The 57671-nt window shown below is 63.9% G+C and carries 47 protein-coding genes (1 of these 47 running past the window's edge); 19 read left to right on the forward strand and 28 right to left on the reverse strand.

Features of this window, described 5'->3' with window-relative positions; genetic code table 11:
- From HB675_RS22265 to HB675_RS22285, 5 genes are all read right to left on the reverse strand, one after another.
- The coding region (locus HB675_RS22265; protein WP_213881310.1) for an ESPR-type extended signal peptide-containing protein at positions 1 to 3115 on the reverse strand (3115 nt) is incomplete at its 3' end.
- A 306-nt stretch (positions 3116 to 3421) separates the two neighbouring features.
- Entirely contained in the window at positions 3422 to 4300 is an 879-nt protein-coding gene (locus HB675_RS22270; RefSeq protein ID WP_345945793.1) for an alpha/beta fold hydrolase, read from the reverse strand.
- Positions 4297 to 7203, reverse strand: coding sequence for a sulfotransferase (locus tag HB675_RS22275; RefSeq protein WP_213881311.1), 2907 nt, complete (start codon positions 7201 to 7203; stop codon positions 4297 to 4299). The genes HB675_RS22270 and HB675_RS22275 overlap by 4 nt, the downstream gene beginning before the upstream one ends.
- Before the next feature lie 50 nt (positions 7204 to 7253).
- Positions 7254 to 7814 carry an adenylyl-sulfate kinase gene (cysC, locus tag HB675_RS22280; protein WP_213881312.1) on the reverse strand — a complete coding sequence of 187 codons (561 nt, stop codon included), beginning with the start codon at positions 7812 to 7814 and terminating at the stop codon, positions 7254 to 7256.
- A 70-nt stretch (positions 7815 to 7884) separates the two neighbouring features.
- Positions 7885 to 12144 carry a PAS domain S-box protein gene (locus HB675_RS22285; RefSeq protein ID WP_213881313.1) on the reverse strand — a complete coding sequence of 1420 codons (4260 nt, stop codon included), beginning with the start codon at positions 12142 to 12144 and terminating at the stop codon, positions 7885 to 7887.
- A gap of 356 nt (positions 12145 to 12500) precedes the next feature.
- Between HB675_RS22285 and HB675_RS22290 the strand changes: the two genes are divergently transcribed.
- The 4 genes from HB675_RS22290 (at position 12501) to HB675_RS22305 (ending at position 16560) form a co-directional block, all read left to right on the forward strand.
- Complete coding sequence (locus HB675_RS22290) at positions 12501 to 12887, forward strand: cytochrome c family protein (RefSeq protein ID WP_213881314.1); 387 nt, start codon at positions 12501 to 12503, stop codon at positions 12885 to 12887.
- A 109-nt stretch (positions 12888 to 12996) separates the two neighbouring features.
- Positions 12997 to 14304, forward strand: a complete 1308-nt coding sequence (locus tag HB675_RS22295) for a cation:dicarboxylase symporter family transporter (protein ID WP_213881315.1) — start codon at positions 12997 to 12999, stop codon at positions 14302 to 14304.
- Complete coding sequence (locus HB675_RS22300) at positions 14301 to 15194, forward strand: DUF1932 domain-containing protein (RefSeq protein ID WP_213881316.1); 894 nt, start codon at positions 14301 to 14303, stop codon at positions 15192 to 15194. Before HB675_RS22295 ends, HB675_RS22300 begins: the two co-directional genes overlap by 4 nt.
- 97 nt (positions 15195 to 15291) lie before the next feature.
- Positions 15292 to 16560: a gallate dioxygenase gene (locus tag HB675_RS22305; protein WP_213881317.1), complete on the forward strand. Its 1269-nt coding sequence runs from the start codon at positions 15292 to 15294 to the stop codon at positions 16558 to 16560.
- Here HB675_RS22305 and HB675_RS22310 read toward each other — a convergent pair.
- Entirely contained in the window at positions 16532 to 17707 is a 1176-nt protein-coding gene (locus tag HB675_RS22310) for a LysR family transcriptional regulator (protein ID WP_256737655.1), read from the reverse strand. The genes HB675_RS22305 and HB675_RS22310 overlap by 29 nt on opposite strands.
- Positions 17708 to 17867: 160 nt before the next feature.
- Between HB675_RS22310 and galB the strand changes: the two genes are divergently transcribed.
- From galB to HB675_RS22325, 3 genes are read left to right on the forward strand one after another with little or no spacing between them, the layout of a single operon-like run.
- Positions 17868 to 18611 (forward strand): PIG-L deacetylase family protein, encoded by a 744-nt coding sequence (gene galB / locus HB675_RS22315; RefSeq protein WP_213881319.1) that lies wholly within the window; start codon positions 17868 to 17870, stop codon positions 18609 to 18611.
- Positions 18608 to 19321, forward strand: a complete 714-nt coding sequence (locus HB675_RS22320) for a 4-carboxy-4-hydroxy-2-oxoadipate aldolase/oxaloacetate decarboxylase (protein WP_213881320.1) — start codon at positions 18608 to 18610, stop codon at positions 19319 to 19321. Before galB ends, HB675_RS22320 begins: the two co-directional genes overlap by 4 nt.
- A gap of 3 nt (positions 19322 to 19324) precedes the next feature.
- A complete protein-coding gene (locus HB675_RS22325; RefSeq protein ID WP_213881321.1) occupies positions 19325 to 20401 on the forward strand; it encodes a 4-oxalomesaconate tautomerase in 1077 nt (358 codons plus the stop codon).
- Positions 20402 to 20436: 35 nt separating this feature from the next.
- On the opposite strand, the gene HB675_RS22330 is transcribed toward HB675_RS22325, so the two are convergent.
- A complete protein-coding gene (locus HB675_RS22330; RefSeq protein ID WP_213881387.1) occupies positions 20437 to 21402 on the reverse strand; it encodes an aliphatic sulfonate ABC transporter substrate-binding protein in 966 nt (321 codons plus the stop codon).
- Positions 21403 to 21630: 228 nt separating this feature from the next.
- Between HB675_RS22330 and HB675_RS22335 the strand changes: the two genes are divergently transcribed.
- Both HB675_RS22335 and HB675_RS22340 read left to right on the forward strand, forming a co-directional pair.
- Positions 21631 to 22728: a carboxynorspermidine decarboxylase gene (locus HB675_RS22335; RefSeq protein WP_213881322.1), complete on the forward strand. Its 1098-nt coding sequence runs from the start codon at positions 21631 to 21633 to the stop codon at positions 22726 to 22728.
- Positions 22729 to 22757: 29 nt separating this feature from the next.
- A complete protein-coding gene (locus HB675_RS22340; protein ID WP_213881323.1) occupies positions 22758 to 23993 on the forward strand; it encodes a saccharopine dehydrogenase family protein in 1236 nt (411 codons plus the stop codon).
- A gap of 75 nt (positions 23994 to 24068) precedes the next feature.
- Here HB675_RS22340 and HB675_RS22345 read toward each other — a convergent pair whose 3' ends face one another.
- The 4 genes from HB675_RS22345 to HB675_RS22360 form a co-directional block, all read right to left on the reverse strand.
- Positions 24069 to 24857, reverse strand: a complete 789-nt coding sequence (locus HB675_RS22345) for an enoyl-CoA hydratase-related protein (RefSeq protein ID WP_213881324.1) — start codon at positions 24855 to 24857, stop codon at positions 24069 to 24071.
- Between the two features lie 129 nt (positions 24858 to 24986).
- Positions 24987 to 25274: a DUF2790 domain-containing protein gene (locus HB675_RS22350; protein WP_213881325.1), complete on the reverse strand. Its 288-nt coding sequence runs from the start codon at positions 25272 to 25274 to the stop codon at positions 24987 to 24989.
- A gap of 412 nt (positions 25275 to 25686) precedes the next feature.
- On the reverse strand, positions 25687 to 26481 hold the full coding sequence (gene fetB, locus HB675_RS22355) for an iron export ABC transporter permease subunit FetB (protein ID WP_213881326.1): 795 nt from the start codon (positions 26479 to 26481) through the stop codon (positions 25687 to 25689).
- Positions 26478 to 27167 carry an ATP-binding cassette domain-containing protein gene (locus HB675_RS22360; protein ID WP_213881327.1) on the reverse strand — a complete coding sequence of 230 codons (690 nt, stop codon included), beginning with the start codon at positions 27165 to 27167 and terminating at the stop codon, positions 26478 to 26480. Before HB675_RS22360 ends, fetB begins: the two co-directional genes overlap by 4 nt.
- 275 nt (positions 27168 to 27442) lie before the next feature.
- On the opposite strand from HB675_RS22360, the gene HB675_RS22365 reads away from it, so the two are divergent.
- From HB675_RS22365 to HB675_RS22375, 3 genes are read left to right on the forward strand one after another with little or no spacing between them, the layout of a single operon-like run.
- Positions 27443 to 28459 (forward strand): iron ABC transporter substrate-binding protein, encoded by a 1017-nt coding sequence (locus tag HB675_RS22365; RefSeq protein WP_213881328.1) that lies wholly within the window; start codon positions 27443 to 27445, stop codon positions 28457 to 28459.
- A gap of 9 nt (positions 28460 to 28468) precedes the next feature.
- Positions 28469 to 30055 carry an iron ABC transporter permease gene (locus HB675_RS22370; RefSeq protein WP_213881329.1) on the forward strand — a complete coding sequence of 529 codons (1587 nt, stop codon included), beginning with the start codon at positions 28469 to 28471 and terminating at the stop codon, positions 30053 to 30055.
- On the forward strand, positions 30052 to 31083 hold the full coding sequence (locus HB675_RS22375) for an ABC transporter ATP-binding protein (RefSeq protein WP_213881330.1): 1032 nt from the start codon (positions 30052 to 30054) through the stop codon (positions 31081 to 31083). Before HB675_RS22370 ends, HB675_RS22375 begins: the two co-directional genes overlap by 4 nt.
- A 152-nt stretch (positions 31084 to 31235) precedes the next feature.
- Here HB675_RS22375 and proP read toward each other — a convergent pair whose 3' ends face one another.
- The 8 genes from proP to HB675_RS22415 all read right to left on the reverse strand — a co-directional run bounded on the left by proP (position 31236) and on the right by HB675_RS22415 (position 38840).
- Positions 31236 to 32738, reverse strand: coding sequence for a glycine betaine/L-proline transporter ProP (proP, locus tag HB675_RS22380; protein WP_213881331.1), 1503 nt, complete (start codon positions 32736 to 32738; stop codon positions 31236 to 31238).
- Positions 32739 to 32821: 83 nt separating this feature from the next.
- On the reverse strand, positions 32822 to 33958 hold the full coding sequence (gene lldD / locus HB675_RS22385; RefSeq protein WP_213881332.1) for an FMN-dependent L-lactate dehydrogenase LldD: 1137 nt from the start codon (positions 33956 to 33958) through the stop codon (positions 32822 to 32824).
- A 78-nt stretch (positions 33959 to 34036) separates the two neighbouring features.
- On the reverse strand, positions 34037 to 34600 hold the full coding sequence (locus HB675_RS22390; protein ID WP_213881333.1) for an NUDIX hydrolase: 564 nt from the start codon (positions 34598 to 34600) through the stop codon (positions 34037 to 34039).
- Positions 34601 to 34605: 5 nt separating this feature from the next.
- Complete coding sequence (locus HB675_RS22395) at positions 34606 to 35358, reverse strand: GntR family transcriptional regulator (RefSeq protein WP_213881334.1); 753 nt, start codon at positions 35356 to 35358, stop codon at positions 34606 to 34608.
- Positions 35359 to 35415: 57 nt separating this feature from the next.
- Positions 35416 to 35901: a flavin reductase family protein gene (locus HB675_RS22400; RefSeq protein ID WP_213881335.1), complete on the reverse strand. Its 486-nt coding sequence runs from the start codon at positions 35899 to 35901 to the stop codon at positions 35416 to 35418.
- 13 nt (positions 35902 to 35914) lie between these two features.
- On the reverse strand, positions 35915 to 37396 hold the full coding sequence (locus HB675_RS22405) for an aldehyde dehydrogenase (protein ID WP_213881336.1): 1482 nt from the start codon (positions 37394 to 37396) through the stop codon (positions 35915 to 35917).
- Positions 37393 to 38226 carry an alpha/beta fold hydrolase gene (locus HB675_RS22410; protein ID WP_213881337.1) on the reverse strand — a complete coding sequence of 278 codons (834 nt, stop codon included), beginning with the start codon at positions 38224 to 38226 and terminating at the stop codon, positions 37393 to 37395. The genes HB675_RS22405 and HB675_RS22410 overlap by 4 nt, the downstream gene beginning before the upstream one ends.
- 20 nt (positions 38227 to 38246) lie before the next feature.
- Entirely contained in the window at positions 38247 to 38840 is a 594-nt protein-coding gene (locus tag HB675_RS22415) for an amino acid synthesis family protein (RefSeq protein ID WP_213881338.1), read from the reverse strand.
- Between the two features lie 381 nt (positions 38841 to 39221).
- On the opposite strand from HB675_RS22415, the gene cfa reads away from it, so the two are divergent.
- Complete coding sequence (cfa, locus tag HB675_RS22420) at positions 39222 to 40373, forward strand: cyclopropane fatty acyl phospholipid synthase (protein WP_213881339.1); 1152 nt, start codon at positions 39222 to 39224, stop codon at positions 40371 to 40373.
- Here the strand turns inward: cfa and HB675_RS22425 are convergent.
- A complete protein-coding gene (locus HB675_RS22425) occupies positions 40366 to 41304 on the reverse strand; it encodes a class I SAM-dependent methyltransferase (protein ID WP_213881340.1) in 939 nt (312 codons plus the stop codon). The two genes, cfa and HB675_RS22425, sit on opposite strands and share 8 nt — an antisense overlap.
- A 191-nt stretch (positions 41305 to 41495) precedes the next feature.
- On the opposite strand from HB675_RS22425, the gene HB675_RS22430 reads away from it, so the two are divergent.
- Both HB675_RS22430 and HB675_RS22435 read left to right on the forward strand, forming a co-directional pair.
- Positions 41496 to 42785, forward strand: coding sequence for an EAL domain-containing protein (locus HB675_RS22430; RefSeq protein WP_213881341.1), 1290 nt, complete (start codon positions 41496 to 41498; stop codon positions 42783 to 42785).
- Positions 42786 to 42866: 81 nt separating this feature from the next.
- Positions 42867 to 43415: a glutathione peroxidase gene (locus HB675_RS22435; protein WP_213881342.1), complete on the forward strand. Its 549-nt coding sequence runs from the start codon at positions 42867 to 42869 to the stop codon at positions 43413 to 43415.
- Here HB675_RS22435 and HB675_RS22440 read toward each other — a convergent pair whose 3' ends face one another.
- On the reverse strand, positions 43416 to 44618 hold the full coding sequence (locus HB675_RS22440; protein WP_256737651.1) for an MFS transporter: 1203 nt from the start codon (positions 44616 to 44618) through the stop codon (positions 43416 to 43418).
- 181 nt (positions 44619 to 44799) lie between these two features.
- Here HB675_RS22440 and HB675_RS22445 point away from each other — a divergent pair, with 181 nt between their 5' ends.
- Together HB675_RS22445 and HB675_RS22450 are read left to right on the forward strand one after the other, a co-directional pair.
- Positions 44800 to 45771, forward strand: coding sequence for a choline ABC transporter substrate-binding protein (locus tag HB675_RS22445; protein ID WP_213881343.1), 972 nt, complete (start codon positions 44800 to 44802; stop codon positions 45769 to 45771).
- Positions 45768 to 46682 carry an alpha/beta hydrolase gene (locus HB675_RS22450; protein ID WP_275957930.1) on the forward strand — a complete coding sequence of 305 codons (915 nt, stop codon included), beginning with the start codon at positions 45768 to 45770 and terminating at the stop codon, positions 46680 to 46682. The genes HB675_RS22445 and HB675_RS22450 overlap by 4 nt, the downstream gene beginning before the upstream one ends.
- An 11-nt stretch (positions 46683 to 46693) precedes the next feature.
- On the opposite strand, the gene HB675_RS22455 is transcribed toward HB675_RS22450, so the two are convergent.
- From HB675_RS22455 to HB675_RS22470, 4 genes are all read right to left on the reverse strand, one after another.
- On the reverse strand, positions 46694 to 47623 hold the full coding sequence (locus tag HB675_RS22455) for a 2-hydroxyacid dehydrogenase (protein ID WP_213881345.1): 930 nt from the start codon (positions 47621 to 47623) through the stop codon (positions 46694 to 46696).
- Positions 47620 to 48963: an MFS transporter gene (locus tag HB675_RS22460; protein WP_213881346.1), complete on the reverse strand. Its 1344-nt coding sequence runs from the start codon at positions 48961 to 48963 to the stop codon at positions 47620 to 47622. Before HB675_RS22460 ends, HB675_RS22455 begins: the two co-directional genes overlap by 4 nt.
- A gap of 236 nt (positions 48964 to 49199) precedes the next feature.
- Positions 49200 to 50303: a DUF2817 domain-containing protein gene (locus tag HB675_RS22465; protein WP_213881347.1), complete on the reverse strand. Its 1104-nt coding sequence runs from the start codon at positions 50301 to 50303 to the stop codon at positions 49200 to 49202.
- Between the two features lie 35 nt (positions 50304 to 50338).
- On the reverse strand, positions 50339 to 52933 hold the full coding sequence (locus HB675_RS22470) for a hypothetical protein (RefSeq protein WP_213881348.1): 2595 nt from the start codon (positions 52931 to 52933) through the stop codon (positions 50339 to 50341).
- 312 nt (positions 52934 to 53245) lie between these two features.
- Between HB675_RS22470 and HB675_RS22475 the strand changes: the two genes are divergently transcribed.
- Both HB675_RS22475 and hppD read left to right on the forward strand, forming a co-directional pair.
- Positions 53246 to 54439 (forward strand): sugar transporter, encoded by a 1194-nt coding sequence (locus tag HB675_RS22475; protein ID WP_213881349.1) that lies wholly within the window; start codon positions 53246 to 53248, stop codon positions 54437 to 54439.
- 70 nt (positions 54440 to 54509) lie between these two features.
- A complete protein-coding gene (hppD, locus tag HB675_RS22480) occupies positions 54510 to 55592 on the forward strand; it encodes a 4-hydroxyphenylpyruvate dioxygenase (RefSeq protein ID WP_213881350.1) in 1083 nt (360 codons plus the stop codon).
- A 4-nt stretch (positions 55593 to 55596) separates the two neighbouring features.
- Here hppD and HB675_RS22485 read toward each other — a convergent pair whose 3' ends face one another.
- The 3 genes from HB675_RS22485 to clsB form a co-directional block, all read right to left on the reverse strand.
- Positions 55597 to 56391, reverse strand: coding sequence for a CSS-motif domain-containing protein (locus tag HB675_RS22485; RefSeq protein ID WP_213881351.1), 795 nt, complete (start codon positions 56389 to 56391; stop codon positions 55597 to 55599).
- Between the two features lie 143 nt (positions 56392 to 56534).
- Complete coding sequence (locus HB675_RS22490; protein ID WP_213881389.1) at positions 56535 to 57413, reverse strand: lysylphosphatidylglycerol synthase domain-containing protein; 879 nt, start codon at positions 57411 to 57413, stop codon at positions 56535 to 56537.
- A gap of 59 nt (positions 57414 to 57472) precedes the next feature.
- Positions 57473 to 57671 carry the 3' end of a cardiolipin synthase ClsB gene (gene clsB / locus HB675_RS22495; RefSeq protein ID WP_345945794.1) on the reverse strand. It continues 1070 nt past the right edge of the window, so the window shows 199 of its 1269 coding nt (coding positions 1071-1269); the start codon falls outside the window, past its right edge; it ends in the stop codon at positions 57473 to 57475.

Raw genomic sequence — 57671 nt, forward strand, 5'->3', positions numbered from 1 at the left:
TCAGGGTCGCAGCGCTGCTCTGCTCGTAGTTGCCGGCGATGGTGGCCGTAGCGTCGGAGGCCAGACGCAGGGTGCCTTGGTTGTCGAAGCTGGAAACGGTGAACAGGTTGCCATTGTTCATCGTGTAGGTGGCGCCGCTGACCAGGTCGACGGTGGCGGAAGGCGCATGGACCTCGCCACTGAACACCGCCGTGTTGTTGCCGGCAATCTCGATCTGGCTGATGCTATTGTCGTTGGACAACACCGCGTACTGGCCGCCGCTGATGGTGCCACTGTTGACCAACGCCCCCACCGTGCTGCCGGTCGCCTGCAAGCCATAGGTGCTGCCGCTGATCACCCCGCTGTTATTGACCGTTGCGTTCACCGTGGCATTGGACAGCAGGATGCCGCCGTCACCCGCCAGCGTACCGCTGTTGACGATACCGCCGCTGCCGATGGTCGAGTCGAAGACACCGATGGCCGGCCCAGGCACCCCGTGGGCGCCGTCATTGGTCAGGGTGCCGGTATTGACGATGCCGCCCAGGCTGGAGCTGCCCTCGATGTCGATCGGACCGTGGTAGTTGGCGCTCATGGTGCCGCTGTTGAACAGGGTACCCTTGACGGTGGTGCCGGTCAGGTTGAGACCGAACATCGTGCCGCTGTTGCTGACATCCCCAGTGACTAGGTCATTGGCCAGATAGACGCTGGGCCCTTGACCGACGATGTAGCCGCTGTTGACGAAACTGCCGAGGGTGCTGTTCTGGATAGCGTTGCTGCTCTCGTCGGACTGCAACCTGCCGCTGTTGGTGACGCCACCGGAGATCACGCTGTTGTTGATGCTCAGGTTGCCGAACTTGGTTTCGGAGTTGGCACCGTTGATCAACTGGCCGGTGATGGTGCTGTTGCTGAGGGCGATGCCGGTGCGACCGCCAAAGGTACTGCCGGGTTCGTTGATCAGGTTGCCCTTGATCAAACTGCTGTTGAGATTGAACGCGGCACCAAAACCGCCGTTGACGGCCCCGCTGTTATCCAGGGTGCCGATGATGGTCGACTGTTGCAGGGTGATGCCGTCATAGCCGGTGATCGAGCCGCTGTTGATCAGACCGCCGTTAAGGGTGCTGCTCTGCAGGCGGATGCCGTCCACGCTGGCCGTGGTGAAATTGCCCGTGGTAGCGATGCTGCCCGAGTTGACGATGTTGCCGGTGATGGTGCTGTTCTGCGCGGTGATGCCGCCTTCGTTGCTCTCCAGCGTACCGCCGTTGTTGGCGATGCCGCCGCTTTTGATGGTCGAATCGGTCAGATAGATAGCGGCCTGACCCATCCCTTGCACCGTGCCGCTGTTGACGATGCCTTTGCCGACGCTGGAGCCGTTGAGCACCAGCACTGAGCCGGACAAAGAGCCGGTGTTGCGGATCTGCCCGCCCACCGTGCTGCCGGTGAGCTGATAGCTGTAGAAAGGGCCACCGGCCGTGCCGTTGTTGACCAGGTTCTGACTGATGGTCGAGTTGCTGAGGATGAAGGCTTCACCGGCAGACAGGCTGCCGTTGTTGATGAAGCTGCCAGCGACGTTGCTGCCGTAGATGCCGACGGCGTTGTAGAAACCGTTGATCGCGCCGTTATTGATGATGTCGCCGCGGGTGTCGGTCTGCAACAGCAGCAGGCCATCGCTGTAGGGCGCGCTGGAGGACTGGCCGCTGAGGGTGCCGTTGTTGATGATGTTGCCGTCCAGGGACGTGCGGTTCAGCTCCAGGCCATTGCCGCCCTTGATGGTGCCGCTGTTGGCGATGTCGCCATGGACGATGTCGGTGGTCAACAGCAGGCCGACACCGGTGTCGCTGTTGGCGCTGATCACTCCGCTGTTGGTCAACGACCCCTTGAGGCTGCTGCTGTACAGGTGCAGGCCTTGATCGACGCCGTTGATGGTGCCGCTGTTGATCAGATTGCCGCCCAGAATCGAACCACCGATATGTGCGCCCGCACCGGCCACGCTGCCACCGCTGATGGTGCCACGGTTGTTGATGTCTTTGGCGATGCTGGACAGCTGGATGTCCAGGCCGTTGCCGATGTTGGGGTAGGGCGCGGCGTCATAGTTGGGCGCCACGATACTCAGCACGCCGCTGTTGGTCAGGCCGCCGCTGAGGTGGGACTGGCTGACCTGCAGGGCAAAATCGTTGCCGGTGACGGTGCCGTCGTTACGCAGCGTGCCCAGGCTGCTGCCATCCAGAACCTTGATACCGCTGCTACCGGCGATGGTGCCGGTGTTGTGGAAATTGCCGCTGATCTGGGTGTTGTCGATCAATACTGCCGTCTGCTGAGCCCAGAGGCTGCCGCTGTTGACCACCGAGCCACCGACGGTGTCGTTGCTCAAGGTCAGCGCAGTCTTGCCCGCTGCGGCGCTGCCGGACACTTGGACATTGCCGACGATGTGGCTCTGATCGACCAGGATCGCGTAATTGTTACTGCTGATATTGCCGCTGTCGAGCAGGTGCCCGTTGACCGTGGAGTCCTGCACGCGGATGCCGGTGTTGGCGCTGATAGCGTTACGGTTGTCCAGGTTGCCAGCCAGTACCGAGCTCAAGAGGTCGATCCCGGTCCCGGTGGAGCGGATCATGCCGGCGTTGCGGATGAAGCCGTCGAGGGTGGCGTGGTCCAGGCTGATGCCGGAGGTGGTGTCGGTGATGGTGCCCACGGCCGAGTTGAACACCGAGCCGCTGACCGCCGTACTGGACAACAGAATCGCCGGGCCGCTGCCCTTGGCATCGATCAGGCCGTTGTTGCGGATCAGGTAGCTGCTGTTGACCGACCCGGTGGTGACGGTGCTGGCGCCGGCACCTACCAGCACGGCGGGCACGGCGGTGATCGAGCCGTTGGTGTTGATGTTCAGCGTGCCACCGGCGGCGAGGGTGCAGGTCACACTGTTGGCACTGCCGATGGTGGTGGCGCCGCCGTTGGCACAATTGCCGGCAGCCAGCGCGAGGGGTGCGGCCAACCCGCCCAGCCCTGCCACAGCAAGGGCGATGGCGCTGACCATAAGCGTGCGCGCCGAGGACGCCTTGCCATGGGACTTGGCGTGTTCATGGGTGACAACGAAGGCACGAAGGGCGTCACTCCAGACAACTCGGTGGGCTTTGTTCATGCAGCGACATCCTTGTGCGTAAATTATTTATGAAGAAAGGTTTCATGCTGGACACATTCATAGCCATACGCCGAGTAAATGTCAAAGTCCTGACAGGGGCATTTCAAAACCATCCGACGGACGTGGATGGTGGCGGAATACTGGCGGTTGCGCCGAAGAGTCGAAGATAGAGGGCGTGGCAGAGCGCGTGGAGGCGAATCTCAAGTGGCAGAATTTCGTCAGATGGGTGGATTCTTGCGCAGCAGCGTCAATGTAATGGTGTAAAAACGGACCGGACTCCCTGCGGGCAAGCCCTGCGCCCGCCGGTTACATCTCGGGGAGCGAAGCCTGCCCAGGAAGAGGCGGGTATGCCTCATCAGAAATCTTGCCGACAGCCCTCAGCACCGGTGCCACCAGCTTCGGCCAGTCCCGGGCCCAGCAGCAGTGGTGCTCGAAGCCATCCACCACCACCACTCGAGCGGCCGGCTGCCCCTGGACGAAACCCTGGGCGAGGGAGGCTGGCATGTTGCTGTCTCGGCTGCCGACAAAATGCCATTGCGGCAGATGGGTCAGGCGCTCGCGAGCGGCCATGGGATCCAGCGAGCCGGCCAGCGGCGTGACGCGGTGCAGATGAGTCCAGCCGACCGGGTCGACATTGCCCGCCACCGTCACCAAGGCGACCACGTCATGCCGCCGTTGCGCCAGCAACGTGGCCACCGCGCCGCCTCCCGAATATCCCACCAACAGCACCCGGCGCGCACCGACACGCTGCTTGAGCTGGTCGATGGCGTCGTTGCTGGCGGTGATAACCGGCTCGGAGAAGCGCTCGCCGGTCCAGTATCCCTGCTGGCAGCGGGCGTCAGAGAGGCCACTGTACTGGCAGGGGCGGGCGAGATAGGCGACCGCGCCCGTGGGTTGGGCCACGGCCATACGCAGACCGACAGGGTCCAGCGGAGTGGGGTCGTCGGAAGGTGACTGGGCGGTGATCCAGGCCAGGCCATCGCCTTCGATGTACACCGTCAGCAATGCGCCGCGGCTGGGGCTGGCCCAGGCGGCCAGGTTGAAGGTACGGGTGCCCAGGCTCACCGGCTGCCAGCCGGCCTGTCGGGCCAGGCTGTCGGCGGTCTGCTGGCGCACGGCATGCTCGGGCACCCCGGCGCAGGCCGTCAGGCTCAGCAGCGCGGCCAGCAGGGCACGGCGCCTCACCGCTGCGGCACCGAGAGGCACTGCAGTGCATCGCGCACCCGCTCGATGACCGGCGCCCACTGGCCGAAACCAGGCTGGCGGAAGATGCGCAGGCGCGGGTACCACGGGCTGTCCAGGCGGTCCTTGAGCCAGCGCCATTCGTTGTCGAAGCGGTCCAGCATCCACACGGGAACGTCCAGGCCGCCGGCCAGGTGTACCAACACCGAGTCCACCGAGATGATCAAGTCCAGATTGGCCACCAGCGCTGCGGTCGTGGCGAAATCTCCCAGGTCAGCGGTCCAGTCCAGCCATTGAACCGTGGGTACCGGGATCACCGGCACCTGCTCGGCGCTCCACTTCTGCAGGTTGACCCAACTGATGCGTGGGTCTTCGAACAGAGGTTGCAGGTGCTCGAACGCCAGGCTGCGCCGGTCGTTGTAGCGGTAATCGGCACGCCCGGCCCAGGCCAGGCCGATGCGCAGGCGGCCGGGGGCGGCGCTGGCCAGTCGCGCCTGCCAGAAGGTATGAGCCGGGGTGGGCACTTTCAGGTACGGTACGTGTGCGGGCACGGTATCGGGGCGGGTGGCGAACGCCCGTGGCAGCGACATCAGCGGGCACTGCCAGTCCCAGCCGTCGAAATGCGCGGGCAGGCCGTTGAAGACCACCACCTTGTCGCCGAACGAGTCCTGCATCAACCGCAGCACCGGCGTCGAACTGGCCAGCCCCACCCGGGCGAAGCGTTCGCCGAGCAAGGCCAGGTAACGTGCGAATTGGAACGTATCGCCGAAGCCCTGCTCGATGATCACCAGCAGGCTCTGCCCCGCTTCCTCGTCGCCAGCCCATTGCGGCAGCGGGCAGGCCGGGCGTTTGAATGCCTCGCGGGCGGCTTCGGCCGAACCGGTCCAACGGGCCTCGTAATGCTCCCAGCCGTTGACCCAATCGCCGAGCTTGAGTTGCGCCAGCCCCAGATTCAGTCGCGCCATGGCCAGCTCCGGTGCCAGGTCCACGGCGCGCTGAAAGCTGTCCCGGGCCGCCTCGGTGTACCCCTGATCCTGCAGGGCGAAACCGATGCTGTTGTGCACGGCGCCGGCACCGGGATCGAGCCGCATGGCCTGTCGGAACAGCACCAATGCGTCGTCGAACTGCTGCTGGTGATAACAGGCGATGCCCTGGTGGTGCAGGACCTCGGCTTCAGCTTGAGCCATGCCGTGCAAGACTTCAGGCTCGTCTGGGTGGTCATTGCGCCAGTCCTTTACCTGCGCGTACAGCGGCTGCAAATGTCGGGCGAAATGTTTCCAGCGCGCCACCGAGGTGCTGTACAGCGGCCGGCGCACCTGGGCCACGCTGGCGGTCTTGACCGGGCGCGGGTTCTTGTGGAAGGCCAGGCAGGCCGGGTCCCACGGCAGGCCGACGAACGCCAGGACCCGCCGCGCCTGGGCCTCGGGGTCGGCAATCAGGTCCTCATAGGCCAGGTCCAGCACGGTACCGTCGGGCAGGACTTGGTCCCAATGCGCCATCAACTGCCGGTAGCGCCCGTAATAACGGCCCAGGCTCTGCTGGTCGTAGGCGAACCCCATGGTTTCGTTGAACAGCCGCGAATAACAGGAGAAACACGAGTCCATCGGGTCGCGCTGGGCGTGGATGATTCGCGCGTGGGGCAGGGCCAGGTGAATCAAGCCCAGGTAGAAGAAGTTGGCCGGCATCTTGTCGGTGATGAAGCGACTGCCCGGGGCCAGTGTGGCGAGGCGCTTGAGGTAGGCCTTGCCCAATTGGTGCAACTGATCGTCGTCCAGCTGCGTGACGCTCTGGGGGTAGGCGTGGGGTGCCAGGGCCTCGAGGATGACCGTGCCCAGGTCCGGTAACTCGCCGGCGCCGTGCACATCGGGGTGACTGCAGAGGATCTGCTCCAGCAGCGTGGTGCCCGAGCGGGGCATGCCGACGATGAAGATCGGCACCTGGCCGTCGACCACCGGTCGAGGCCGCTGCTGGCGCGCGGCAAAAAACGCTGGGGTAAAGGTATCGAGGATCTGCGCGAGGACCTGATCGGCCTGGCCCTCGTCGTAGCCCAGCCGGCCATGTTGCAGGCGGTTGCCTTCGGCGTAGGCGGCAAAGGCCTGGTCGAAGGCACCGGCGTCGTCCAGCGCCTTGCCCAGGGCGAAGTGATAGCGGACCTGGGTCTCCACCGGCCATTGCTCGCGGTGCCCGTGCAGGCCCTGGAGCATGGCCAGGTGTGGATCGTCCGCACGATAGGTATGCAGCGACGAATAGTTGTAGTGTGCGGCCACCAGATCATTGCGCGCCGCGATTGCCGCCTCGAAGCAGCAGCGAGCGGCGTCGATGTCGCCCTGTTCGCTGTAGAGCGCGCCCAGATTGTTCTGCGCTTCGGCGTGCTGCGGGTCGAGGTCCACGGCCTTGGCATAGGCCGCCCGGGCCTCTGCGCGGTCGCCGGGTTGGTTGCGTTGCTCCAGCACCGAGCCCAGGTTGTTCCAGGCCGCGCCGTGTCCGGGCGCCAGTTGCAAGCCCCGGCGGTAAGCCTTTTCGGCAAGGTCCAGACTGTGTTGGTCGGCGTAGCCAAGGCCCAGGTTGTACCAGCACAGGGGGTCGTCGGGCAGCCGTTCGCAGGCTCGTCGGGCGGCGTCTACGGCGCCGGGCAGTTGGCCGAGACGCCGGCGGATCTCGCCGAGATTGCGCCAATACAGGCCCTGATCTTCAGCATGGGCTACGGCGTGTTCGATGAACTGCGCGGCGAGCGCGAGGTTCTTCGCATTGACCGCCAGGAGGCCCAAACCATGCCACGCCGGGTGAAAGTTCGGTTGCAGGGCCAGCAGTCGGCGCCAGTTCTGCTCGGCCAACTCGGTCTGCCCGCTGTCCTGTTGGTGCTGGGCCAGTTGCCACAGGGCATTGACCTCGGGGGTTGAGCTCATGGTGTTTTCCTGTGTCGTCCTGGACAAGAGGGGCGCGCGTTCGGGAGGGACTATAGCAGCGGGCAATGCTGTTTGACGTAGTCCACCAGGCGCATGACGCTGGCATCGACACTCTGCGCGGCGGTCTGCACCCGCAACTGCGGCGCCTGCGGGATCTCGTAGGGGGCGTCGATGCCGGTGAAGCCCTGCAGTTGGCCGGAGCGGGCGCGGCGGTACAGCCCTTTGGGGTCGCGGGCTTCGCAGGTGGCCAGATCGGTGGCCACGTGCACTTCATGGAAGGCGCGGCCCATGCGCTCGGCGGCGGCACGGGCAGTGGCGCGGTCCGCGGCATAGGGCGAGATGACCGCGACGATGCAGATCAGCCCGGCATCGGCAAACAGCGCGGCGACTTCACCGACGCGGCGCACGTTCTCAGTGCGATCGGCCGGGGAGAAACCGAGGTTGGCATTGAGGCCTTCGCGCAGCCGGTCGCCATCGAGCACGTAGTGCGAATAGTGCAGTGAATGCAAGGTCTGGGCGAGGGCGTTGGACAGGGTCGACTTGCCGGCGCCAGACAGGCCGGTCAGCCAGATGACGGCGCCGGAGTGAGCGGATTTGAGCGACTGTTGCATGGCGAGAGTGTCCTTGCGTAGGTCGCCACAGGCTATCAGAAATTTCTGCCGCCGCCCTTCGCGGATACCCTCACGACGCCGGCGGGAAGGTCTGGGCCAGCTGGTGCAGCTCGCGCAGGCTGTCATCGGCCAGCAGGTGCAGGGCCGGCAGGTCGATCAGCGCGCTCATCGGCTCGGCCAGGGGTTGCTCGCGCACCCGCGGCTCCAGGTGGCCGGCGAGGCTGGCCAGCGCCTTGGCGCCCATGGTGGCGGAGCAGCCCTTGATCGAGTGCAGTACGTCCGCAGCCTCGCGCCGATCGCCGACCTGGAGATGCTGTTCCAGGGCCGCCACCAGATGACCGATCTCCACCACGTAATGCCCCAGGGCGCCGCGAAACAGATCACCGTCGCCGCCGAAGCGGTCGATGATGGTGTCCTCGGACTCCAGCGGCACGCTGGCCACCCCTTGGGTGTCGGGCAGCAGGGGCAGCGTAAAGCGGCGCAGGACCTCGACCACGTGATTGATGTCGATGGGCTTGGCGATGTGATCGTTCATCCCCGCCGCCAGGCACGCGTCGCGATCGGACTGCGAGGCGTTGGCGGTCATGGCGATGATCGGCAACGTCGCAAAACGAGGGTTGCTCCGCAACCGTCGGGTGACTTCCAGGCCGTCAAGATCGGGCATCTGCACGTCCATCAAGACCAGGTCATACCGGGCTTCGCTGATACCGACCATCTCCAGGGCCTGCAAGCCCCCCTCGGCCAAGGCCACTTCGGCGCCTTCGCGGCGCAGCAGTTCCTGGGCCACGAAGCGGTTCAAGGCATTATCCTCCACCACCAGCAGGCGCAGCCCCTCCAGTCGTGCCGCCGGCGTTGCTACGGCGGGCAGCTCCGGCAGCTCGCCGGGGCTGGCCTGCAGCGCGCGCAGGATGGTGGTGTGCAGCTGGCGGGGCGTAGCCGGTTTGGTGATCAGCTCGGCAAACGGCGGGTCGCCGGCTTCCCGTGCGTCGGCGAGGACTTCGCGGCCGTAGGCGGTGACCATGATGATCACGGGCGGCGGGAAGCTCACGCATTGATCGTGGATCTGCCGCGCCGTGGCCAGGCCGTCGCTGTCCGGCATCTTCCAGTCCATCAGGACCACGTCATAAGGCGTCGCCGCTTTCTGGGCGGTGATGATCCGCGCCAGCGCCTGATGCCCGTTGGCCAGATAATCCACCTGCCAACCCATGCCTAGCAGGGTGCGCAACAGGATGTGTCCGGCGACCGGGTTGTCATCCACCACCAGTAACTTGACCGCGCGCCGGATTTGCGCGGGGATCCCGGGTTTCTCGCTGACCGGCTCCACGCCCAAGGTGATGTCGAACCAGAAGCGACTGCCCAGGCCCGGCTCGCTGTCGACGGACAGGTCACTGTCCATGAGGTTGAGCAGGCGCCGGCTGATCACCAGGCCCAGGCCCGTGCCGCCGAAGCGGCGAGTGGTGGAGGGTTCGGCCTGGGAGAATCCCTCGAAAATGCGCTCCAGCTGATCGGCCTGGATGCCGATGCCGGTATCGGTGACTGCAATGCGCAGCCGCGCGTGGTCGCCTTCGCGTTCGAGCAGTTGCACGCTGACCACCACGTGGCCTTGCTGGGTGAATTTCAGCGCGTTGCCGCCCAGATTGATCAGGATCTGCTGCAGGCGCAGGCTGTCGCCGATCAGCGTGGGGGGCACCCGGGTGTCCAGGTCGAAAGCCACCTCCACGGTACCGGTGGTGTCGTTGCCGGCCATGACCACGGCCAGGTCCTGCATCAGGCTCTCCAGTTCGAACGGGTGCACGTCGATCTGCATCTTGCCGGCTTCGATCTTCGAGTAATCGAGGATGTCGTTGAGAATGCCCAGCAGCGAGCGGGCGGCCGACTGCGCCTTGCCGACATAATCCTGCTGGCGGGCATTGAGGGCCGTGTTGCTGATCAGTTGCAACATGCCCAGCACGGCGTTCATGGGCGTGCGAATTTCATGGCTCATGTTGGCCAGAAAGTAGGATTTCGCTGCGCTGGCGGCGTCGGCCTGTTCCTTGGCGTGCAGCAGGCCGGCCTCCAGCGCGTGGCGCGCGGTGATGTCGCGGTTGATGCCGGTGACCAGCACCGCCTGGCCTTCGGCGTTGCGTTCGACGTTCGCCGCCGACTGGATGTAGGTGATGCTGCCGTCGTTGCGCACGATGCGAAACACCGAGTCGTAGGTGGCGGCGCCCTCGATGGCGGTGTCGAGCCGCGCCGCGATCGCCGCCGCATCCTCCGGATGCAGGCGCGAGTACCAGTACGCGTAGCTCTCGTCGCCATCGGTGATCAGCCGATCGAGCTCGTACAGCTCGCACATGCGCTCGCTCCAGTGCACGGTGTTGTTCACCAGGTTCATGGTCCAGATACCCAGCTCGGCGATCTCGGTGGCCATGAGCAGGTGATCGCGCAGGGTGGTCAATTCCCTGTGCTGCTGGCGCATCTGCTCGACGCTGGCGGCCAGCTGCTGTTCGGCGTGCTTGCGCTCGGTGATGTCGATGGCGATGCCGACATAGCCGGTGAGCGTGCCGTGTTCGTCACGCATCGCGGTGATCACCAGCGACACCGGCACTTGCGTGCCGTCCTTGCGCACGTAGGTCCATTCGCGGGTGTCGGAGCCGTGGGTCTCGGCCCGGTGCACCAGGGCGCGAAAACCCCGGACCGGAAAGCCGTAGCGCCGAGACAACTCTTCGCTGCGTTGCTCCACTTCGCTTTGCAAGTGAATCATCGCCGGGGTGGCCTGGCCCACCAGTTCACTGGCTTCATAACCCAGCATGTATTCGGCGCCGCGGTTGAAGATGATGATGGTGCCGGACAAGTCCGTGGCAATGATCGACACCTTGGAGGACGAACGGAAGACATTGCCGAACAGCAGGTTGAGCTGGGTCAGCTCGGCCGTGCGCTGGATGACCAGTTCTTCGAGGTGGCTGTTGAGCTCGCGCAGGCGCGCATCGCTGGCCTTGAGGGCGGTGATGTCGCGCATGCTGGTGGACGCGCCGATCACTTGGCCGACGGCGTCATGGATCGGCGTGACCGACACCGAGACGTCCACCAGGTGGCCGTCGCGGTGCCGGCGCTGGGTGTTGGGCAACTGCACTGATTGATTGCGCGCAACGCGGGCCAGTACCTCACGTTCTTCATTGAGCAGCGCCTCGGGCACCAGCAGCCGGGCCAGGGACTGTCCCAGGGCTTCTTCCTGGCTGTATCCCACCAGCGCCTGGGCGCCGCGGTTCCAGGAGGTGATGTGGCCGTCCAGCGACTTGGTGATGATGGCATCGGTGGAGCTTTCGACGATGGCCGCCATCAGGCTGCGCGCCGCCTGGACCTGTTGCCGGCGATCGCGGCCCAATTGACTGGCGGTGAGAAAGGCGGCCAGCAGCACGCTGAGCAGGGTGCCGATGCCCATCACGGCATAGGGCGACACCAGATGCAGGCCGCGCACGAAACGCTCGCCGACCCGTGCCTCCACTCGCCAGCGCCGGCCGAACAGCTGCTGTTCGCTGGTGGCGCTGGCGACGGCCTCGAAGGCGGAGGCATCGGCGTAGAGCAGGGGCTGGTTGTCGGGGTCGGTAATGTCACGCAGGCTCACGCGCAAGGTATCGCGGTCCAGGTGCAGGCTGCCGATCACGTCTTCCATCAGCAACGGTGCATAGGTCCAGCCCAGGCCTTCGGCCAGGCGCCCCTCGACCGTGGCGGGGGCCGTACTGGTGCGATAAACCGGCATCAACAGCAGGTAGGACTGTTCGGGGTGGCCCTTGTCCTGATAGAGGGTGATCGGCGCGGTCAGCCGCGCCTCGTTGGCGCTCATGGCCGCCTGTGCGGCTTCGCGGCGGTTTTTTTCCGAGGCAATGTCGAAGCCGATGCCGGTGCGGTTGAGCGCCATCGGCTCGACCATCTCGATGACGTAGAGATCGCCGGCATGACTGCCTAGCTGGGTGATGGAAAAGTCCGGCTGGATGCGCGTGCGTTGGCGTTGCAGGTAGTCAGGAAGTTGGTCGGCGGGTACGCGGCGCGCGAAACCGAAACCGCGCGCCCCAGGAAACTCTTCGTCCAGGTCACGACTCTGGCTGTAGCGGCGAAACACCTCGGGGTCGATCTTGTCGGCGCCGGCCGTGAGGATCGAACCACGCGCGCCGCGCAGGCCGTATTGGTAGAGGCGCAGGCGGCTGACGATAGCGTCGGCGGCTTCACTGGCCGCCACGCTCACCGCCTGTTGGGTGTAGTCACGGTTCGAATAGCCGACCAGACAGGCAACCAGCACGCTGAGCCCGAGCCCGGACGCCAGCGCCAACAGGCTCCAGCGGGTCAGTTTCACTTCACCCCTCTTGCTCACCGGCAACCTCGCGACTCCGCCACTGCGACACCTGATCCATGGAATGTGCCCTGTGGGTCAAGCGTAGCGGATTCACGGCCGTCCAGCAGAGCAAAATTTCCGGCCTGATCCTCCCCGCCAGCGGTCCTCAACGGCTAAAAACTTCAGGCATGGACCAAGGCAATGGCGAATGAAACAACGATGGTGCAGACAATTATCAAGTTGATATTCATGAGGTTTCCTTTCCAGGACGGGCTGAGATGGCATAATCCTGCCTGCAAGCTGCGCTAAAGAATAATTCCGAATAACGATTAACAAGATCATGCAAATTGATGATGAGCCGTGATGGGAATCGATCCATGAAAAGCAACCTGTTGATTCTGCTGTTGGCCTTGACCCCACTGGCCGCCGTTGCCGACGGCGATGCGACGGCCGGGCAGGCCGTGTTCGAGAGCAACTGCACCCGTTGCCACACCATCGGCAGCAATGCACGCAATGTGTTCGGCCCTCAGCTCAACGGCCTGTTCGGGCGCAAGGCGGGCACGGCGCAGGGCTATCACTACACCGATGCCATGCGCAATTCGGGGATCGTCTGGTCGACGGATACCTTGGCCGCTTTTGTGAAAGACCCCAGTGGCGTGGTGTCCGGGACGCGGATGCAGTTCTGGGGGTTAAGTGATGCGCAGAAGGTCGCGGATCTGTTGGCCTATTTGAAGGCCAATCCGGTGACCCAAGACAGCCCATAAACAAAACGCACCCCACCCCAAACCCAACGCATTGGCCAATCCCCGCCACGCCCTGCGATTCTGACCCCCGCTGCATTCTTGAATAATAAGAACAAGGGTCAAGAACCTCATGAAAGTACTGGGAAAACTCTATATCCAGGTGCTGATCGCCATGGGTCTGGCAATCGCGCTCGGCCTGCTGGCGCCGGAATGGGCGGTGAAAATGAAGCCCTTGGGCACGGCGTTCATCGCCCTGTTGAAGATGGTTCTGGGGCCGATCATTTTCTTCACCGTGGTCCACGGCATCGCCCACGTCGGCGATTTTCGCCGGCTGGGGCGTATCGGGGTGAAGACGCTGGTCTATTTCGAAGTGGTCAGCAGCCTGGCGATGGCAGTGGGTTTCATTGTCGTCTCGCTGGTGCGGCCGGGTGATGGCCTGCATGCGCGCATGGGCGATGACCTGGCGGCCGGGCAGGCGGCCACCGTCAACGCGGCCATGGCCGGCGGCAGCTTCAACCTCGAACACTTCCTGCTCTCCATCATTCCGAAAACCCTGGCCTCGGCCTTCGTCGACGGCGACATCCTGCCGGTGCTGTTCGTCTCGATCCTGGTGGGCCTGGCCCTGGCCCAATGCGCTAAACCGGACTGGGTCGGCCTGCGTCTGCTCAACGAAGGCCAGAGTGTCATCTTCAAACTGCTGGGCTACATCATGCGCCTGTCGCCACTGGGAGCATTCGGCGCGATGTCGGCGGCGGTGGGCAGTTTCGGCTCGCAGACCCTGCTTTACCTGTTGCGCTACATTCTCACCTATTACGCCAGCGTATTGATCTTCATCTTCCTGGTGCTGGGCAGCGTCGCGGCGCTGGCCGGGTTTTCGATCCTCAAGATCCTGCGGGTGATCAAGGAGGAGGCGATCATCGCCATGGGGACGGCCTCCAGCGAGGCGGCCTTTCCGAAACTCGTGGCCAAACTGACCCAGGCCGGCTGCGACGAGGCGGTGGTGGGTTTCGTGCTGCCGGCCGGTTATAGCTTCAACATCGACGGCGCTTGCCTGTACATGGCCTGTGGCCTGGGTTTTCTTGCACAGGCCACCGACACCAGTCTGTCCTGGGGCCAGTCCCTGAGCCTGCTGGGGGTCATGCTGCTGACCTCCAAAGGTGGCGCCGGCGCGGCCGGTGGCGCGGTGATCAAGCTGGCGGCGACCCTGGAGTCGGTGCGCGTCCTGCCGCTGGGCGCACTGGGGCTGCTGTTCGGCATTGATCGGGTGCTGGCCATCGCCACCTCGACCACCAACGTCATCGGCAACAGCGTGGCGGTGTTCGTCATCTGCCGCTGGGAAAGGCTCTTCGACCGCGAGCGGTTCGACGCTTGCCTCAAACCTGCGCCGGCAGCCCATGCCGAGCGCACGTCCACCCCCCATCTGGAGAACAGTCAATGAGTGTATTGGAAACAGTGGCCCTGATCGGCTTCGGTGAGGCCGGCGGTATTCTTGGCCAGGACTTGGTTGCCCAAGGCGTGCGCGTCAACGCTTACGACCAATGGCTGGAGAGGCCCGAGCACCGCCCCTCCATGCTGAACAAAGCGGCCCAGGCCGGCGTCCAGCCGTGCGACAGCGCCGAGGCCGCCGTGCGCGATGTACAGTTGATCATCAGTGCCGTCACCGCCGCGTCGGCGTTGAACGTGGCGCAGCAGATCGCGCCGTTCCTGCGCTCGGGCCAGGTGTTCATGGACATCAACTCTGTGGCGCCGACCACCAAGCAGGCCGCCAGCGCGTCCATCGAGCAGGGCGCTGGGCGCTATGTCGATGCCGCCGTCATGGCTCCGGTGCCCCCCCAGCGCTTGCAGACACCGATCCTGCTGGGCGGGGCGCTGGCCGAGGATCTGGCGGGGTGGCTGGTGCCGTTGGGTTTCAACGTGCGGGTGGTGGCCGACCGCGTCGGCGTGGCCTCGGCAATCAAGATGTGCCGCAGCATCATGATCAAGGGGCTGGAGGCCCTGACCACTGAGTGCCTGTCTACCGCACGCCACTATGGTGCGGAAGAGGCAGTGCTGGCGTCCTTGCACAAGAGTTTTCCGGGCATGGGCTGGGATGACCGTCAGCCGCACTACCTGATCAGCCGGGTGGCCGAGCATGGCCGACGCCGTGCCGAAGAAATGGAGGAGGTGGCCCGCACCGCCGCCGATGTCGGCGTCGAACCGAACATGAGCCGCGCCATTGTCGCTACCCAGCGCGGTCTGGTGGACAGCATGCTCAGTCAGGGCCTGGGCTATACCGAACCCTTTGACTGGCGGGTTCTGGTAGACCAGTTGTACCGCCCTCATCAATAGAACCGATACCCGATTAAGCATTTCACAGGCGTGTGAAGACCTTGCTCCTTGTATGCTCACAACGCTTGGCTAATCAAAATGGGTGGAGAAGTAGAACATGGCAACAATCATCGGCGGCCTGGCCGTTTCGCATACTCCCACTATCGGCTTTGCAGTCGACCACGACAAACAGGACGAAGCCGCCTGGGCGCCGATCTTCGAGAGCTTCAAGCCGATCAAGGCCTGGCTGGCCGAGCGCAAGCCGGACGTGCTGTTCTACATTTTCAACGACCACGTGACCTCATTCTTTTTCGATCACTACTCGGCCTTTGCGTTGGGCGTCGATGACCACTACGAGGTCGCGGACGAGGGCGGCGGCAAGCGCGCCTTGCCGACCATCGGCGGTCATGCGGCGCTGTCCCGGCACATTGGCAACAGCCTGATGGCCGACGAGTTCGACATGTCGTTCTTTCGCGACAAACCCATCGACCACGGCCTGTTCTCGCCAATGTCGGCATTGATGCCGTTCAAGGACGGCTGGCCGGTGCAGGTCGTGCCCCTGCAAGTGGGCGTGCTGCAATTCCCGATTCCCAGTGCGCGCCGCTGCTACCACCTGGGCAAGGCCCTGCGCCGTGCCATCGAAAGCTACCCCGAGGACCTGAAAGTGGCTATCGTCGCCACCGGTGGCGTATCCCATCAGGTGCATGGCGAGCGGTGCGGCTTCAACAACCCGGAATGGGACGCACAGTTCCTTGATCTGCTGGTCAACGACCCCGAGCGCCTGACCGAGATCACCTTGGCTGAATACGCCACCCTGGGCGGCATGGAAGGCTCGGAAGTGATCACCTGGCTGATCATGCGCGGCGCGCTGTCGGCCAACGTCGAGAAGCTGCACCAGGACTACTACCTGCCGTCGATGACCGGTATCGCCACGCTGCTTCTGGAAAACCGTGCCGCGCCGCTGCCCGGCGAACTGGCCCTGGAACTGCAGCAGCGCCATCGCGAGCATATCGACCACCAGTTGGCCGGTATCGACCAGTTGCCGGGCACCTACCCATTCACCCTGGAGCGCAGCCACAAGGGCTACCGTCTCAATCGTTTCCTGCATAACCTCATCGACCCGGCGTGGCGCCAGCGCTTTCTCGACAACCCCCAGGCGTTGTTCGACGAGCACCAGCTGACGGCAGAGGAGTGTGGGCTGGTGGCGGCGCGAGACTGGCAGGGGCTGATCCGCTATGGCGCGATCTTCTTCCTCCTGGAAAAGCTCGGCGCCGTCATCGGGGTGTCCAACCTGCACATCTACTCGGCCATGAAGGGCCTGTCGCTGGAAGATTTCCAGAAGACCCGTAACCAGCAGGTCACCTACTCGGTGGCTGGCAGACGCTGACCCGGCGGATTTCTTCGATCAGCGCCTGCGCCGCTGGCGAGTGCAAGCCGTTGCGCCGGTAGATCAGGCCAATGGGGCGGTAGGTGTCGCGCAGCTGCAAGGCCAGCGGGCGCAGCTCGCCGGAAGCGATTTCGTACTCCAGTTGGTGGGCGGACACCACCGCCAGCAAGTCCGAGCGCATCAGCAGGCCGCGAATGATGGCCATGTCGCCGGTTTCTACCACCGGCTCCAGCGGCGTGCGGCCCAGCCCGGCAAAGTGCGCCTCCAGCAGCTGGCGTGCCGGGGTGTCCGCCCGGGGCAGCACCCAGCGCGCATGGGCCAAGTCATCCAGACTCACGGTCTGGCCCAGCAAGGGATGATCCCGGCGGGCCAGGATGACCATTTCTTCGATCAACAATTGCTCGCCCTGCAGGTCGCTGGCGTAGTCGTGAGAGCGGAGCGCGCCGAGGACGAAATCGACGTCGCCGGCACGCAGCTCCATGGCCAGCAGATTGAACGGGCTTTCGTTGGTGGCCACGCGCACGCCGGGGTGTTGCTCCAGCAGGCGCACGATGGCCTCGGGGAGGATCCGCGTGCGGCCCAGGGGCAGGGCGCCGACCATCACCACCCCTTGCAGTGAACCCTTGAGCAGCGCGACGTCGGCCGGTATGTGCCGCAGTTCGTTGAGCACCCGGCGAATCGGCAACAGGATGTCCTGGCTGGCGCGGGTCGGTTGCAAACCGCGGGCGGTGCGCTCGAACAAGGCCTTGCCGGCCCCGTCCTCGAGCACCTTGAGCGCCGCGCTGATGGCCGGCTGGGTCAGGCCGAAGGTGTTGGCGACGGTCTGCATGTGCTGGGTTTCGCAGAGTTTGACGAATATTTCCAGGCGCCGCGACTGCAACAGGTACAGCGGCTCGTGGGGCGCGTGGCCGAGCAGGGCGGGAATGGCTTCCAGCTCCGCGAGGATGCGCTGGGCGCGGGGCAGGATCGACTTGCCCTGGGGGGTGAGCAACATACCGTTGGCGTGGCGCTCGAACAACTGCACGTCCAGGCCCAGCTCCAGATCGCGAATCGAGCGGGTCACCACCGACTGCGCGCGCAGCAGGACCTGGGAGGCGCGGGAGACGCTGCCGTATTCGGCAATGCGCACGAAGGCGCGGATCTGCATCAACGGGGGCAGGCTGCTCACAGAGGCTCCGACGGCGTGGCGGGACGTCCAGTATGCGGCGCCCATAAGCAAAAAGTATAGCTGCAGCAAGGTTAAGCATTGGGCCGGGCGGGCGACGACTGTCAGCATCGGGGTACTTCAACGAGGGAAGTCTCCTGCCATGATCAGCCCCGCAAACAACAAGACCGCCCTGGTGGTCAGCGCCCATTCCGCCGACTTCGTCTGGCGCGCCGGTGGCGCCATCGCCTTGCATGCCGAACAGGGTTATGGCATGCACATCGTCTGCCTGAGCTTCGGCGAGCGTGGCGAATCGGCCAAGCTCTGGCGCAAGGGCGGCGACATGACCGAAAGCAAGGTCAAGGCTGCTCGACGCGAAGAGGCCCAGGCCGCTGCCGATATTCTCGGTGCCAGCGTCGAGTTCTTCGACATCGGCGACTACCCGATGCGCGCCGACACCGACACCCTGTTTCGCCTGGCCGACGTGTTTCGCCGGGTGCAGCCGGAGTTCGTCCTCAGCCACTCTCTGAAAGACCCCTACAACTACGACCATCCGCTGGCCATTCACCTGGCCCAGGAAGCGCGGATCATCGCCCAGGCCGAAGGCTACAAGCCCGGCGAAACGATCGTCGGCGCGCCGCCGGTCTACAGTTTCGAGCCGCACCAGCCGGAACAGTGCGAGTGGAAGCCCGATGTGCTGCTGGACATCACTACGGTATGGGACAAGAAATACGCCGCCATCCAGTGCATGGCCGGCCAAGAGCACCTGTGGGAGTACTACACCCGCGTGGCGCTGCAACGCGGCGTACAGGCCAAGCGCAACATCGGCATCACCGCGAAAAAAGACATCATCTATGGCGAGGGCTATCAGAGCATCTTTCCTCGCGTGACGGAGAACCTGGGATGAACCTGATCGGAAAGACCGGCGTGGTCATTCGCAACATCCCTCGGGCCGAGCAGGCCCTGGTGGACGAACTCACTCAGTATGGCGTGGCAACGGTGCATGAGGCCCAGGGCCGCAAGGGCCTGCTGGCCTCGTACATGCGCCCGATCCAGCAGGACACCGCCATCAGCGGCTCGGCGGTGACGGTGCTGGTGGCTCCGGGCGACAACTGGATGTTCCATGTGGCCGTGGAGCAGTGCCGGCCTGGCGACATCCTCGTGGTGGCGCCCAGTTCGCCGTGCACCGACGGCTTTTTCGGCGACCTGCTGGCCACCTCTCTGCAGGCCCGTGGGGTGCGTGGTCTGGTCCTCGACGCCGGCGTACGCGACACCCGCACCCTGCGCGAGATGGGCTTTCAAGTCTGGTCCCGGGCCGTGCACGCCCAAGGCACTATCAAGGAAACCCTGGGTTCGGTGAACATCCCGGTGGTCTGCGCCGGGCAACTGGTCAACCCGGGTGACGCGGTGCTGGCCGACGACGACGGTGTGGTCATCGTGCGCCGTGAAGAGCTGGCCGGGGTTATCGAGGCCAGCCGCAAGCGTGCCGACCTCGAAGAGCACAAACGCCTGCGCCTGGCCGCTGGCGAGCTGGGCCTGGACATCTACAACATGCGTGTGCGCCTGGCGGAAAAGGGCCTGAAGTATTACGACAGCCTTGACCAGTTGGAGGGTTGAGCCATGGGCCAGACGCGGATTCCTTGCCTGCTGATGCGCGGCGGCACGTCCAAGGGCACCTATTTTCTGGCCGATGACCTGCCGGGCGAAGGCCCGTTGCGCGACCGCGTGCTGCTGGCCGCCATGGGCTCGCCCGACCCCCGGCAGATCGATGGGGTGGGTGGAGCTGACTCGCTGACCAGCAAGGTGGCGATCATCCGCCGCTCACAGCGGCCGGGTGTGGACGTCGATTACCTGTTTGCCCAAGTGGTGGTGGACGAGCCGCGGGTGGATTACGGGCAGAACTGCGGCAATATTCTGGCCGGTGTCGGTCCGTTCGCACTGGAGCGCGGGCTGGTGGACATCCAGGGTGAGGAGACGCAAGTGCGCATCTTCATGGAAAATACCGGGCAGACCGCCACGGCCCTGTTGCAGACCCCCGGCGGCGCGCTGCGCTACCACGGCACAGCGCGCATCGACGGCGTCCCGGGCACGGCGGCACCCATCGTGGTCGAGTTCGATGACATCGCCGGCTCCAGCTGCGGTGCCTTGCTGCCCACCGGGCAGGTCAGGCAAGTGATCGACGGCGTCGAGGTGACTTGCATCGACAACGGCATGCCCGTGGTGCTGATGCGCGCCGCCGATCTGGGCCGCACCGGCTATGAAACCCGCCTTGAGCTCGATGCCGACACCGAGCTCAAGGCGCGTATCGAGCGGATTCGCCTGCAAGCCGGGCCGTTGATGAACCTGGGGGATGTCAGCGAGCGCACAGTGCCGAAGATGACCCTGATCGCCGCGCCCCAGGCCGGGGGCGCCATCAGCAGCCGAAGTTTCATTCCACACAAATGCCATGCCTCCATCGGGGTGTTTGGCGCCGTCAGTGTGGCTTCGGCTTGTCTGCTGCCCGGCTCGGTGGCCGATGGGCTGGCCCAGGTGCCGCAAGGGGCGCAGGTACGATTGTCGGTGGAACATCCCACCGGGGAGTTCACCGTGCAGCTGAAGCTGGACAACGGCGCCCTGGCCGGGTGCGGGCTGCTGCGCACGGCGCGGTTGTTGTTTGATGGGGTGGTGTGCGTGCCGCAGAGCGTGTATCGGCCGTAAAGCGCAGGCCACGAGGCCATCATGCGCAGGCCATTTCAAGGCTTCCAGACCCCCACATCCTTGGCATCCACCGCCTTGGGCAGCAACCCGGCGGCCAAAAACGCATCGGCAATCTTCTGCTGCTCACCCAATTGGTCGGCCGTGACCGCCTGGACCTGATAGGTCCGGTGGGCATTGGCCGCTTCCACCGTCGGGCCATCCAGATTGCCCCACAGCGGCCCCAGCACTTTCGCAGCATCGGCTGGGTGGGCCTTGACCCACTCACCGGCCTGCTGCAACTGGGCAAACACCTGTCTGAGCACCTCGGGGTGCGCCTGGGCATAGGCCGTGGTGGTCAGGTAGTAGCGCTTATAGCTGGCCAGCCCCCTGCCATCGGTCAGCACGCGGGTCGGCAATTGGCGCTGGACGCTGGTGAGGAACGGTTCCCAGGTCACCCACGCATCCACTTTGTTGTTTTCGAAGGCCGCGCGCCCGTCGGCCGGGGACAGGTACGCCGGCTGGATATCGGAAAACTTCAGCCCGGCCTGGGCCAGCGCCGCGATCAGCAGGTAATGGGTGCCCGCGGCCTTGGTCACGGCGACTTTCTTGCCTTTGAGATCGGCCAGCCGCTGGATCGGCGAGTCACTGCGCACCACGATGGCCTGTGCCTGGGGCGACGCCGACTCCTGGGCAAAATACGTCAGCCGCGCGCCGGCAGCCTGGGCGAAGATCGGTACGGTGTCGGCCACGTCGGCGCTGAGGTCGACATTGCCGGTGTTCAAGGCCTCCAGCAAGGGCAGGCCGCTGGGAAACTCATGCCAGCTGACGGCGATGCCCTTATCTTTCAGTGCCTGTTCCAGGGTGCCTTGGGTCTTGAGCAAGGTGATCAGCGTTGAGGACTTCTGGTAACCGATACTGACTGTCTCGGCGGCGTGCAGAGGTGTGGCCAGCGCGGCGCTGATCAGGCAAAGGCTGGCGGCCCGCAACGCCGTCCAGCGGCGGGTGACATATTTTTGCAACATGGATGTCATAGGATGCTCTGTCTTTTATAGGGATGACCGATCATCAAAGATCATAAGGTTGTAAAAAAATTCGGCTAAATACCGTTTAGGCATGACCATAGACGCGGATTGCAGCCGACCACCACCACGTCATTCGGGCAGAAATATGCGCCGCGCCCTTTCGATCTCGGTCAAGTGCGGGCACAATTCGGGTCCTTTTTTTTGGCTAGCCGGGCCGGGGGCCTAGAAATGCTCAAAACGCCGTATTACCTCATCGATAAACAGAAGCTGCTGGGCAATCTGGAGAAGATCGCCTACGTGCGCGAGCACTCCGGGGCCAAGGCACTGTTGGCGTTGAAATGCTTTGCCACCTGGTCAGTGTTCGACTTGATGCAGCAGTACATGGACGGCACCACGTCGTCGTCGCTGTACGAACTCAAGCTGGGCCGGCAGAAGTTCGTCGGTGAAACCCACGCCTACAGCGTGGCCTGGGCCGATGACGAAATCGACGAGATGCTGGCCAACTGCGACAAGATCATCTTCAACTCCATCGGCCAGTTGCAGCGCTACGCCGAGGCCTCGGCCGGCAAGACCCGCGGCCTGCGGGTCAACCCCCAGGTCAGCAGCTCCGATTACCTGCTGGCCGACCCGGCCCGGCCGTTCAGTCGCCTGGGCGAATGGGATCCGGTCAAGGTCGAAGGGGTGATCGAGCAGATTTCCGGCTTCATGTTCCACAACAACTGCGAGAACGGCGATTTCGAGCTGTTCGACAAGATGCTGGGCACCATCGAGGAGCGCTTCGGTCATCTGCTGCACAAGGTCGAATGGGTCAGCCTGGGCGGCGGCATTCACTTTACCGGCGAAGGCTATGCCATCGACGCGTTCTGCGCGCGGCTCAAGGCCTTCTCCGAGCAGTACGGCGTGCAGGTCTACCTTGAGCCGGGCGAAGCGGCCATCACCCAGAGCGCCTCGCTGGAAGTCACCGTGCTCGACACCCTCTACAACGGCAAGCACCTGGCCGTGGTCGACAGCTCCATCGAAGCGCACATGCTCGACCTGCTGATCTACCGCCTGGACGCCAAGATGGCGCCCAACACCGGTGAACACCGCTACATGGTGTGCGGCAAGTCGTGCCTGGCCGGAGACATCTTCGGCGAGTACTCATTCGATCGTCCGCTGTCCATCGGCGATCGGCTGTCGTTCATCGACGCGGCAGGCTACACCATGGTCAAGAAGAACTGGTTCAACGGTTTGAAAATGCCAGCCATCGTAGTGAAACAACTCGACGGTAGTGTCGACGTGGTTCGCGAATTTGGTTTTGACGATTACCTGTCCAGCCTTTCGTAAGGCCGACAGATAAGGGAGTGGGAAAGAGATTGAAGAAGAACGTTCTTATCATTGGAGCAGGAGGTGTCGCCAAGGTGGTGGCCCACAAGTGCGCGCAGCACAACGACGAACTCGGTCGTATTGCTATCGCGTCGCGCAACATCTCCAAATGCCAGGCCATCATCGACAGCGTCAATGCCAAGGGCAGCCTCAAGGTGCCCGCCCAGATCCAGGCCTTTGCGCTGAATGCACTGGACGTTGAAGCGACCAAGGCGCTGATCCGCGAAACCGGGTCGCAGATTGTCATCAACGTCGGCTCCGCCTTCCTCAACATGTCAGTGCTGCGGGCGTGCATCGACACCGGCGTGGCCTATCTGGACACCGCTATCCACGAAGAGCCGGGCAAGGTCTGCGAAACGCCGCCCTGGTACGGCAACTACGAGTGGAAGCACCTGGACGAATGCAAGCAGAAAAACATCACGGCCATTCTCGGGATCGGATTTGACCCAGGCGTGGTCAATGCCTATGCCGCACTTGCCCAGCAGGAGTATTTCGACCACATCGAGTCGATCGACATCCTGGATGTGAATGCGGGCTCCCATGGCAAATATTTCGCCACCAATTTCGACCCGGAAATCAATTTCCGCGAATTCACCGGGCAAGTGTGGAGCTGGCAGAACAGCCAGTGGACCCGCAACACCATGTTCGAAGTCAAGCGCACCGATGACCTGCCGGTGGTGGGTTCACAGAACCTCTACCTGACCGGCCACGATGAAGTGCACTCGTTGTCCAAGAACCTCGACGTGCCCAACGTACGGTTCTGGATGAGCTTCGGCGAGCACTACATCAATGTGTTCACGGTGCTGAACAACCTCGGCCTGCTGTCCGAAAAGCCGGTCAGAACCGCCGAAGGCCTGGAAGTGGTGCCGCTCAAGCTGGTCAAGGCCGTGCTGCCGGACCCGTCCTCGCTGGCGCCGGGCTATGTGGGCAAGACCTGCATCGGTGACCTGATCAAGGGCACCCGCGACGGCCAGCCACGCGAGGTCTTCATCTACAACGTGGCCGACCACGAAGAAGCCTACGCCGAGACTGACAGCCAGGGCATCTCCTACACCGCCGGCGTGCCGCCGGTGGCCGCCGCGCTGCTGGTGGCGCGGGGCGAGTGGGATGTGCAACGCATGGCCAACGTCGAAGAATTGCCGGCCAGGGCGTTCCTCAAGGCGCTGGACAGCATGGGCCTGCCGACCCGCATCAAGGATGAACAGGGCGATCGGCCTTTGAATTGAGGCAGCCCTGATCGCGGGCTGCCCGCGCGCCTACGGTTGGCACCCGAAGGCGCGCGCGCAGCCCGCGATGAAGCCTCAGATCCACCCCGGCGACCGCTTTTCCAAAAACGCCTGCAACCCTTCCTGAGCCTGCGCACTGACCCGCACCTCGGCAATGCACTTCGCCGTGCGCGCTCGCAAATGCTCATCCAGCAGCGCCGTGCTCACCTCCAGCAGCAGCGCCTTGGTCTGCACCATGGCCGCCGGGCTGTTCAACAACAGATTGGCCAGCCAACGCTCGACCGCCGCGTCCAGTTCATCGTTGCTGAAACATTCAGCCAGCAGGCCCAGGGCACAGGCCTGTTCGCCATCGAAGCGCTCGGCCGTCAGGCCATAGCGACGTAGCGCACGGTGACCGATGGCCTGTGCCACATACGGGCTGATCACCGCTGGCACCAGGCCGATGCGCACCTCCGACAGGCAGAATTGCGCGCTCGTGCTACCGATGGCCATGTCGCAGCAGGCCACCAGACCCAGACCGCCGCCAAAGGCCGCGCCCTGGACCACCGCCAGGGTCGGTGTGGGAAACCCATGCAGGGCCTGCATCAACTGCCCGAGCCGTTCGGCATCACGCAGATTGGCATCGTAGGGCAGGGCGGCGCCTTGCTGCATCCAGGCCAGGTCTGCACCGGCACAGAAATGCCGGCCACGACCGCGCAGCACCAGCACGCGCAGGGCGGGATCATTTTTCAGCTGGGCAAGGGCGCTCAGCAGTTCCTCGATCATCTGGGCGTCGAAGGCATTGTGGCGTGCCTCACGGTCGAGCCAGAGTGTGGTCACACCGGGGGCGGTCTGTTCGAGGTGCAGGCTGGTGAATTCACTCATGGGCTGGCATCCTGAAAAGGGACGGTATGACCTTTACGTTAACGGAATACAGAAAAAATACCTACGCTTGAACTCGTCCCGCCAGCCCTCGCGCTGCCCCCCGCGCTGGCGGGAACTCGGAGCCCACGATCAACCATTCTCGCAGCCATCACCCATGCGGGTGTATTCCATGTTGTGGGTCACGCCTTTGGAGTCCTGGTAGATCATGTGCGAGGTCACCGGGCCGCAGCTGGTGACGCTGGGGGTGCTGATCTTGATGACTTTGGCGATGTCCAGGTTCTGCGAGTAGTCGTAGCGTACGGCGGCAACGGACGAGTCGGTAGCGGTGGCGCCAGCGCCCAGCGGTGAGTGGGTTTCGTTGTTGGCCGAGGCGTAGACACTGAACACCGACAAGGCGGCGAAGACGAGATATTTCATGACAGTTGCTCCAGTAGACTGAGAGGGAAGTGGTTTGTCTGGAGCTGATGTTAGGCGCGGCGGATTGCTAGCGGAAATGGAGGGAAGTGATAGCACTCATCACGCAAAGCAATACCTGACGATGCGTCCCGATTGCCAGGCGCCAGCGCATAGCCCCGCAGACAGGCGCGCAGAGGAAAAGTCACACGGTGTGCCTGCCGGTCGGGTCGATAGTCACTATCGACACGGTCAATATTTCAACCTTCGGCCCCAGTGGTAAAGTCCATCTCGAAGAACGAACAAGCCTGAAGTGTCAAACTCTTCCCCCGCGTGGCACTTCAGGCCTGCTCCCCTTCGAACTCTCTTTGGTTAAGTTTTTAGCCACCTCGTTTGAGGTGGCTTTTTTTTTTGCTCGGCCTTTTACCCAGACCCCTCACGTGCGACGGATCAGCCGTTGCACCACAAAGCGGTGGTCGCGGGAAAACAGTCGACGGTAGGTCAGAAACACCGCACACACCGTGCCCAGCGCCGACGACGCAGCGATCAGGAACATGATCACGATCTGATAGCGCACCGCCGCCAGCGGGCTTTCGCCAGCCAGCACCTGGCCGGTCATCATGCCTGGCAGGCTGACGATACCGACCACGGTCATCTGATTGAGGGTCGGCATCATGCCGGCGCGAACGGCTTGCCGGGCTGCCTCCTGTGCCGCCTCCCAGCGCGTGCCGCCCAAGGCCAGGATCATGTCGACGTTGACCCGGGTGGCCAGCAACTCCTGAGTCATGCGGTCGATGCCCAAAGACACGCCGGTCAGCGCATTGCCCAGGATCATGCCCAGAATCGGGATGGCGTACTGGGGCTCGTACCAGGGTTTGACGTGGATGATCAGGCCCAGGCCGATGGCCCCGATCAGCCATGAACTGGCCCACACCGAGAGGATGCTGTTGGCCAACTGGCCCTTGTAGGTCTGCTTGCCGCGCCCGGAGGCCGAGACCCCGGCGATCAGCGTCATCAGGCACATCAGCGGCAAGACCACATACCACCAGGCGTGGGCGAACACCCAGCCCAATACGTAGCCGATGGCCAATAGCTGCACCACGGTGCGCACGGCCGCGATCACCAACTGGCGACCCAGGCCCAGGTGCATCAGCAGTGACAGCACGCCGTTGACCAGAATCAGCGCGGCGGCAATGGCCACGTCCAGCATGGACAGGTTCTGGTAATTCATGCGAGGTCCTCGGCCTGCAACACACCGCCGACCATGCGCAGGTGGCGGTTACTGATGCGCGCGACCTGGGCCGGATCATGGGAGACCCAGACATAAGCGCGCTCGTGGGGACACTCACCGAACCAGTCCAGCACCAGCCCTTCCACGGCCGAGGCCGAGGCCGGGTCCAGTGCCGAAGTCGGCTCGTCCAGCAGCATCACGTGCGGTTCCAGTTGGAGGATGCGCACCAGCGCCATGATCTGTGCTTCACCGCCGGAAAGATCGGCGGCCTGTTTGGCAAGGAAGCTGTCATCTTTGCCGGCCTTGCGCAGCAATCTGGCGACACGATCCTGTTGGAAATGACGCGAACGATGGACCTTGAGGGCGAAGGGAAAGCGCAGATTGGCTTCGACGCTGCCGTCGGTGAGCGCCGGTTTCTGCGCCACGTAACAGACGTGGCTGCGGTAGCCCGGAATGTGCTCGCCGTGCACCGCCTGGCCGTGCCAGAACACCTCGCCCGAGCGCAGGGGGTCGAGCAGCGCGAGGGCGCGCAGAAAGACGCTCTTGCCCGAGCCCGAGGGGCCGGTGACGGCGGCCTGAGTGCCGGCCGTCAGGGCAAAGTCAGTGGGGGCCAGCAACAGCTGATCCGAGGAGGGTTGCTGTCGGCTCAGCTGCCTGGCGTGAAGCAGTGGGGGGCTGGACGTCATGTCTGATCCTTTCGGTACAACCGGTTACGCGGCACAGCCGCTGCGCAGCGGAGCAGGGTACCTGAGGGCAAAGCATACAGGGTTGGCGCAGCTTGCTTGCGAAGAGGCCGGGTCGGTCATGGGAAAATCTTGCACGAGGCGGTATGTGTCGATTTCAGACACAATTTTCACATCGCCATCACCGCTCGTTGATGAAATGCTCGCTAGTGTCGTTATCTTAATAATTAAGATTCGCATTTGTTAGGCGCATCACACCCACTGGAGCGGCTCAAACGATGATTTCGCGTATTCCTGCATTCCTGAAAATGAGCTTGCTGAGCACGGCACTGTTGGCCGGCGGTTACGTCTGTGCAGCGCCCAGCGCCGAGGGCATCGTGGTCTACAACGCCCAGCACGAAGGGTTGACCAAGGCCTGGGTCGAGGGCTTCAGCAAGGAAACGGGCATCAAGGTCACCTTGCGCAACGGCGACGACAGTGAAATGGGCAACCAACTGGTGCAGGAAGGCAAGGCTTCGCCTGCGGATGTCTTTCTGACCGAAAACTCCCCGGCCATGGTGCTGGTGGACAAGGCCGGGCTGTTCGCGCCACTGGCGCCGAGCACCCTGAGCCAGGTGGGCAGTGCCTATCGCCCGGCCCATGGGAACTGGACGGCGATTGCTGCGCGTTCCACCGTGTTTGTGTACAACAAGGACACACTCAAGGCGAGCGACCTGCCAGCCTCCTTGCTGGACCTGGCCAAGCCTGAGTGGAAAGGCCGCTGGGCTGCGTCACCGGGCGGTGCCGATTTCCAGGCCATCGTGGCAGCGGTGCTGCAGCTCAAGGGCGAGGCAGCCACCCTGGATTGGCTCAAGGCCATGAAAGCCAACGCGACGATCTACCGTGGCAACAGCGCGGTGCTCAAGGCGGTGAATGCCGGGCAGGTGGAGGGCGGGGTAATCTATCACTACTACAGTTATGTCGATCAGGCCAAGACCGGCGAAAACAGCAAGGACACCGCGCTGCATTATTTCAAGCACAAGGACCCAGGCGCCTTCGTGAGCATCTCCGGGGCTGGGGTGCTGGCCTCCAGCAAGCACCCTGAAGAGGCGCAGGCGTTCGTCACATACATCACCGGCCAGCAGGGCCAGGCGGTGCTGACCCACGGCAAGTCCTTCGAGTACGCCGTGGGCGAGGGCGCTGCTTCGCAGTCGACGCTGGTGCCCCTGGCCCAACTCGACGCTCCGGTGGTTGACGCCTCGACCCTGGACAACCGCAAGGCAGTGGCGCTGATGACCCAGGCCGGTCTGCTCTAAGTGCCTGGAATGTCCTCGGATAGCCCGCTTCATGCCGCCGCCCCGGTGCCCGCGCCGGGGCGGCGCTGGCGCTCGGGTCCGGCCAACGCCGGACTGCGCTGGACGGCACTGATCGTATCGCTGCTGGCGTTGTTGCCACTGGGCTTTGTGGTGCTGATCGCCGTGCAGAGTGGCTGGGAGACCGTCGCCGCCCTGGTGTTTCGCCCGCGAGTCGGCGAACTGCTGGTCAACACGTTGCTGCTGGTGCTGATCACGGTGCCGCTGTGTGTGGTGCTGGGGGTGAGCCTGGCCTGGTTGACCGAACGCAGCAACTTGCCGGGCCGGCGCCTGTGGTCCTTGCTGGCCACGGCGCCCATTGCCGTGCCAGCTTTCGTGCACAGCTACGCCTGGGTCAGCCTGGTGCCGTCGATCCATGGCCTGTGGGGCGCGGTGCTGGTGTCGCTGATTGCCTATTTCCCTTTTCTCTACCTGCCGGCGGCGGCGGTCTTGCGCCGGCTGGACCCTGCCCTCGAGGATGTTGCCCAGTCGCTGGGGTTGAGTGCCTGGCGCGTGTTTGTGCGGGTGGTGCTGCCGCAGTTGCGGCTGGCGATGCTCGGCGGTGGGTTGTTGGTGGCCTTGCACCTGCTGGCTGAATACGGCCTGTACGCGATGATCCGTTTCGACACGTTCACCACGGCGATCTTCGATCAGTTCCAGTCCAGCTACAACGGGCCGGCGGCGAACATGCTCGCCGGGGTACTGGCGTTATGCTGTCTGGTGCTGCTGGCCGTCGAATCTGCCGCCCGTGGCACGGCGCGCTATGCCCGGGTCGGCTCGGGCAGTGCGCGGATTCAGCCGGTGCAGCGGCTCGGGCGCCTTGGCCATTGGCTGGCACTGGGGTTGATGACAGTGACCGTCAGCCTGGCCCTTGGCGTGCCGCTGCTGACTGTGGGGCAGTGGCTGGTGGCCGGGGGGCTGACGCCCTGGCGCGACCCCGAGTTATGGAGCGCGTTACAACAGACACTGTGGTGGGCCTTGAGCGGGGCCGTGCTGACGACGTTGGCCGCTGTGCCGATTGCCTGGCTGTCGGTGCGGGCACCGGGGCGCTGGGTGCGGTTTCTGGAAGGCTGCAACTACATCAGCAGTTCGCTGCCGGGCATCGTCGTGGCCCTGGCCTTGGTGACCCTGACGGTGCATTACGCAAGACCCATCTACCAGACGGTGATCACGCTGCTGTTGGCTTATGTGCTGATGTTTGTGCCACGGGCCTTGGTCAGCCTGCGCAGCGGCATTGCCCAGGCGCCGGTGGAACTGGAAAACATCGCCCGCAGCCTCGGGCGCTCCCCGGCGCGGGCGCTGTGGGCGGTGACCCTGCGTCTGGCCGCACCGGGGGCGTCGGCGGGGGCGGCGCTGGTGTTTCTGGCCATCACCAACGAGCTGACCGCCACGTTGCTGCTGGCGCCCAACGGCACGAGGACCCTGGCCACCGCTTTCTGGGCTCGCACCAGCGAGATCGATTACGTGGCAGCGGCCCCTTACGCGCTGGTCATGATGCTGTTGTCGCTGCCCCTGACGGGCATTCTCTATTACCAATCCAGACGAGCCGCCGGTCGATGAGCGTCCTTGAACTTGCTGCACTCCACAAGACCTTTGCCGGTGTACGTGCGGTCGATGATGTCAGCCTGCGGGCGGCCGCGGGCAGCCGCACGGCCATCGTCGGTCCGTCCGGCTCGGGCAAGACCACGCTGCTGCGGCTGATCGCCGGCTTTGAGTGTGCCGATCAGGGCACGATCCACCTCGACGCGGCGCCGCTGTTGGATGGCGCCACCTCGGTACCGGCCCATTTGCGCCGCATTGGCTACGTACCCCAGGACGGCGCCCTGTTCGCCCACCTCAGCGTGGCCGATAACGTCGGTTTCGGTCTCAAGGGCTCGCGCGCCGTGCGCCGGCCCCAGGTACAGGCCCTGCTGGCCCAGGTGTCGCTGGACGCGTGCCTGATCGACCGCTGGCCCCACGAACTGTCCGGCGGCCAGCAACAGCGGGTGGCGCTGGCCCGCGCACTGGCCCAGCGGCCACGGCTGATGCTGCTGGACGAACCCTTCTCGGCCCTGGACACCGGGCTGCGTACCATCCTGCGCCAGGCCGTGACCCAGGTGCTCCACGCGGCCGGGATCACCACGATCCTGGTGACCCATGATCAGGCTGAAGCACTGTCCTTTGCCGATCAACTGGCGGTCATGCGCGAGGGGCGTCTGGTGCAGGCGGGCACCCCGCAAAGCCTGTACCGTGCGCCGGCGGACGCGCAGACCGCGCGGTTTCTGGGTGAGGCGCTCATTTTGCCGGCGCAGGTGCAGGGTGGCTGGGCAGACTGTGTGCTGGGCCGGGTCGCGGTGGGGGCCGGATCGGGGGCCAGCACGATCATGCTGCGTTCCGAACAGCTGCTGTTGGTAGATGAGGGTGCCTGGGCACAAGTCGTGAGCAGCGAATTCAGCGGCAGCCACTACCGCGTGGGTTTACAGCTGGAGGGCTGCGCGTTGGCAGTGCATCTGAATGTGCCGGTCAGCGACGAAGTCCGGCCGGGGGAGCGGGTGAGGGTGGGTATGACCGGGCAGGCTCATGTCTTCAAGGCTGGCCCGCTGGATTGAAGCCGGCATTGTTGGCCAGAAACGTCAGTCAACGACGAAGTCATACGCTCGTCCCCCGACCACGATCGTGTCCAGCCCTCGCCGTGGCGAGGGCCAGGCTGACCTCAGCATGGGAGGCGTAGCGTCAAATCACGGTGAAGCCCGCCTCAAGCTCAATTGATCCGAGGATGCTGGTGCACCAGCTCTTCGCGTTTGCTTTGCAGCTCGGCGATCTGTGCATCGATGTCCTCGATCTTCTGTTCGATGTTGTCGTGATGCTCCACCAGCAGTTCCTTGGCCTCGTCGAGGTCGGACGCCGTCGGTGCCGCGCCGCTCAGGGGCTTGTTGGCGGTCTCCTTCATGGTCAGCCCGGTGGCCAGGCCGATCACCGCCACCACCATCAGGTAATAAGCCGGCATATACAGGTTGCCGGTGGTTTCCACCAGCCACGCGGCGGCAGTGGGGGTCAGGCCGGCAATCAGCACCGAAATGTTGAAGGCGCTGGCCAAGGCGCTGTAGCGCACATGGGTGGGAAACATTGCCGGCAGGGTCGAGGCCATCACGCCGATAAAGAAGTTGAGCAGCACCGCAAGGATCAGCAGCCCGCAGAAGATCAGCCCGACCTGGCCGCTGACGATCAGGCTGAAGGCCGGAATGGCCAGGCAGAACAGGCCGATGCTGCCGCAGACGATGAACGGCTTGCGCCCGAACTTGTCACTCAGGCGACCGAACAGCGGCTGCACGAACAGCATTCCGACCATGATCGCGATGATGATCAACATGCCACGATTTTCGCTGTAGTGCAGGTTATGGGACAGGTAGCTGGGCATGTACGTCAAGAGCATGTAGTAGGTGACGTTGGTGGCCACCACGATGCCGACACAGGTGATCAAGCCGCGCCAGTGTTGCGTGGCGACTTCCTTGAAAGACACTTTCGGGCCCGCCGTCAGGCCTTCCTTGTCGCCTTGTTCGAGTTTTTCCACGTGTTGCTTGAACGCCGGCGTCTCTTCCAGGGAGTTACGCAGGTAAAGGCCGAGCATGCCCAGCGGCAAGGCCAGGAAGAAGGGCAGGCGCCAGCCCCAGGCCTGGAACTTATCCTCGCCCAGTACCGTGGAAATCAGCACCACGACGCCTGCACCGACCACAAAACCGGCGATGGAGCCGAAGTCCAGCCAGCTGCCCAGAAAGCCGCGCTTGCGGTCCGGTGCGTACTCGGCAACGAAGATCGACGCGCCGGTGTATTCACCGCCCACCGAGAAGCCCTGTGCCATCTTGGCCAATAACAGCAGGATCGGCGCCCAGATGCCGATGCTGGCGTAGGACGGGATCAGGCCGATGGCAAAGGTGCTCAATGACATGATCACGATGGTGGCAGCCAGCACTTTCTGCCGGCCGTAACGGTCACCCAGGGCGCCGAAGAACAGCCCGCCGAGCGGCCGGATCAGGAACGGCACCGAAAAGGTCGCCAGCGAAGCGATCATCTGTACGCTGGGGGAGGCGCTGGGGAAGAACACCTTGCCCAGCACGTAGGCGACGAAGCCGTAGACACCGAAGTCGAACCACTCCATCGCGTTGCCCAGCGCCGCAGCGGTGATCGCCTTGCGCATCTTCTCGTCGTCGACGATGGTGATGTCGCCCAGGCCCATGGGGTTGCTGCGTTTCTTGCGTAATTTCATGCGTGCCTCTCGTGACAAAAGGGCGCCGGGACCTTTACAGGAGCCAGCTCTCTTGCATCAGAGTTATTGGCACGCTCAATAATTCAGTACGCGGCAAGAGACTCCCGGGTGATTTCGCTGATGGACTTGGCGCCGGTCAGCACCATGGCCACGCGCATTTCCTTTTCGATCAGGTTCAGCAGGTTGCTCACGCCGGCACCGCCGGCCACCGCCAGGGCATAGACGAACGCCCGGCCCAGCAACACAGCGTCGGCACCCAGCGCGATCATGCGCACGATGTCCAGGCCGTTGCGAATGCCGGAGTCGGCGAGGATCTTCAGTTCGCCCTTGACCGCATCGGCGATCGCCGGCAGCGCCCGCGCGCTGGACAGCACGCCGTCCAGCTGGCGCCCGCCATGGTTGGAGACGACGATGCCGTCGGCGCCGAAAGTCACCGCATCGCGGGCGTCCTGGGGATCGAGGATGCCCTTGATGACCATTGATCCTGGCCAGAAATCACGAATCCACTCCAGATCCTTCCAGGAAATCGACGGGTCGAAATTGCTGCCCAGCCAGCCGATGTAGTCGGCCAGCCCCGTGGGGTTGCCCCGGTAGGTGGAGATATTGCCCAGGTCATGCGGACGGCCGAGCAGGCCGACGTCCCAGGCCCAGGCGGGCCGGCTGAAGGCTTGCAGCATACGCCGCAGCGGACCGTTGGGGCCGCTCATGCCTGAATGGGCGTCACGGTAGCGGGCGCCGGGCACCGGCATGTCGACCGTGAAGATCAGGGTGGTGACCCCGGCAGCCTTGGCCCGCTCCAGAGCGTTCTTCATGAAGCCGCGATCCTTGAGCACATATAACTGGAACCACATGGGCCGGCTCAGGTTGGGCGCGACCTCTTCGATGGGGCACACTGACACGGTGGACAGGGTAAAGGGAATGCCCTTGGCGTCTGCAGCCTTGGCCGCCTGCACTTCGCCACGCCGGGCGCACATGCCGCACAGGCCGATGGGGGCCAGCGCGGCGGGCATCGACAGGGTTTCGCCGAAAAGCTGGGTCTCCAGGCTCAACTCGGACATGTTGCGCAGCACCCGCTGGCGCAGGGCGATGCCGGCCAGGTCCTCGACGTTATGCCGCAGGGTGTGTTCGGCGTAGGCGCCGCCGTCGATGTAGTGAAAAAGGAAGGGCGGCAGTTTGCGCTGGGCCGCAGCGCGGTAGTCGGTAGAAGCCGAAATGATCATGGGCGAAGGGGGTCTCTTGTTGGAAGGCGCCGTATTCGTATAGCCCATGTTGCGGGGTCGCGACAGCTACACCGCGTTTCAGCGCATGAAATGCACCATACCCTGTTCATCATTGCCCATGTACATCCCGTACACCCCGGCCTGGCGCTCCTCGATATAGCGCTCCAGAATTTGCCGGATGGCGGGATAGTAGATGTTGTCCCAGGGGATCTGATCAGGGGCGAAAAACTGGCAGGCCAGGGTCTCGGCGCCAAACTGGCCGGTGATTTCCAACGCCTGGGCGCGGAACACGATGTACACCTCGCTGATGCGCGGCACGCTGAAAATCGAGTAGGGCGAAATGATTTCGGCGCGTACGCCGCTTTCTTCCCAGACTTCCCGCAAGGCCGCCTGCTCGGTGCTTTCGCCGGCTTCCATGAAGCCGGCGGGCAGGGTCCAGGTCCCGGGACGCGGGGCGATGGCGCGCTGGCACAAGAGGTAACGGCCCTGCTGCTCGATGATGCAGCCGGCGATGATCTTCGGGTTGACGTAATGCACGTAACCGCAACCTCGGCAGACCAGGCGCAGATGGGTGTCGCCCGGAGGAATGGCCTGGGCCAGGGCAGCTGAACCGCATTGCGGGCAAAAGCGGGGAGCGGCCATGGCGGTCAGTGACCTATGCGCGGTTCTTTCTGGACGATGGGGGTGGCGATGTCGCGGATCTTGGCAGGGGCGTTCTGCTGCCGACGCAAGTAGTCCAGCGCCACGTTGGCAGCGGCGCGCACGTGATCCACCGAGGCCTGATGGGCCGCCATGGGGTCGCCGCTCTTGATGGCGGCGACAATGCGCTGCATTTCTTCGTTACTGGCGCCGCGACGGTTTTCCTGGGACACCGAGGTCGCGCGCAAGTAACTGATGCGCGCCTGCAACTGGCGCAACTGGGTGGCCGCGACGTGGTTGCCCGAACCTTCCAGCAAGACGTCGTAAAAGCCCTGCACCGAGTCGAGCACCTGGGGCAACTCGGCTTCTTCCAATGCCTGGCGATTGATTTCAAGCGCCTTTTCCAGCGCGCGGATGTGCTTGGCCTTGGCGTTCAAGGTGAACAGCTGCACAATCAGGCCTTCGAGTACACAGCGCAACTCGTAGATATCCCGGGCATCTTCCAGGGTGATGATGGCCACGCGCGGCCCCTTGGCGTCGGCAAATTCCACCAGCCCTTCGGATTCCAGATGCCGAAGCGCTTCACGCACCGAGGTGCGGCTGACCCCGAGGCGGTCGCACAGGTCGCGCTCGACCAGGCGATCGCCCGGCAACAACTGAAAGTTCATGATGGCGCTGCGCAGTTTCTCCAGCACGATTTCGCGCAACGTGACCGGGTTGCGATTGACCTTGAAGCTGTCGTCCATAGGCAGGCGTTTCATTGTGTTGACTCTGGTGTGGGCGTGCCCGGTAAAAGACGCAAGTTTATCATGCAGCGCCTACGACAACGCCGGGATGGCACCCAGTTTGCCGCGGAAATACAGCATGGGGGACACCGCCTCCTCGGGCAGGATCAGGTTTTTCACCTCGCCGACGATGATGGCATGGTCACCGCCTTCGTATTCACGCCACAGTTCGCATTCGATGATGGCGGTGGCCTTGGCCAATAGCGGGTTGCCCAGTTCGCTCAGGTGCCATTGAATGTCCTTGGCCTTTTCCTTGCCTTTGCTGGCGAACGCATAGGCCTCGGCCTGCTGCTCGGCACCCAGCAAGTGGATGGCAAAGCGTTTGCTGGCCTTGAGGATCGGGTAGGTGTCGGACTCGTAGTTGGGGCAGAACAGCACCAGCGCTGGGTGAATCGACAGCGCGCTGAACGCGCTGGCGGTGATGCCGACGATGCCGCCGTCCTCGTCCAGGGTGGTGACCACCGTGACGCCGGAGGGGAAGGATGCCATTACTTCTTTGTAGATACTGGGTTCGATCATGTCAGGCCACCTCTTAACGCATTACGAACGGATCAGGCATGGGTGCCTGGGACAGGTTGATCCAAACTGTTTTCAGTTCGGTATAGGCCAGTACTGAATCGATACCGCTTTCACGACCGTAGCCGCTGTTCTTGAACCCGCCGATCGGCGCCATGGCGGACACCGCGCGGTAGGTATTGACCCAGATGATACCTGAGCGGATGTCCCGTGCCAGCCTGTGCGCACGTCCAAGATCGCGGGTCCAGATGCCGGCAGCCAGACCCAGCTGCGAATCGTTGGCCAGCGCCAGGGCGTGGGCTTCGTCCTTGAAGGGGATGACGGCGGCCACCGGACCGAAGACTTCCTGTTGCATGATGGCCAAGGACTGACTGTCGCATTCGAACAGGGTCGGTTCGTAGTACCAGCCGTCGCTTCCCGTGTCAGCGCGCTTGCCGCCCATGCGCAAGGTAGCGCCCTGGGCCACGGCTTCGGCCACCAGGCGCTCGACCACGGCCAGTTGCTGGGCGGTGGCCATAGGGCCCATTTCGCTGGCCTCGTCCTGGGGGCTGCCGATGCGGATGCGTTGGGCGCGTTCGATCAGGCGGGTCACGAATGTTTCATAGATCTCTTCCTGCACCAGCAGGCGTGAGCCGGCCACGCAGCTCTGCCCGGAGGCGGCATAGATGCCCGCCACGGCACCATTGATGGCGCTGTCCAGGTCGGCGTCGGCAAAGATGATATTGGGTGACTTGCCGCCCAGTTCCAGCGACAGCCTGGCAAAGTTTTCGGCACTGCCGCGTACCACATGGCGAGCCGTTGCGGCGCCGCCGGTGAAGGCGATCTTGCGCACCAGCGGGTGGCGGGTCAGCGCGGCCCCGGCGCGCGGGCCGTCACCGGTGACCACGTTGACCACGCCCGGTGGAATCCCGGCCTGCAGCGCCAGACGCGCCAGCTCCAGGACGGTCGCCGAGGCATGCTCCGACGGCTTGATGACGATGGTATTGCCAGCTGCCAGGGCAGGCGCCAGTTTGATTGCCGTGAGGTACAGCGGGCTGTTCCAGGGGATGATCGCCGCCACCACGCCGAGGGCCTCGTGCACGGTGTAGGCGAACAGGTCCGGCTTGTCCAGCGGCAGGGTACCGCCTTCGAGTTTGTCGGCCAGGCCGGCGGTGTAATGGAAGAATTCCGGCAGGTAAGTAACCTGGCCCCGGGTCTCGCGGATCAGCTTGCCGTTGTCGCGGCTTTCCAGCTGCGCAAGAGCTTCCTTGTTTTCGCTGATCAGGTCGCCCAGGCGGCGCAGCAGTTTGCCCCGCGCGGTGGCGGTCAGCCCGCGCCAGGCCGGGTTGTCGAAGGCGTGCTGGGCGGCCTGCACGGCGCGCTCCACATCGGCCTCGCCAGCATCGGGCAGCAACGCCCAGGGCGTCGCGGTGGAGGGGTCGAGGCTTTCGAACGTAGCACCGTCGAGAGCGTCGACCCATTGGCCGTCGATGCACATCTGGAAGAGGGCAAGCGTCATGCGAGAATCTCCTGGGCGGGTTGGCTGAGGGGCAGTGCATGGGCGAGGAAGTCCAGCAGCAGCCGGTTGACCTGCCGTGGCGACTCGACCGCCATCATGTGCCTTTGTTCCGGCAGCACCGCCACCTGGGCGCCGGGAATGCGGGCGGCCAGTTGCTGGGCCATCAACGGTGTGGAACCTGGGTCCAGCTCGCCGGTGGCGATCAACGTCGGCGCCTTTATGCTGGACAGCTGCTCGCTGCCGTACTGGTCCTGGGTGGCGAACAACTGGTAGGTGGTCTGATAACCCTGCGGGTCATTGCTGGCCAAGGTCTGGCGCAGGGCGTTGATCTGCGCGGGGTTGGCCGCCTGGTACTCCTCGCTGAACCAGCGTGACAAGGCACCCTCGGCGTTGGCGGCGGGGCCATGTTCGGCGGCCTGACGGCTGCGCTCGATCACGCCGGCGCTTTGTTCGGCGCTGCGGTTGAACACGCTGTTGAGCACCACCATCGCGCTCAGTTGTTGGGGGTGCTCCAGGGCAAAGGCGCGGGCTACCAGACCGCCCATGGAAAAGCCGATCACTGTGGCCTGGGGTAACTGCAAGTGCTGCAACAACTCGTGCAACTGCCGGGCGTACTCCTTGAGCCCCGTACCCGGTACTGGCAGCGGGCTGGCACCATGACCAAGCATGTCGTAGGCGATCACTTGATAGTGCGCCGCCAGGCCGACCCGCTGGCCGCCCCACATTTCCTTGTTCAGGCCGACCCCGTGGATCAACACCACAGGATGGCCGCTGCCGCTGACCAGATAACTGGTGCCAGCGGGCGTGGTTTCAGCGATGAGCCGAGTCATGGCGTGCTCCTGCAGGGCGCTCAGCGCCCGGCCTTTTCGGCGGCGATTTCTTCCAGGTCGATGTAGCGATTGCCGATGCGCGGGTGCAGACGGCCACCGTCGGCGCAGCCCAGGACCACGACGATTTCATCGGCGCGGGGGGCGTCTTCGATCTTGAACTCCAGGGTGATGTAGTGCGAGCGCAGGCCCTCGTCGTCCTTGTGCATCATCGGGATCTGGATCGAGGTGCCGGGGGCGCCGCGCTTGTTGGTGAAGCTCAGGTAGCTTTTGGCCTTGACCGCTTCACGGTAATGATTGCCAAAACGCAGGGTATGGATGACCGCCGAGGCGTGTTCAATCTCGCCATCGGCACCCACCACTGCCGCCTTGCCATACGCCTCGATGCGCTCGGCACCGCCAATGGCGGCCACCAGACGCTCCACCATCAATGCACCGAGCTCCGAGCAGTGGGCTTTGATCAGCGGCTTGAGGTCTTCGACAAAACCTTGCCCGACCCATGGATTCTTGATCACTGCGGCCAGGCCGATCATGGTCACAGGGGTGTCCGAGGCTTTACCGCCTTCGATGAACGTCTGCTCGGAATAGGTCACGATCTTGCGGATTTCGAAACTCATGGCGCGGCACCTGGTTGGCTAGGTATTTCGTCTGATGGTATACCAAAAACCGAAACGTTCAAGCGGGTTTTTGATGGGGTGGGGGGTGTGCTTGACGCGCGATCTCCTGAAGAACGGCCACCGCCCCCCCGCAGGGCGGGTGACAAGGCTCAATGGGCTATAAAAAGAATCTCCCCTGATCAACGACTTGCCGACACCAATCTTCCGGTAATAATCTAAACGTCAAAGAACCATTGAATACCTCTATGGTCTCGATAGTGAATGGCAACGACAGCCGACGTTCAGATCGGTTACAAAAACAAGATCCCAAAGAGAGGTTACCGGTGAGGCCTGCAGCGAGCGTTGCGGCCTGATGATTTTGACTTTAGCCAAGGTTGAACCATGCAAACCAATCTCACAGGCTCTTCGAGCCTGGCAGTCAGCAAAAACAAGGCTCAGCGTTTCGTCGAGGAGCTGCTCGCCAGGGCAGATATCACTGTGAACGGCGCAGCGCCCTGGGATATGCAGATCCTTGGTTCCGGGGTGGCGGAGCGGGCATTGGCCAAGGGTAACCTGGGCCTGGGCGAAGCTTACATGGACGGCGACTGGGACGCGGCGCAACTGGACGAGTTCTTTAATCGCTTGTTGCGCGCCGGTATTGCCGACCACGTCAACCCGTCGGCGCTGTTGTTTCATGTGTTGGCGGTCAAGTTGATGAACCGCCAAAACAAGTACAAAGCCTGGGAAGTCGGCGAGCGACACTACGATCTGGGCAACAGTTTCTACGGCGCGATGCTCGACGAGCGGATGACCTACACCTGCGGTTACTGGAAAGACGCCACCACACTGCCGCAGGCCCAGGAAGCGAAACTCGACCTCATCTGCCGCAAGTTGCAGCTCAAACCCGGCATGCGTGTGCTGGACATCGGCTGTGGCTGGGGCAGTTTCATGTCGTATGCCGCTGAACACTATGGCGTCGAGTGCGTCGGCGTGACCATTTCCCGCGAACAGGCCGAGTGGGGCCGTGAGCGCTACGCCCACTTGCCCATCGAGTTTCGCCTGCAGGACTACCGCGATGTCGACGAGCCGTTCGATGCCATTGCCAGTGTCGGCATGTTTGAACATGTGGGGCCGAAAAATTATTCGACTTATATGCAAACTGCCCGGCGCTGTCTCAAGGACGATGGGCTGTTTCTGTTGCACACCATTGGCAAGAACCAGGCCGGCTCCCCGGACCCATGGATCGACAAATACATCTTCCCCAATGGCGAGGTGCCGACCCTGGCGCAGATGACCGAAGCCTTCGAAGGGGTGTTCGTCGCCGAGGATCTGCACAACTTCGGGCCCGACTACGACCGCACCCTGATGGCGTGGTGCGAACGCTTCGAGGCCAGCTGGCCGACGTTCGCCGCGACCCTGGGCGAGCGCTTCTTTCGCATGTGGCGCTACTACCTGTTGTCCTGCGCCGGCGCCTTTCGCGCACGGGACTTGCAGCTGTGGCAATGGGTGCTGTCCAAGCGCGGCATCGTCGGCGGTTACCAGCGGGTCACTTGAGGCTGAAGACCATGGCCTTCAGTCCGCTGACCGGGTCGATGTCAGGAAACTCCGGGGGGTTGGCCAGGCGTTCGCGCCACTGTAACTGTGGCGCCTCACGGGCCATGGTGTCGACGATGAAGTCCGGGCCGATGGCAGGATCGTTGACGCAAGCCAGCACCACCCCGTCGGGCGTCAGCAGTTCCGGCAGGCGCCGCAGGACCTTGGCGTAGTCCTGGGTCAGCACGAAGCTGCCTTTCTGGAACGTTGGCGGGTCGATCAGCACCAGGTCGTAAGGCCCGCTCTTGCGCACCTTCCCCCAGGATTTGAACAGCTCGTGGCCGAGAAACTCCACCCGCGTCAGGTCATGGCCGTTTAGCCGGTGGTTGTCGCGGCCGCGGCTCAGCGCCGCCCGGGCCATGTCCAGGTTGACCACCCGGCTGGCGCCGCCGGCGATGGCGGCCACTGAAAACCCGCAGGTGTAGGCAAAGAGGTTGAGCACACGCTTGCCGGCGGCCTGCTGCTGGACCCATTGGCGGCCCAGACGCATGTCAAGAAACAGGCCGATGTTCTGCTTGATGCCCAGGTCGAGCTGATAACGCAAGTCGTGTTCGCAGATGACACGTCGTTGTTCCACATCCCCCAGCAGCCACTGGGTGGCACTGTCGGGCAGGTAGCGATGCTGCAACAACAGTGCAGTGGCCCCGGCATCGCGCCAGACATCGGTGGTGGTCAGGTGCAGCAGGCGGCTTTGCAATTCGGCCAGGGCTGCGGGCTCGGGTTCACGAAACAGCGCCACCAGCAGCACCCCCTGGAGCCAGTCCACGGTGAGCTGCTCCAGGCCCGGCCAGCAGCGGCCACGGCCATGGAACAGGCGACGGGTTTCCAAGGGAGGCTCGCGCAGGGCGTCAAGCAGATGGGTATGAAGCGTATCGAGGGCGTGTGAGTTCATGGCGGCATTATCCGGGCCCGTCGAATGCTTATCAAATACTTCAGGGATGCGCCCAGCCGGAACTCGCAAGGGTGAGCTGCGTCTCAGAAATGAATGTCACTGGTCGTACCGTTTGGTAAATAAACCGACGCATTACTATGCTCTCACACAGCTAGCACATTGAAACCGTATTGGATCACGGAGGTTCCTGGATGAATATGTCGGCCGATCAACTGGTGGACCTGGTGTCCCTCAAGCCGCAGTCCAGCGGCGGGCCCCAGGCAGGACATCATTCGGTAGAGCGGGTACTCCATGCCCTGCGTACCCATCTGGGCATGGACGTGGCGTTCGTGTCAGAGTTTCGCGAGGTCGATCGGGTGTTTCGCTATGTCGATGCCGGGGGCGAATCGCCGATCGCCGCAGGCGACGCCTTGTCCCTGGAGGTCGGCTATTGCCAGCGGGTGGTGGACGGTCGCTTGCCCGAACTGATCCCCGACACGGCCGGTTTCGAAGAGGCCATGGCCTTGCCGGAAACCACGGCCATCCCCATCGGCTCGCACCTGAGCGTGCCCATCCGCTTGAGCGACGGGCGCCTGTATGGCACGTTCTGCTGCTTCGGCTACGCCAAGGATCAATCTCTGGGCGAACGCGACTTGCAGGTGATGCGGGTGTTCGCGGACCTGGTCACCGAGCGCATCGAAAGCGACCTGACTCGCGACCAGGACCGAGAGAACAAACGCGCACGCTTGCGCAAGGCCATGGCCACCCGCCAGCCGGCGATTGTCTATCAACCGATCTTCGACCTCTGCGACATGCACGTGTCCGGCTGGGAATGCCTGTCGCGGTTCAATGTCGAGCCGGGGCGAACACCCGACCTGTGGTTCCAGGAAGCCGCTGACATCGGCATGGGCGAGGACCTGGAGTGTCACGCCATCAGCGCGGCGCTGGCCGGGTTGGGAATGTTCCCCGGGGATATGTACCTGGCGATCAATTGCTCGCCGGAACTGGTGCTCAGTCATCGTCTCGACGAACTCTTGCAAGGCTACCCGGCCCAGCGCATCGTGCTGGAGATCACCGAGCACGCCGTGGTGCAGGACTACCGTGAAATGGAGACCGCCCTGGCCGGCCTGCGTCAGCGCGGTATGCGCGTGGCCATCGACGATGCCGGGGCCGGGTACGCAAGCATGCGCCACATCCTGCGGCTGCGCCCGGACATGATCAAACTGGACATCAGCCTGACCCAGGGCATCGATCTGGACCCGCAACGCCGTGCGATGGCTTCGGCGCTGGTGGCGTTCGCTCGTGAAACCGGGAGCACCATCGTCGCCGAGGGCGTAGAAACCCTTCAGGAACTGGAGGTGCTCAAACGCCTGGGGGCCGACAAGGTGCAGGGTTTCCTGCTCGGCCATCCGCTGGCGTTGAGCGATGTCAAACGCTTGAATATCCGCGCCCAGGGCGGCGGTTTTGGCAGTGCCACCTTGCAGGCGCCGCTGCGCGGTTGAGCAGCAGAGGCTGTGCAGCGGGGTGGCAGTCGTGGTATTGCTTGAGGCTGTTTTTCCAACGTGAGCCGAGGAACGCCTCCCATGACTGCCAAGCTCTATGACATCCCGCTGAAAAAAATCGACGGGGCCCAGGCCAACCTGGGCCAGTACGCCGGCAAGGTGCTGCTGGTGGTCAACGTCGCCTCCAAATGCGGCCTGACCCCGCAGTACACCGGGCTGCAAGCGTTGTACCGCAGCAAGCACGGCGAAGGCCTGGAAGTGCTGGGGTTTCCCGCCAACAACTTCAAAGGCCAGGAGCCGGGCACCGAGGCCGAGATTCAGGATTTCTGCTCGGTGAACTATCAGGTGGACTTTGCGCTGTTCTCGAAAATCTCCGTGGTCGGCGACGACCAGCACCCGTTGTACGCCGAGCTGACCCAGGCGCAACCCAGCGCCGAAGGTGACGGCCCGTTTCGCGAGCGTCTCAAGGGCTACGGCGTGGAGTCGGCGAGCCCGAGTGACGTGTTGTGGAATTTCGAAAAATTCCTCATCGACCGCAAGGGTCAGGTCGTGGGCCGCTTCGCTCCGGATGTCGCGGCAGATGACCCGCGCCTGGTCGCGGCCATCGATGCGGCGCTCGCCCAGGCCTGATCAGCGCACCGATGTGCCCCTGGCCAGGAGGAATCTGGCCAGGGCAACCAACGGCAGCGCGCTGCCGGCACAGGCCACCCACAGCCAGCCGCCGCGTTCGAACAACGCACTGGCCAAGGCCGAACCCATCGCGCCTCCGGCAAAGATACTGGTGGTGTACAGCGCATTGAGGCGACCGCGACTGGCCGGGTCCAGGGCGTAGATCGCCCGTTGGCCCAGCACCATGTTCATCTGCACGGCAAAATCCAGCAGCACGCCCGTGAAGGCGAGGGTGATCACCCCCCACGCCGAGGGCAGCAGCCAGGTGCAGAAGCTGAGTGGCGCCAGAATCATCGCCAGCAGCGAGGCGCGCTGGGTATGACCCGCATCGGCCAGGCGGCCGGCAATGGGGGCAGCCACCGCACCGATGGCGCCCACCAGCGCAAAGATCGCGATCTGTGATTGCGAAAGACCATGATGCCGCGCCAGCTCCAGCGGTACTGCGCTCCAGAACAGGCTGAACGCCGCAAACATCAAGCCCTGGTAGAAGGCCCGCTGACGCAGCACCGGCTGCGCCATGAACAGGTGCGCGAGGGAGCGCAGCAACTGCGGATACGTGGCCGAATGGCTCGGCTGGTGGCGCGGCATGGCGAGGCTGATCACCAGCAGGATGGCCAGCATGACCACGGCGGCGACGATGAATACCGCGCGCCAGCCAAAATGGTCCGCCAGCACGCTGGACAGGGGCCGGGCCAGCAGGATGCCCAGCAGCAGGCCGCCCATGATGCTGCCCACCACGCGACCACGGCTGGCCTCGGGGGCGAGGTTGGCCGCCAGCGGGATCAGGATCTGCACCGACACCGAACTGAAGCCAATCAGCACGGACACCAACAGGAAGCTGCCGGGGTGCTCGGTCATTCCCGCCGCGATCAGGCTGACGCCGGCCAGCAGGGTCGTGCAGAGCATCAGCGCGCGGTTTTCCACCAGGTCGGTCAGCGGCACGAGAAAAAACAGGCCGACGGCATAGCCGATCTGGGTCAACGACACGATCAGGCTGGCGCTGTGGCTGGAAATGCCCAGGTCCGGTGCAATCAGGTCGATGATGGGTTGGGCGTAATAGATGTTGGCGACGATGGCGCCGCAGCAGAAAGCGAACAGCAGGGTGAGACCGCGCGTCATCACGGCAGCCGGGCGGCCGGAGGCGGTTTCGGATAGATTGCTCATGGGCACGGGTTCCAGAAGGGGCGAGCCCATGGTACGCCAAAGCCCCTGCGGGCGCAGGTCGCTCCAGTGCAAATGGCGGTCGCCGCAGGACGTTTCACGGCGCCATGGTCGACGTATTTTGCTTACCACGGCGCAACAAGACGCCGCTCATCATAATGACTCTGCCCCACGAGACCCCGCCATGAAAAGACTGACTCAACGTTGTCTGACGCTCGCCCGGCCGCTGTTCGTCGGCGGCCTGCTGACCACCGCTCTGGTCTCCCACGCGGCGCTCGCCGCCGACCCACCGCAATGCCAGACCGTGCGCATGGGTGTGGTCAACTGGACCGATGTGATTGCTACCAGCGGCATGGCGCAGGTGCTGCTCGATGATCTGGGCTATGACACCAAGCAGACCAGCGCCGCCCAGCAGATCATCTTCGCCGGGATCCGCGACAACCGGCTGGACGTGTTCCTCGGCTACTGGAAGCCGGCCATGGACAAGAACATCGAGCCGTTCATCGCCGCCAGGCAAGTGTCCGTGATGAGCCCACCCAGCCTGAACGACGCCCAGGCGACCTTGGCCGTGCCGCAGTACGTGGCGGATGCCGGGCTGAAAACCTTTGCCGATATTGCCAAATTCAAGGACAAGCTGGGGGGCAAGATCTATGGCATCGAGTCGGGCAGCGGGGCCAATGCCACGATCCAGAAAATGATCGACACCAATCAATTCGGCCTGGGCGGGTTCAAGCTGGTGGAGTCTGGCGAGGCCGGGATGCTGGCGGCGGTGCAGCGAGCCACCACCCGTAAAGAGTTCGTGGTATTCGTGGGCTGGAAGCCGCACCCGATGAACATCAACATGAAGATGGCCTACCTGACCGGCAGCGAAGACGTGTATGGCCCTAATGAAGGGGCTGCCACGGTGTCTTTCGTCACCGCGCCGGATTATGCCCAGCGCTGCCCGAACGTGGACCAGTTGCTGAAGAACTTGACCTTCACCTCGGCCCAGGAGAGCGCGTTGATGGTGCCGATCATGGAGCGCAAGACCCCTGAAGAGGTGGCGCGCAAATGGCTCAAGGAACATCCTCAGGATCTACAGCGTTGGCTGGCCGGGGTGACCACGTTCGACGGCAAGGACGGGATCAAGGCGGTGCAGGTGGCGTCCAATCCTTGAGTGATTATCCGCTGTCAGCGGCCATGGCGGGCTTTGTCGAGAAGACCCGCGCCTATGCCTGTGCCGACGAGGCGATTGATGCTCAACGCTTCGCTTACCGGCGCATGTGCGCGGCATTCACGCCGCCGCGTTCCGCGTCTCTTGAGGTGCTTGACCGCATCATCGCGCAGGTGCCAGTGCGCCGCTACCGTCCCAAGGGGCTGGCGCCGACCTCCGGCTGGGGCTGGTTGTTGTACCTGCATGGCGGTGGCTGGGTGGTGGGCGATCTGGACTCCCATGACTTCATCTGCGCCGAGTTGGCCGTCGCCCTCCAGGTCACCGTGGTGGCCGTCGATTATCGGCTCGCACCGGAACACCCTTTCCCGGCCGCGCTCCAGGATTGCCTGGCGGTCTGGCAGGGCCTGATCGATCAGCCGGCGGGCTGGCAACTGGCAGCGCGGCCGGGAACGGTCATGGGCGACAGTGCCGGGGGCAATCTGGCGGCGGCGTTGTGCCTGGCGCTGCGGGACACAGGGCGACCCGTGCCCGCCGCGCAAGTATTGATCTATCCGGGGCTGGGTGGCAGCGAGAATGGCGCTTCACGCCGTGAGTGCCGCTATGCACCGCTGCTCGGCGCACAAGAGGTGCAGGTGTATCAGCAGTTGTATGTACCGGCAACCGCTCGGACTAATCCGCTGGCGCTGCCGTTGCTGGCCGGAGATTTTTCGCGTTTACCGCCGGCGTTTGTCGCCGTGGCGCAGTTCGATCCGTTGCGTGATGACGGCGTCGAATACCATCGACGGTTGCTGGCCGCCGGGGTCGTGAGCGAATTGTACTGGGGCGAGGGATTGGTCCATGGTTGTCTGCGAGGGCGGCATCAGGTGCCGGAGGTGGATGCGCTTTATGCTGCGCTGTTGGATTTCTGGTCATGAGACCCTCCTGATCAATCTGGCACGGGTGTGGGCAAGGGGGTGCCTTCGGCCCATGCGGCCAGATTTGCCAGCACCAGATTGGACATTGCCCGCCGGGTGCTCCAGGTGCCGCTGGCCGAGTGCGGCGCCAGCAGTACGTTGTCCAGCTCCAGCAGGCCGGGATGGGGCCGGGGTTCGTTCTCGAAGACATCCAGGGCCGCGCCGGCCAGCCGGCCTTCAGCCAAGGCCTGCGCGAGGGCGGCTTCGTCAACCACGCTGCCGCGCCCGACATTGATCAGATAACCCTCCTTGCCCAGCGCCGCCAGCACCTCGGCATCCACCAGGTGATGGGTACTGGCACCACCGCCGACCGCCACCACCAAAAAATCCACCGCGGTCGCCAGTTCCAGCACACTGGGGTAGTACGGCCAGGCGACGTCCTGCGGTTGGCGCCCGGTGTAGGCAATGGTCATCTCGAACCCGGCGGCGCGGCGGGCAATGGCCGAGCCGATGCGACCCAGGCCGATGATACCCAGGCGCGCACCGCTGACCTTACGGGTGAACGGGAAGGGGCCGTCGACCCAGGCCCCGGAGCGGGCAAAACGATCGGCCACGCGGGTATTGCGGGCGATACCCAAGAGCAGGGTCATGGCGAAATCGGCGACGTCATCGGTGAGCACGTCGGGGGTGTGGGTCACCGAGATACCGCGCTCGCGCGCGGCAGCCACATCGACACCGTCATAGCCCACGCCGAACACCACAATGACTTCCAGCGCCGGGAGGCGCGCGATCAATTCGCGGCGCACGGTGGACTCGCCGTTGGCTACCAAGGCCCGGATATCGGCGGTCGCCGGACTCAGGTCACGGCCATCCTCGGCGGCGTCGATCACCGTGTAGCGGGCGTGCAATTGTTCATCGAGCATGGCCGGCAGACGGGCAATTTTCAGAATCCTGGATTTCATTGCGACCTCGCGGTGGCCGTGGCGCTGCCCGGCGGTGGTGACTGAACGGGAACCTGGCGGGGCGCATGGCCCAGATAGACGCCCAGCACGCCCCCGGCCAGCAGCGCCCCGGCCACCAGCAGCAGGGCATAGTCGTAGCTCTGGGTAGCGTCCTTGATCCAACCCATCACCGGCGGCAGGCCCAGCCCGGCAATGTTGGCGATGGAATTGATCAAGGCAATGGAGGCCGCTGCCGCAGCGCCCGACAGGTACTCGGTGGTGGTCGCCCAAAACACCGGGGTGGCGGCCCAGTTCAAACCGACCGCCACCACCAGCAGGCCGTAGGCCAGCCATGAATTGCTCGAAGCCACCGCCAGCGCCAGCAGCACCCCGGCCAACATCAGCGGCACGCCCATGTGCCGGCCTCGCTCGCGCTTGTGGTCGGAATGGCGGCCGTTGAAGAACATGAACACGCACGCGAACAGGAACGGCAAGGCCGACAGCACGCTGACGGTAAACGACGCCTGCCCGGACACCGACTTGACGATCAGTGGCAGGAACAGGGTGATGCCGATGGTGCCGAACGCCTGTAACAGCCAGAACAATGCCAGTAGCCAGACCTGGCGACTGCGAAAGGCGCTTTGCCAGCCGGCGTGACGGGAAATCGGGCTGCTGGCCTGCTCGGCGGCAAGGGTGCGACTCAACCACTGTTTCTGATCGTCTTGCAACCAATGGGTGCGGTCGGGGGTTTCCGGCAGGTAGCGCAGCACGACAATGCCCAGCACTACCGCCGGGATGCCTTCGAGCAGGAACAGCCAGCGCCAGCCACTGACACCCCAGTGGCCGTCCAGGTGCAGGAAGGCGCCCGACAGTGGCAGGCCGATGACCGACGCCAGCGCCGCACCGATATAGAAGAACGACATGGCCTTGGCCCGATCACTGCGGGGAAACCACTGTGACAAGTAATAAATAATCCCCGGGGTGAACCCGGCTTCGGCCGCCCCCAACAGCAGGCGCATGCCATACAGCTGGTTGGCACTCTGTACCAGGCTCATGCCGGCGGCGACCAGACCCCAAGTGATCATGATCCGAGCAATCCAGCGCCGCGCACCGACCCGGGTCAGGACCAGGCTGCTGGGCACTTCCAGGAGAATGTAGGTGAGGAAGAACAGGCCGACACCGATGCCGTACATCCGCGCGGTGAGTCCCAGTTCTGCATTCATCTGCAGAGCGGCCACGGAGATGTTGGACTTGTCGATATAGGCGACCATGTACAACAGCATCAGAAACGGTATCAACTTGAGGTTGAGGCGTTTCAAGGTGCTGGCGTGCAGACCGGCATCCACGCTGGGATGGATCATGTGAACCTCTCTTTTTATGTGCTTATGGCGAGATGGTTTGCGGCGATGTGTGCTGAGAACCACGGTAGAGTAGATGTAACGATCTTTCAATATATGATTTACCCATCCACAATATGGGATTTATTGGGCCTAATGGACTCGACGGCAGATACGCCTTGATCACACCGTTTTCCAGCCGTGCAAACATGGCGCAAAAGCCGAGCGGGCTTGCGATGCAGGCATCGCGGTCCAGGCTTTTAAACCGAAGCCAACCCTGCCAACCCACGCTCGAAGATCTGCCACGTGCGCAGCGCAGCAACCGCCCGCCATTCCGGGTCGGCGGGATAGAACTGTTCCAGCAGCGCTCGCTTTATTCCGGCCCCGGTGGCACCCAGTGGATCACCGTGCAGGTGCAGCCAATGGTCGTCGCGCAGCACCTGATGAATCTGCGCACCCGGGTAGGTGCCGCATTCGATGACCAGAGGCATCAGCCGCACCTCAGGCAGGGCATCCAGCAGAGCCTGAGAGGTATAGCCGGTGGCGGTGGCGGCGACCCCGGTTTCACTGTGCTGATCCTGGCCGGTGATCAGCGTGTAGAGCCAGGGTCCGAACAGCCGCTGCGCGGCGGGCAGCGCCGGATAGGCGGCCTGGACGATGGTCAGCAACATGGGATGCCCGTATTCACCGGCACCGGTGTGCAGATCGAAGGTCATTACCACCTTCGCCTGGGCCAGGTGTGTGTCGGCGATGGTGTGCAGGGTCTGGTTGGACCAGCTGGCGCGTTGACCACCGAAGAACAGCCCGTCGGCATGGCGGTATTGCCCAGCCTCGACAATCGCCATGACCCCTTGCCACCCCAGCTCGGCAATGCGTGCATCGAGCCGGTCATCGGCCTCTTGCCGTAGCGGGCCGGCGAGCTGGGTGCAGGTGTAGATCGCGTGGATGTCATCGTAGGCGGTGTTGTTTGGCAACGGACGATTGAAGTCCAGGTAGTTGCGGTTCAGATCGAGGTTGTCTTCGTTGACCCGGCGCTGCCAGGCCGTGCCCCACGGATTGATCAAGTGCACCATGACGATGGCAGTGTCGGCAGGCAACTCACGACCGGCCAGCTCGCCGAGCCATGCGGTCTGGCTGTCGGAACCGTAATAGCCTTCGATGCCGTGGGTGCCGCTCAACGCCACCAGCAGCCGGCTGGCGTTCGCATCGCCCAGGACCGCGACATCGGTGCAGAGTGCTTCGCCAAACGGCCCCGGCAGCGGGTGAGGGTAACGGTGCAATGTGGCACCGGCGGCGTGCGCCGCCGCCAGGAAACGCGCACGTTGCGCGCCGAAGGATGGCGCCGGGGGGAAGAAGCTCGACATGGGGGCCTCGCGAATAGGTGGGCAAGGCGCCCATCCTACCGTCCCTGTGGTGGTGCCGTCTGCCCATCCAACCCCAGGTACCGCCATAGGGCCAGATTGCCCTCGTTGCTGCCAAAAATTGCCTGTCCGGCGTGCAGGCCCAACTGCCGGTAACTCTCGAACTGCGCCTCGTCGAAGAACTGATCCACGGTGGACTGGTTGGGAAAGGTCGGGTTGTCCCGGGCGTAGTTCATTACATCGGGCGCCAGCCCCGCCGTGATCCTTGGTTTGATCAGCAGAATCCGGCAAATCGGTGCGCCGCCGGCCTCGGCGGGCTGATGAGCCGCGTAGGCATTGAGCAGCAGGGCGCACTGGCCGTTGTCAGGCGATGCCGGCGCGGCAAAGCTCTCGATGCTGCCAAACAGTCCGCGCAATGACTCGATGCTCTGAACCCCCAGGTCCTCGCGGATTTCCAGGCTGTGGTCAATACGCGCCAGACGCACCAGGTTGGCCAGGTCGTCGAAGCGATAGTCCGGATCGCAGCCGCAATCGGCGATCACCACCAATGCCAGGTCCCGGCCGGGACGCACCAGCTCGTAGGCCGCCGTGTTTTCGAAGTGCCCGCCATCGGAGAGGTATTGATAGTTGCGTCGATGGCCATGGAAATGCGCGGTCAGCTCGTAGAACAGGTAGGTCTGGGCCGGCAGCAGGCGCGCGAGCCACGGCTCGCGCGGCGCCCAGTCGGGGCGGCCGGGTTCGCTGAAATTGCTCGGCCACCAATAGCCCAGACGCACGTTGGCCAGGCCCAGCACCAGCGAAAAGCCCAGGCTTGTGGTGCGCCCCAGCCCGGTGCTGAAGGCGGCGCCCGAGACGCCCACCCATTGGCCCAGGGACAGGTCATGGTCCATCTCGGTGGGACGGCCGCGATGGGGGCCGCGCGCATAAGGCAGGCCGTCGAGGATGAAGCTTTCGCTCGGCGTGGCGTTACCGCTGGGGTACCAGTTGGGGGCCAGGCACAGCGGCTTGCCTTTGCGATCGCGCTGTACCAATTGCTCGGCCGGATCGACGGTCAGATTCATGGTCACGTTGATCAGGTGCAAGGGGCCGGCTGTACGCGTGCCATAAAACTGGGCCAGGCTCAGGTCGTCGCTGGCCAGCGGCTCGGCGACGCTCATGGAGCGACGACGCTGGCCGGCATCGCCGTCGAAACGCTGGCCGTTGGAGGCGCCCAGATAGGCGCGGGTCAGGCGCGACGCATAGAAGCTCTGCAGCGAGGAACTGTTGAGAAAACCGCTGAACTGGCCGGTGATCAGCGTCGCGATCCCGGCGAACAGTGCCAGCCCGGACAAACGCAGCCAGGCGCCTGGCGCTGCGCCGAGGGCGCCACCGTCCGCCGCCACCCACCAGGTCACGAGGGCCCAGACCAGGCAAGTCACCAGCGCCATGACCGTGCCTGCAATCAACCCGAGAATGTCCAGCGGCAGCTTGTGGGCCCAGGCGGGCAGTTGCTTTTCATCCTGGAGCAGGGCCAGCTTGCGCACGATCCACACCAGTACGGCCAGCCCTCCGGCGCCGGTGCCGGCGACAGATACCGATAGCCAGTCATAAAGGGTTCTGGAGAGGGACACCATCAGGACCAGACTGGCCGCAATCACCAAAGTGATCATGGCATGGCTCAAGTGCCGGGTGATCACCACACGATAATTGCGTACGGTATTGCCTTGCAGCGGCTGCCCCGGCCGGCGCAGGGTGGCCGTCACCCATGCCGCGGTGACCAGTGCGGCCGCAGCGACCGCCGCACCGGCGCCGCACAGCAGCGCCAGTGACCGGTTGCTCAGGCACTCGGCCGCGACACTGCACGCCAGCAACACCAAGGCGCCGACCAAGGCATAATTGAAGGCGGGATTGTTCAGCTTCGGCGGGTCGTCGAGGCTGCGCGGCCCGACAATCAACCAGTAGCCGAGGGCGCAGGGCAGGGCGTAACCCAGCAAGGCCAGTAGCGGCAACAGGTAAAAACGAGCCCCCAACGCAATGTCCAGAGTCACCAGCACCGCCAACACGGCCAGCAAGGGCAGGCCGATCACCATGTGCAGGGCCATCCAGTTGCGCCAGGTCATGGCGGCGGCATAGAACATGTCGCCGGAACCGGTGGGGGTCAGGTAGCGACCGTTTTCCCGCAGCCATGCAGAAGGTGCCATGCCTGGGGGCTCGGTGAAATAGTCGATGCCGGTGCTGATGCGCCCAGGGGGCTCGAAGCGAAGCGCTTCATAGGCGTCCCTGGCTGCCTGCCGGGCCAGGGCACGGGCCTGTTCGGTCTCGCTTTCGCCAGCAAGCACGCCGCGCAGACGCCCAGGGATGAACAGGCTGGAGAAGAAGCTGCCGATGTAGCCGCCACCACTGACCGTCGACAGATAGTCGAAGCGGGCCAGCAGGCCTTCCTGCGCCGAATCGGGCAGCGGCTCGCCGGGGGCCGGCGCGCGGGCCATTGATTGCAGCACCCCCAGACAGAACGTGGCGCTGCGGATGCCGCCGCCGGACAACGCCAGGCCCCATGGCCTGCCGGCCGGCAGGCCGAGAATCTTGCGGCGCTGTTCGATGCGCGAGCGTTCGGCGGCGTATTGAGCCAAAGCGGGATCAATGGGACGTTCCATGACACGTTCTCCTGAAGTCAGCCATCGGAGCGTAGCGGCCGGCCAGAAGCGTGTCCAAAGGGAGGCCTTGCATCCGGTCAGGGTGCGACCAAATGGCACTCGCACGGCAGTTGTAGAACAACTGACCCCGGCATATAATTGGCGCCATCTGTTGGCTTGCCCATACCCACAATAATTCTCCTTGCTGAAAGCTCCGTCTGGTCATGTATCCAGTCGGGGCTTCTGTTCGTGGAAATTTCAAGTGGGACCGGTTTCAGGCAACCTTCCGACAACGCCCCTTTATTCATTGACTCGAGCGCCCGACAGCCCTAAATGAACACCACCCTGAATGCCCAGTCCGGAAGTTGGTTGAGCGTTATCGCGTTGGCCCTGGCGGCCTTTATCTTCAACACCACCGAGTTTGTCCCGGTCGGGCTGCTGAGCCAGATCGGCGGCAGCTTCCAGATGTCCACCGCCCAGGTCGGACTGATGCTCACGGTGTACGCCTGGGTGGTTTCGCTGCTGTCCCTGCCGATGATGCTGCTGACGCGCAACATCGAGCGGCGCAAGCTGCTGGTCTTTGTGTTCGGCATGTTCATCGTCAGCCACATCGTCTCGGGCATGGCGCCCAGCTTTGCCGTGCTGCTGCTGAGCCGGATCGGCATCGCCGTCGCCCATGCGGTGTTCTGGTCGATTACCGCGTCCCTGGCGGTCCGGGTAGCACCCGCCGGGAAGCAGGTCCAGGCGCTGGGCCTGCTGGCCACCGGCACCTCGCTGGCCATGGTCCTCGGCATTCCGTTGGGCCGTGTGGTGGGTGAAGCGCTGGGCTGGCGCACCACCTTCCTGTGCATTGCCGGCGTTTCGGTGGTGACCGTGCTGGTGCTCGCGCGGACCTTGCCTTTGCTGCCCAGCCAGAACTCCGGTTCGCTGCGCAGCCTGCCGGTTCTGTTCAAACGCCCGGCATTGATGTCCTTGTACGCCCTGACTGCGCTGGTCATCACCGCGCAGTTCACCGCCTACAGCTACATCGAACCCTTTGCGCAGTACGTGGCCCACCTCGATGGCCAGATGACCACGTTGCTCCTGCTGCTGTTCGGCGGCGCCGGGGTACTCGGCTCGGTGGTGTTCAGCCTCTACAACAACCGCTTCCCCAACGGCTTGCTGATTGCAGCGATCACCGCCCTGGCCCTGTGCCTGATGCTGCTGCTGCCGCTGTCACGGGAAGTTTCGTGGCTCGGCACCCTGAGCGTGGTCTGGGGCATGGGCATCATGTGCTTCGGCCTGGTGATGCAATCCAAGGTGCTGGCCTTGGCGCCCGATGCCACCGACGTGGCGATGTCGCTGCACTCCGGCATCTATAACATCGGCATCGGCGGCGGCGCGCTGCTGGGCAGCGTGGTCAGCCTGCGCATGGGTGTGGCCAACGTCGGTAACGTCGGCGGTTTGCTGGCAGTGGCCGGCCTGTTGCTGTGCTGCGTGGCCACTTACCGCTTCAGCCGCCCGACCAGCGCCCACGTCGACGCATAAGCCACACGCGACAAAACCCGCGCCTCGCTCTAGAGTCATTTCAGACCTATAAAAAAGCGAGCGCGGGATCATGACCGAGACCTCCGACAACCCCATGGGCCTCATGGGGTTTGAATTCATCGAGTTCGCTGCCCCGGTTCCGGGGACCCTGGAGCCGATCTTCGAGCTCATGGGCTTCACCCGAATCGCCAGCCATCGGTCCAAGGACGTGCACCTTTATCGACAGGGCGCCATCAACCTGATTCTGAACAATCAGCCCCACAGCCTCGCCTCCTGGTTTGCCGCCGAACATGGGCCGTCGGTCTGTGGCATGGCCTTTCGCGTGTTCAATGCCCAGCAAGCCTACAGCCGCGCCCTGGAACTGGGGGCGCAGCCGGTGGAAATCCCCACGGGCCCCATGGAATTGCGCTTGCCGGCGATCAAGGGCATCGGTGGCGCACCGTTGTACCTGATCGACCGCCACGGCGAAGGCAGTGCTATCTACGACATCGACTTCAATTACCTGGAGGGGGTCGAACGTCACCCGTCGGGGGCCGGGCTCAAGGTCGTGGACCACCTGACCCACAACGTGTATCGCGGCCGCATGGCCTACTGGGCGGGTTTCTACGAGAGGCTGTTCAACTTTCGCGAGGCGCGTTATTTCGACATCAAGGGCGAATACACTGGGTTGACCTCCAAGGCCATGTCGGCACCCGATGGTCTGATTCGCATCCCGCTCAACGAAGAATCGTCCAAGGGCGCGGGGCAGATCGAGGAGTTCTTGATGCAGTTCAACGGGGAGGGCATTCAGCATGTGGCTTTTCTCACCGATGACCTGATCAAGACCTGGGATGCCCTCAAGGCCTTGGGCCTGCCGTTCATGACGGCACCGCCGGACACGTATTACGAAATGCTGGAAGGGCGCCTGCCCGGCCATGGCGAGCCGGTGGCCGAGTTGCAGGCGCGGGGGATCTTGCTGGATGGCGCTACCTACGGCGAAGATCACCGCCTGTTGCTACAGATTTTTTCCCAGACCCTGATGGGGCCGGTGTTTTTCGAGTTCATCCAGCGCAAAGGTGATGACGGCTTCGGGGAAGGCAACTTCAAGGCGCTGTTTGAATCCATCGAGCGCGATCAGGTCCGGCGCGGGGTGCTGCACGTCGCCTCGTCCTGACCGATCAGCCGCGGCGGCCGCGGTAGATCCAAGTAAAGACAATACCACCTACCACAATACCGACCATCAACAGGCTGCCGATGATCGAGGTCAGGCCTCGAGCATGCTGGTTCTGGATCTCGTCGGCAGAGACCCCGCCGACGATGCGGTAGTCATGACGCTCCGACAGTCGCACCCGGCGCAATGGCAGACCCTCGGACGGGTCGTTGTCCAAGACCCTGCCGCTCTCGTCCAGCAGTGTGTCACCGACCCCCATAAGGACATGCACCTCTTCGCCGGACCTGCGCAGCGGCTTGGCAAGGGGTTCTGCATGCACCGTCAGGTTGACGGAGTAGGGTACATGACCAACGCTGTAGAGCAGCGAGCTGGCCGTCGGGGTCAGTCGGTCAGTGGTCTGCAAGAGCAACCGTCCCGAGCGTGGCAGCTCCAGCTGCAGCATGTGGGTAGAACGGCCGAAAAAGCTGCCGCACACATGGCGATCACCGCGGGCAATGAAGACCGAGCGAAGATAGGCGTGAAGTGTCGCCACCTGCTGCAGCGCCACAATGACCGGCGCGTTGCAGTCCTGGGTGGCAAAAGGGCTGACAGTCGGCAGTACTGCCGTGACCTGATCCAGTATCTCGTCGATATCATCTATGGCCCTCTGCACGGCTTCGTCGATCCGGTTGATCAGGGACCGCTCCAGGACACTGCGATGCAGGGCGTACCCGGCGCACACGGGTGCTGCTGCGCTGATGAGGCCCAATGCGAGCGCAATCAGCCAGCGTGGCAGGGTGAGGGTGAGGCGGGTGTCAATCATGGCAGGCGTTCCGGGTTGCGCGCGCAATCCCGGGGTGGAACCGCCACACCGCAGGAGAATAAGGCCCGGGCCTGCCGTATGCGTTAGGTCAAACCCGTCTATGCGGGTGGGAAAAAACCGCGCAGGCACCGCGGAGCCGCGGCTTATGAAGAGGCCTGCACGCGGGCTGCGCGCTTTTCCAGCAGCAGGTAGATCAGCGCCGCCACAGCCAGGGGAATCAGGAAGTACAGGGCCCGATAAGCAATCAACGCCGCCAACAGTGTGCCCCGGGAATACGCGCCCTGCAGCAAGGCGACAAAGATCGCTTCCAGCACGCCCAGACCGGCCGGTATGTGAGCCACCACCCCGGCAATACTGCTGATCAGCAGGATCGCCAGCACTGTCGCAAAGCCTGCCTTGGCGGGCAGCAGCACGAAGATCAGCGTGGCCATCAGGCTCCAGTTCAGCGCCCCGAGGCCAGCCTGCAAGAGCGCCATGCGCCACGATGGCAGATCGATCTGCTGGCCGCGGATCTGCCAGCAGCGGCGGTGGCTGAAGGCGCAGGCCAAAAGGTAGAACAGCCCTGCAAAAATCATCGCCAGGCCAATGAGCCGCAGGCCCGCCGTACCGAGTTTCACGCTGTCGGGCAGCGCCGGCAGGCCCATGGCGAAGACCGTGCCGGCCACGAGCAGGTAACCGAGCCAATTGGTGACCAGCCCCAGGCTCAGGATGCGCGTGATAGTCGGCCCGTCCAGCCCCAGTTTTCCGTACAGGCGGTAGCGCAGGGCGATCCCGCCTACCCAGGAACTCAAGTTCAGGTTGAAGGCATAACACACGACTGCCAATGGCAGCACTTGGGTCGCTGGCAGGCCATGGCGGGTGTACTGGCGAGACACCAGGTCGTAACTGGCAAACACCCCGTAACTGGCGATGGCGATGGCACCTCCCAGCATCAAGGTGCTGGCCTTGTAACTGCGCAGACCGTGCAGCACTTCCTGCCAATCCATGTGGCGAAACAGCAGGAACAGAAACACCGGCACCATCACGAAAAACAGCAGGTTGACCCCGCTTCGCGCCCAGATCCAACGGCTCGGACGCGGGCTCACGGGGTTTCTTCTTCTTTGAGTTGCAGCCCGGCCGGCGTGCAGGCTGGCTGCACATCCAGCAACGGCTTGAGCCTGGGCGAGTGGGCCGGGATAAAACCGACCCAGGCCGGAAAGTGGCGCAGGAAGTGGAAGGTCACGAAGATCAACGGCGCACGCCACCAATAGCCCCGCAGCGCAGTCTGCTGGCTGATGGCC

Origin of the sequence: Pseudomonas sp. dw_358, from assembly GCF_018449655.1 — a bacterium.
Taxonomy (GTDB): Bacteria; Pseudomonadota; Gammaproteobacteria; order Pseudomonadales; family Pseudomonadaceae; genus Aquipseudomonas.

What these genes read in the sequence shown, in the direction of transcription:
- HB675_RS22275 (WP_213881311.1), bottom strand. Translation starts at nt 7,203, where the DNA reads ATGAGCTCAACCCCCGAGGTCAATGCCCTGTGGCAACTGGCCCAGCAC.
- cysC (WP_213881312.1), bottom strand. Translation starts at nt 7,814, where the DNA reads ATGCAACAGTCGCTCAAATCCGCTCACTCCGGCGCCGTCATCTGGCTG.
- HB675_RS22290 (WP_213881314.1), top strand. Translation starts at nt 12,501, where the DNA reads ATGAAAAGCAACCTGTTGATTCTGCTGTTGGCCTTGACCCCACTGGCC.
- HB675_RS22295 (WP_213881315.1), top strand. Translation starts at nt 12,997, where the DNA reads ATGAAAGTACTGGGAAAACTCTATATCCAGGTGCTGATCGCCATGGGT.
- HB675_RS22300 (WP_213881316.1), top strand. Translation starts at nt 14,301, where the DNA reads ATGAGTGTATTGGAAACAGTGGCCCTGATCGGCTTCGGTGAGGCCGGC.
- HB675_RS22305 (WP_213881317.1), top strand. Translation starts at nt 15,292, where the DNA reads ATGGCAACAATCATCGGCGGCCTGGCCGTTTCGCATACTCCCACTATC.
- HB675_RS22310 (WP_256737655.1), bottom strand. Translation starts at nt 17,707, where the DNA reads ATGCAGATCCGCGCCTTCGTGCGCATTGCCGAATACGGCAGCGTCTCC.
- galB (WP_213881319.1), top strand. Translation starts at nt 17,868, where the DNA reads ATGATCAGCCCCGCAAACAACAAGACCGCCCTGGTGGTCAGCGCCCAT.
- HB675_RS22320 (WP_213881320.1), top strand. Translation starts at nt 18,608, where the DNA reads ATGAACCTGATCGGAAAGACCGGCGTGGTCATTCGCAACATCCCTCGG.
- HB675_RS22325 (WP_213881321.1), top strand. Translation starts at nt 19,325, where the DNA reads ATGGGCCAGACGCGGATTCCTTGCCTGCTGATGCGCGGCGGCACGTCC.
- HB675_RS22330 (WP_213881387.1), bottom strand. Translation starts at nt 21,402, where the DNA reads ATGTTGCAAAAATATGTCACCCGCCGCTGGACGGCGTTGCGGGCCGCC.
- HB675_RS22335 (WP_213881322.1), top strand. Translation starts at nt 21,631, where the DNA reads ATGCTCAAAACGCCGTATTACCTCATCGATAAACAGAAGCTGCTGGGC.
- HB675_RS22345 (WP_213881324.1), bottom strand. Translation starts at nt 24,857, where the DNA reads ATGAGTGAATTCACCAGCCTGCACCTCGAACAGACCGCCCCCGGTGTG.
- HB675_RS22350 (WP_213881325.1), bottom strand. Translation starts at nt 25,274, where the DNA reads ATGAAATATCTCGTCTTCGCCGCCTTGTCGGTGTTCAGTGTCTACGCC.
- fetB (WP_213881326.1), bottom strand. Translation starts at nt 26,481, where the DNA reads ATGAATTACCAGAACCTGTCCATGCTGGACGTGGCCATTGCCGCCGCG.
- HB675_RS22360 (WP_213881327.1), bottom strand. Translation starts at nt 27,167, where the DNA reads ATGACGTCCAGCCCCCCACTGCTTCACGCCAGGCAGCTGAGCCGACAG.
- HB675_RS22365 (WP_213881328.1), top strand. Translation starts at nt 27,443, where the DNA reads ATGATTTCGCGTATTCCTGCATTCCTGAAAATGAGCTTGCTGAGCACG.
- HB675_RS22370 (WP_213881329.1), top strand. Translation starts at nt 28,469, where the DNA reads ATGTCCTCGGATAGCCCGCTTCATGCCGCCGCCCCGGTGCCCGCGCCG.
- HB675_RS22375 (WP_213881330.1), top strand. Translation starts at nt 30,052, where the DNA reads ATGAGCGTCCTTGAACTTGCTGCACTCCACAAGACCTTTGCCGGTGTA.
- proP (WP_213881331.1), bottom strand. Translation starts at nt 32,738, where the DNA reads ATGAAATTACGCAAGAAACGCAGCAACCCCATGGGCCTGGGCGACATC.
- lldD (WP_213881332.1), bottom strand. Translation starts at nt 33,958, where the DNA reads ATGATCATTTCGGCTTCTACCGACTACCGCGCTGCGGCCCAGCGCAAA.
- HB675_RS22390 (WP_213881333.1), bottom strand. Translation starts at nt 34,600, where the DNA reads ATGGCCGCTCCCCGCTTTTGCCCGCAATGCGGTTCAGCTGCCCTGGCC.
- HB675_RS22395 (WP_213881334.1), bottom strand. Translation starts at nt 35,358, where the DNA reads ATGAAACGCCTGCCTATGGACGACAGCTTCAAGGTCAATCGCAACCCG.
- HB675_RS22400 (WP_213881335.1), bottom strand. Translation starts at nt 35,901, where the DNA reads ATGATCGAACCCAGTATCTACAAAGAAGTAATGGCATCCTTCCCCTCC.
- HB675_RS22405 (WP_213881336.1), bottom strand. Translation starts at nt 37,396, where the DNA reads ATGACGCTTGCCCTCTTCCAGATGTGCATCGACGGCCAATGGGTCGAC.
- HB675_RS22410 (WP_213881337.1), bottom strand. Translation starts at nt 38,226, where the DNA reads ATGACTCGGCTCATCGCTGAAACCACGCCCGCTGGCACCAGTTATCTG.
- HB675_RS22415 (WP_213881338.1), bottom strand. Translation starts at nt 38,840, where the DNA reads ATGAGTTTCGAAATCCGCAAGATCGTGACCTATTCCGAGCAGACGTTC.
- cfa (WP_213881339.1), top strand. Translation starts at nt 39,222, where the DNA reads ATGCAAACCAATCTCACAGGCTCTTCGAGCCTGGCAGTCAGCAAAAAC.
- HB675_RS22425 (WP_213881340.1), bottom strand. Translation starts at nt 41,304, where the DNA reads ATGAACTCACACGCCCTCGATACGCTTCATACCCATCTGCTTGACGCC.
- HB675_RS22430 (WP_213881341.1), top strand. Translation starts at nt 41,496, where the DNA reads ATGAATATGTCGGCCGATCAACTGGTGGACCTGGTGTCCCTCAAGCCG.
- HB675_RS22435 (WP_213881342.1), top strand. Translation starts at nt 42,867, where the DNA reads ATGACTGCCAAGCTCTATGACATCCCGCTGAAAAAAATCGACGGGGCC.
- HB675_RS22440 (WP_256737651.1), bottom strand. Translation starts at nt 44,618, where the DNA reads ATGAGCAATCTATCCGAAACCGCCTCCGGCCGCCCGGCTGCCGTGATG.
- HB675_RS22445 (WP_213881343.1), top strand. Translation starts at nt 44,800, where the DNA reads ATGAAAAGACTGACTCAACGTTGTCTGACGCTCGCCCGGCCGCTGTTC.
- HB675_RS22455 (WP_213881345.1), bottom strand. Translation starts at nt 47,623, where the DNA reads ATGAAATCCAGGATTCTGAAAATTGCCCGTCTGCCGGCCATGCTCGAT.
- HB675_RS22460 (WP_213881346.1), bottom strand. Translation starts at nt 48,963, where the DNA reads ATGATCCATCCCAGCGTGGATGCCGGTCTGCACGCCAGCACCTTGAAA.
- HB675_RS22465 (WP_213881347.1), bottom strand. Translation starts at nt 50,303, where the DNA reads ATGTCGAGCTTCTTCCCCCCGGCGCCATCCTTCGGCGCGCAACGTGCG.
- HB675_RS22470 (WP_213881348.1), bottom strand. Translation starts at nt 52,933, where the DNA reads ATGGAACGTCCCATTGATCCCGCTTTGGCTCAATACGCCGCCGAACGC.
- HB675_RS22475 (WP_213881349.1), top strand. Translation starts at nt 53,246, where the DNA reads ATGAACACCACCCTGAATGCCCAGTCCGGAAGTTGGTTGAGCGTTATC.
- hppD (WP_213881350.1), top strand. Translation starts at nt 54,510, where the DNA reads ATGACCGAGACCTCCGACAACCCCATGGGCCTCATGGGGTTTGAATTC.
- HB675_RS22485 (WP_213881351.1), bottom strand. Translation starts at nt 56,391, where the DNA reads ATGATTGACACCCGCCTCACCCTCACCCTGCCACGCTGGCTGATTGCG.
- HB675_RS22490 (WP_213881389.1), bottom strand. Translation starts at nt 57,413, where the DNA reads ATGGTGCCGGTGTTTCTGTTCCTGCTGTTTCGCCACATGGATTGGCAG.